49 protein-coding genes (1 of these 49 running past the window's edge) are annotated in these 57,671 nt (G+C 70.2%); 17 read left to right on the top strand and 32 right to left on the bottom strand.

The genetic code is table 11. From position 1 onward, the window contains the following. From NL1_RS17935 to NL1_RS17875, 13 genes are all read right to left on the bottom strand, one after another. A protein-coding gene (locus NL1_RS17935; RefSeq protein WP_067840814.1) for a DegV family protein crosses the window boundary here: on the bottom strand, nucleotides 1-640 show its 5' portion. It extends 203 nt beyond the left edge of the window; only the first 640 of its 843 coding nucleotides appear in the window; its start codon is at nucleotides 638-640; its stop codon lies off the left edge, out of view. Nucleotides 641-643: 3 nt separating this feature from the next. Next, nucleotides 644-1,333 (bottom strand): diglucosylglycerate octanoyltransferase, encoded by a 690-nt coding sequence (gene octT, locus NL1_RS40050; RefSeq protein ID WP_067840847.1) that lies wholly within the window; start codon nucleotides 1,331-1,333, stop codon nucleotides 644-646. A 1,069-nt stretch (nucleotides 1,334-2,402) separates the two neighbouring features. Continuing rightward, nucleotides 2,403-3,062 (bottom strand): histidine phosphatase family protein, encoded by a 660-nt coding sequence (locus NL1_RS17925; RefSeq protein ID WP_067840813.1) that lies wholly within the window; start codon nucleotides 3,060-3,062, stop codon nucleotides 2,403-2,405. Continuing rightward, on the bottom strand, nucleotides 3,059-3,463 hold the full coding sequence (gene rsfS / locus NL1_RS17920; RefSeq protein WP_067840811.1) for a ribosome silencing factor: 405 nt from the start codon (nucleotides 3,461-3,463) through the stop codon (nucleotides 3,059-3,061). Before rsfS ends, NL1_RS17925 begins: the two co-directional genes overlap by 4 nt. 6 nt (nucleotides 3,464-3,469) lie before the next feature. Then, nucleotides 3,470-4,111 carry a nicotinate-nucleotide adenylyltransferase gene (nadD, locus tag NL1_RS17915; RefSeq protein ID WP_067840809.1) on the bottom strand — a complete coding sequence of 214 codons (642 nt, stop codon included), beginning with the start codon at nucleotides 4,109-4,111 and terminating at the stop codon, nucleotides 3,470-3,472. Nucleotides 4,112-4,254: 143 nt separating this feature from the next. Continuing rightward, a complete protein-coding gene (locus NL1_RS17910) occupies nucleotides 4,255-4,686 on the bottom strand; it encodes a hypothetical protein (protein WP_218024447.1) in 432 nt (143 codons plus the stop codon). A 13-nt stretch (nucleotides 4,687-4,699) separates the two neighbouring features. Continuing rightward, entirely contained in the window at nucleotides 4,700-6,841 is a 2,142-nt protein-coding gene (locus tag NL1_RS17905; protein WP_067840807.1) for an ATP-binding protein, read from the bottom strand. A 173-nt stretch (nucleotides 6,842-7,014) separates the two neighbouring features. After that, entirely contained in the window at nucleotides 7,015-7,689 is a 675-nt protein-coding gene (locus NL1_RS17900) for a hypothetical protein (protein WP_067840806.1), read from the bottom strand. A 101-nt stretch (nucleotides 7,690-7,790) separates the two neighbouring features. Beyond that, the gene (locus tag NL1_RS17895) at nucleotides 7,791-8,669 is read right to left on the bottom strand and encodes a hypothetical protein (protein ID WP_067840804.1); all 879 of its coding nucleotides are present in this window, start codon (nucleotides 8,667-8,669) and stop codon (nucleotides 7,791-7,793) included. Nucleotides 8,670-8,739: 70 nt separating this feature from the next. After that, nucleotides 8,740-9,081, bottom strand: coding sequence for an MmcQ/YjbR family DNA-binding protein (locus tag NL1_RS17890; RefSeq protein ID WP_067840802.1), 342 nt, complete (start codon nucleotides 9,079-9,081; stop codon nucleotides 8,740-8,742). 1 nt (nucleotide 9,082) lies between these two features. Next, nucleotides 9,083-10,510 carry a vWA domain-containing protein gene (locus NL1_RS17885; protein ID WP_067840801.1) on the bottom strand — a complete coding sequence of 476 codons (1,428 nt, stop codon included), beginning with the start codon at nucleotides 10,508-10,510 and terminating at the stop codon, nucleotides 9,083-9,085. A 3-nt stretch (nucleotides 10,511-10,513) separates the two neighbouring features. Continuing rightward, nucleotides 10,514-11,389, bottom strand: a complete 876-nt coding sequence (locus NL1_RS17880; protein WP_067840799.1) for an AAA family ATPase — start codon at nucleotides 11,387-11,389, stop codon at nucleotides 10,514-10,516. A gap of 63 nt (nucleotides 11,390-11,452) precedes the next feature. Continuing rightward, entirely contained in the window at nucleotides 11,453-12,718 is a 1,266-nt protein-coding gene (locus NL1_RS17875) for a glutamate-5-semialdehyde dehydrogenase (protein ID WP_067840798.1), read from the bottom strand. Between the two features lie 115 nt (nucleotides 12,719-12,833). On the opposite strand from NL1_RS17875, the gene NL1_RS17870 reads away from it, so the two are divergent. From NL1_RS17870 to NL1_RS17860, 3 genes are all read left to right on the top strand, one after another. Then, entirely contained in the window at nucleotides 12,834-13,712 is an 879-nt protein-coding gene (locus tag NL1_RS17870) for a ribokinase (RefSeq protein WP_067840796.1), read from the top strand. Nucleotides 13,713-13,820: 108 nt separating this feature from the next. Then, nucleotides 13,821-15,182, top strand: coding sequence for a type I glutamate--ammonia ligase (locus NL1_RS17865; RefSeq protein ID WP_067840795.1), 1,362 nt, complete (start codon nucleotides 13,821-13,823; stop codon nucleotides 15,180-15,182). Next, nucleotides 15,182-16,282 (top strand): amidohydrolase family protein, encoded by a 1,101-nt coding sequence (locus NL1_RS17860; protein WP_067840793.1) that lies wholly within the window; start codon nucleotides 15,182-15,184, stop codon nucleotides 16,280-16,282. Before NL1_RS17865 ends, NL1_RS17860 begins: the two co-directional genes overlap by 1 nt. Here the strand turns inward: NL1_RS17860 and NL1_RS17855 are convergent. After that, a complete protein-coding gene (locus tag NL1_RS17855) occupies nucleotides 16,240-17,388 on the bottom strand; it encodes a GNAT family N-acetyltransferase (protein ID WP_067840791.1) in 1,149 nt (382 codons plus the stop codon). The two genes, NL1_RS17860 and NL1_RS17855, sit on opposite strands and share 43 nt — an antisense overlap. A gap of 314 nt (nucleotides 17,389-17,702) precedes the next feature. Between NL1_RS17855 and NL1_RS17850 the strand changes: the two genes are divergently transcribed. Beyond that, nucleotides 17,703-18,926, top strand: coding sequence for an RtcB family protein (locus tag NL1_RS17850; RefSeq protein WP_067840790.1), 1,224 nt, complete (start codon nucleotides 17,703-17,705; stop codon nucleotides 18,924-18,926). Between the two features lie 114 nt (nucleotides 18,927-19,040). Here the strand turns inward: NL1_RS17850 and NL1_RS17845 are convergent, their stop codons facing one another. Continuing rightward, nucleotides 19,041-19,523, bottom strand: a complete 483-nt coding sequence (locus tag NL1_RS17845; protein WP_067840788.1) for a hypothetical protein — start codon at nucleotides 19,521-19,523, stop codon at nucleotides 19,041-19,043. Between the two features lie 201 nt (nucleotides 19,524-19,724). Between NL1_RS17845 and NL1_RS17840 the strand changes: the two genes are divergently transcribed. Then, nucleotides 19,725-21,857 (top strand): RecQ family ATP-dependent DNA helicase, encoded by a 2,133-nt coding sequence (locus NL1_RS17840; protein WP_067840786.1) that lies wholly within the window; start codon nucleotides 19,725-19,727, stop codon nucleotides 21,855-21,857. A 396-nt stretch (nucleotides 21,858-22,253) separates the two neighbouring features. On the opposite strand, the gene NL1_RS17835 is transcribed toward NL1_RS17840, so the two are convergent. Together NL1_RS17835 and NL1_RS17830 are read right to left on the bottom strand one after the other, a co-directional pair. Continuing rightward, the gene (locus NL1_RS17835) at nucleotides 22,254-22,562 is read right to left on the bottom strand and encodes a hypothetical protein (RefSeq protein WP_067840785.1); all 309 of its coding nucleotides are present in this window, start codon (nucleotides 22,560-22,562) and stop codon (nucleotides 22,254-22,256) included. Next, nucleotides 22,559-22,810: a DUF6364 family protein gene (locus NL1_RS17830; RefSeq protein WP_067840783.1), complete on the bottom strand. Its 252-nt coding sequence runs from the start codon at nucleotides 22,808-22,810 to the stop codon at nucleotides 22,559-22,561. The genes NL1_RS17835 and NL1_RS17830 overlap by 4 nt, the downstream gene beginning before the upstream one ends. 115 nt (nucleotides 22,811-22,925) lie before the next feature. Here NL1_RS17830 and ligD point away from each other — a divergent pair, with 115 nt between their 5' ends. The 7 genes from ligD (at nucleotide 22,926) to NL1_RS17795 (ending at nucleotide 30,406) form a co-directional block, all read left to right on the top strand. Then, nucleotides 22,926-23,885 carry a non-homologous end-joining DNA ligase gene (gene ligD, locus NL1_RS17825; RefSeq protein WP_067840781.1) on the top strand — a complete coding sequence of 320 codons (960 nt, stop codon included), beginning with the start codon at nucleotides 22,926-22,928 and terminating at the stop codon, nucleotides 23,883-23,885. Nucleotides 23,886-24,058: 173 nt separating this feature from the next. After that, nucleotides 24,059-25,009, top strand: coding sequence for a D-isomer specific 2-hydroxyacid dehydrogenase family protein (locus NL1_RS17820; RefSeq protein WP_067840780.1), 951 nt, complete (start codon nucleotides 24,059-24,061; stop codon nucleotides 25,007-25,009). A 156-nt stretch (nucleotides 25,010-25,165) separates the two neighbouring features. Next, the gene (locus NL1_RS17815) at nucleotides 25,166-26,152 is read left to right on the top strand and encodes an alpha/beta hydrolase (protein WP_067840778.1); all 987 of its coding nucleotides are present in this window, start codon (nucleotides 25,166-25,168) and stop codon (nucleotides 26,150-26,152) included. A 1-nt stretch (nucleotide 26,153) separates the two neighbouring features. Beyond that, nucleotides 26,154-27,053 (top strand): SDR family NAD(P)-dependent oxidoreductase, encoded by a 900-nt coding sequence (locus tag NL1_RS17810; RefSeq protein WP_067840777.1) that lies wholly within the window; start codon nucleotides 26,154-26,156, stop codon nucleotides 27,051-27,053. 1 nt (nucleotide 27,054) lies between these two features. Then, nucleotides 27,055-27,984: a ferritin-like domain-containing protein gene (locus tag NL1_RS17805; protein ID WP_373862570.1), complete on the top strand. Its 930-nt coding sequence runs from the start codon at nucleotides 27,055-27,057 to the stop codon at nucleotides 27,982-27,984. Between the two features lie 8 nt (nucleotides 27,985-27,992). After that, a complete protein-coding gene (locus NL1_RS17800) occupies nucleotides 27,993-29,498 on the top strand; it encodes a flavin-containing monooxygenase (protein ID WP_067840775.1) in 1,506 nt (501 codons plus the stop codon). Nucleotides 29,499-29,644: 146 nt separating this feature from the next. Further along, nucleotides 29,645-30,406 carry a MerR family transcriptional regulator gene (locus tag NL1_RS17795; protein ID WP_067840842.1) on the top strand — a complete coding sequence of 254 codons (762 nt, stop codon included), beginning with the start codon at nucleotides 29,645-29,647 and terminating at the stop codon, nucleotides 30,404-30,406. 5 nt (nucleotides 30,407-30,411) lie between these two features. On the opposite strand, the gene NL1_RS17790 is transcribed toward NL1_RS17795, so the two are convergent. Together NL1_RS17790 and NL1_RS17785 are read right to left on the bottom strand one after the other, a co-directional pair. Next, a complete protein-coding gene (locus tag NL1_RS17790; RefSeq protein WP_067840773.1) occupies nucleotides 30,412-31,167 on the bottom strand; it encodes an ABC transporter permease in 756 nt (251 codons plus the stop codon). A gap of 73 nt (nucleotides 31,168-31,240) precedes the next feature. Then, on the bottom strand, nucleotides 31,241-32,521 hold the full coding sequence (locus NL1_RS17785) for a glycosyltransferase (protein ID WP_067840771.1): 1,281 nt from the start codon (nucleotides 32,519-32,521) through the stop codon (nucleotides 31,241-31,243). A 68-nt stretch (nucleotides 32,522-32,589) separates the two neighbouring features. Here NL1_RS17785 and NL1_RS17780 point away from each other — a divergent pair, with 68 nt between their 5' ends. Both NL1_RS17780 and NL1_RS17775 read left to right on the top strand, forming a co-directional pair. Beyond that, nucleotides 32,590-35,193, top strand: a complete 2,604-nt coding sequence (locus NL1_RS17780; protein ID WP_067840840.1) for a cytochrome P450 — start codon at nucleotides 32,590-32,592, stop codon at nucleotides 35,191-35,193. 130 nt (nucleotides 35,194-35,323) lie between these two features. Then, the gene (locus NL1_RS17775; RefSeq protein ID WP_067840769.1) at nucleotides 35,324-36,424 is read left to right on the top strand and encodes a methyltransferase; all 1,101 of its coding nucleotides are present in this window, start codon (nucleotides 35,324-35,326) and stop codon (nucleotides 36,422-36,424) included. A gap of 33 nt (nucleotides 36,425-36,457) precedes the next feature. Here the strand turns inward: NL1_RS17775 and NL1_RS17770 are convergent, their stop codons facing one another. Genes NL1_RS17770 through NL1_RS17735 form a run of 8 tightly spaced genes read right to left on the bottom strand, consistent with a single transcriptional unit; the run spans nucleotide 36,458 to nucleotide 47,941 of the window. Beyond that, the gene (locus tag NL1_RS17770) at nucleotides 36,458-37,387 is read right to left on the bottom strand and encodes a UbiA prenyltransferase family protein (protein ID WP_067840767.1); all 930 of its coding nucleotides are present in this window, start codon (nucleotides 37,385-37,387) and stop codon (nucleotides 36,458-36,460) included. Beyond that, nucleotides 37,384-38,004 carry a nitroreductase family protein gene (locus tag NL1_RS17765; protein WP_067840765.1) on the bottom strand — a complete coding sequence of 207 codons (621 nt, stop codon included), beginning with the start codon at nucleotides 38,002-38,004 and terminating at the stop codon, nucleotides 37,384-37,386. The genes NL1_RS17770 and NL1_RS17765 overlap by 4 nt, the downstream gene beginning before the upstream one ends. Beyond that, the gene (locus NL1_RS17760; RefSeq protein ID WP_245673355.1) at nucleotides 38,001-38,987 is read right to left on the bottom strand and encodes a ScbA/BarX family gamma-butyrolactone biosynthesis protein; all 987 of its coding nucleotides are present in this window, start codon (nucleotides 38,985-38,987) and stop codon (nucleotides 38,001-38,003) included. Before NL1_RS17760 ends, NL1_RS17765 begins: the two co-directional genes overlap by 4 nt. Next, nucleotides 38,984-39,916, bottom strand: a complete 933-nt coding sequence (locus NL1_RS17755; RefSeq protein WP_245673354.1) for a nucleoside-diphosphate kinase — start codon at nucleotides 39,914-39,916, stop codon at nucleotides 38,984-38,986. Before NL1_RS17755 ends, NL1_RS17760 begins: the two co-directional genes overlap by 4 nt. Then, a complete protein-coding gene (locus NL1_RS17750; RefSeq protein WP_067840762.1) occupies nucleotides 39,913-41,004 on the bottom strand; it encodes an SDR family oxidoreductase in 1,092 nt (363 codons plus the stop codon). The genes NL1_RS17755 and NL1_RS17750 overlap by 4 nt, the downstream gene beginning before the upstream one ends. Then, the gene (locus NL1_RS17745; RefSeq protein ID WP_067840760.1) at nucleotides 40,997-41,266 is read right to left on the bottom strand and encodes an acyl carrier protein; all 270 of its coding nucleotides are present in this window, start codon (nucleotides 41,264-41,266) and stop codon (nucleotides 40,997-40,999) included. Before NL1_RS17745 ends, NL1_RS17750 begins: the two co-directional genes overlap by 8 nt. Then, entirely contained in the window at nucleotides 41,263-45,237 is a 3,975-nt protein-coding gene (locus NL1_RS39585; RefSeq protein WP_084510709.1) for an AMP-binding protein, read from the bottom strand. The genes NL1_RS17745 and NL1_RS39585 overlap by 4 nt, the downstream gene beginning before the upstream one ends. Beyond that, nucleotides 45,227-47,941, bottom strand: coding sequence for a phosphoenolpyruvate synthase (locus NL1_RS17735; RefSeq protein ID WP_084510708.1), 2,715 nt, complete (start codon nucleotides 47,939-47,941; stop codon nucleotides 45,227-45,229). Before NL1_RS17735 ends, NL1_RS39585 begins: the two co-directional genes overlap by 11 nt. 219 nt (nucleotides 47,942-48,160) lie before the next feature. On the opposite strand from NL1_RS17735, the gene NL1_RS17730 reads away from it, so the two are divergent. The 3 genes from NL1_RS17730 (at nucleotide 48,161) to NL1_RS17720 (ending at nucleotide 50,631) form a co-directional block, all read left to right on the top strand. Beyond that, nucleotides 48,161-48,874, top strand: a complete 714-nt coding sequence (locus tag NL1_RS17730) for an ESX secretion-associated protein EspG (protein ID WP_067840759.1) — start codon at nucleotides 48,161-48,163, stop codon at nucleotides 48,872-48,874. Nucleotides 48,875-48,979: 105 nt separating this feature from the next. Beyond that, nucleotides 48,980-49,354: a hypothetical protein gene (locus NL1_RS17725; RefSeq protein WP_067840757.1), complete on the top strand. Its 375-nt coding sequence runs from the start codon at nucleotides 48,980-48,982 to the stop codon at nucleotides 49,352-49,354. Beyond that, on the top strand, nucleotides 49,351-50,631 hold the full coding sequence (locus NL1_RS17720; protein ID WP_067840756.1) for a hypothetical protein: 1,281 nt from the start codon (nucleotides 49,351-49,353) through the stop codon (nucleotides 50,629-50,631). Before NL1_RS17725 ends, NL1_RS17720 begins: the two co-directional genes overlap by 4 nt. 861 nt (nucleotides 50,632-51,492) lie before the next feature. On the opposite strand, the gene proB is transcribed toward NL1_RS17720, so the two are convergent. From proB to NL1_RS17695, 5 genes are all read right to left on the bottom strand, one after another. After that, entirely contained in the window at nucleotides 51,493-52,608 is a 1,116-nt protein-coding gene (gene proB, locus NL1_RS17715) for a glutamate 5-kinase (RefSeq protein WP_067840834.1), read from the bottom strand. A gap of 138 nt (nucleotides 52,609-52,746) precedes the next feature. After that, nucleotides 52,747-54,207 (bottom strand): GTPase ObgE, encoded by a 1,461-nt coding sequence (gene obgE, locus NL1_RS17710; protein WP_067840754.1) that lies wholly within the window; start codon nucleotides 54,205-54,207, stop codon nucleotides 52,747-52,749. A 142-nt stretch (nucleotides 54,208-54,349) separates the two neighbouring features. Beyond that, nucleotides 54,350-54,616 carry a 50S ribosomal protein L27 gene (rpmA, locus tag NL1_RS17705; RefSeq protein ID WP_067840753.1) on the bottom strand — a complete coding sequence of 89 codons (267 nt, stop codon included), beginning with the start codon at nucleotides 54,614-54,616 and terminating at the stop codon, nucleotides 54,350-54,352. Between the two features lie 22 nt (nucleotides 54,617-54,638). Further along, the gene (rplU, locus tag NL1_RS17700) at nucleotides 54,639-54,950 is read right to left on the bottom strand and encodes a 50S ribosomal protein L21 (protein ID WP_067840751.1); all 312 of its coding nucleotides are present in this window, start codon (nucleotides 54,948-54,950) and stop codon (nucleotides 54,639-54,641) included. Between the two features lie 297 nt (nucleotides 54,951-55,247). Further along, a partial coding sequence (locus NL1_RS17695; RefSeq protein WP_067840750.1) for an Rne/Rng family ribonuclease occupies nucleotides 55,248-57,671 on the bottom strand: 2,424 nt, incomplete at its 5' end.

The raw sequence follows: 57,671 nt of genomic DNA, 5'->3' as shown, positions 1-57,671 counted from the left end.
CCGCGGCGGCCACGAGTTTCGCGTACGCCTTGGACCGGGTGCGTGCCTTCTCGCGCAATTCGAGACGGCCCTCGACGATCTGCAGCAGCGGTTTGGTGACCAGCTCGCTGCCGAAGAACGCCGCCGCGCTGCTCAGCCGCCCGCCCCTGCGCAGCTGTTCGGTCCGGTTGACCAGGAAGAAGGTACGCGCCCGGCTGGCCGTGGCGACCGCGGTGTCGTACACGATGTCCAGCGCCGCACCGGCGCGCGCCCGGCGGGCGGCCGCCAGGGTCGGGAGTCCGGTGGCGAGGCCCGCGCCGAGGGAGTCGACGATTCTTACCCGGTCGGCGGCGTCCATGTCGCGCACGGCCTGCCTGCCCGCCTCCCAGGTGCCGGACAGTTGACGCGAAAGGTGCACGGCGACAACGCCGTCGCCCCCGCTGCGCGCCAGCGCCAGCTCGTAGACCTCGCGCAGCTCGCCCGGCGAGGCCGCCGAGGTGGTCACGGTGTCCGCGGCATAGTCGATGTCGATCGGTTCCACGCCCTCGCGGATGGCGCGGTCGCCGACAAGAACGTGCAACGGTACGACGGCGATGTCCAGCTCGTCGACGATTTCGGCAGGGAGGCTGGCGGACGAATCGGTGACGACCACGACGGCCACGGACTACCGAACCTCCTGCAAGGTCTTGACCATCGCGGTGGCGACCGCGGTGTGCCCGGCCCAGCCCCAGTGGATGCCGTCCGGATTGGCGTCGCCGGAGAAGACGTTCTCCCGCACCGCTTCACCGAGATCCACCAGCGGCACCGCGCTGCGCGCCGACCACGCCTGCAACGCCTTCACCGCGCGCGGCCGACCGGAGTGCACACGTCCGTACGCCTCGGCCTTGTGCACGGAGGGCAGCACCGCGACGAACGGCAGATCCGGGCGCAACTGCGCCAATGCCTCGCGGGACTGTTCCAGGTAGTCGACGCTGACCTTCGGCGGCAGCGCGACCGGGCGACCCAGCTTCGACAGCTTCGGCTGCAGCCAGTTGTAGGTCGAGCGGACGAGCCTGCGCAGGCCCGGCGGACGCACATAGCGGATCAGCTCACGCAGCGCGGTCGGCAGCGGCGAAGGCAGGGTGTCCATGCCGCCGACGGCGAAGACCACGGCACCCGCGTTCGGCACGGCGGCCCACACCCGCGGGTCGCCGATGAGCGCCCAGTACGCGTCGCGGCAGGTCCAGCCGATACGGCCGACCAGTTCCACGTCCCAATCCAGTTCGGCGCCTACGAGATTCGGCCAGATGCGCGGATCATCCGCGGGCAGACCGCCCTTCGGGCCGAAGTAGGAGAGCGAGTCGGCGATCACCAAGAGGACCGGACGCTTGGCCTGGGTCGTCTCGGGCGCGGGTACGACCTCACCTGCGGGCGCCGTACCCGGCTCGGCAGAAACGGCCGAAAGCGGTGCCTCGGAAGGGATCAGCGTGGCAACGGCGGCCGCGGCCGCCGAATCCGATACCGAAGCAGGAGCCGAGGCGGCCGTCGCGCCGGAATCGGACGCCGAATCCACCGACGCCGCTTCACCGGTCGGCGCGGAGTCCGCCCCGTCGACGGTGGCGGGTCCGGACTCGGCTTCCCCCGCGGAGTTTTCCGCGGATAGGCCGACCGTTTCGGCCGCGGCGGAACCCTCTGCGGCGTCGGGCTCACCCTCATCGGACAGCAACTCGCCGACGATAGGTTCGACGTCCTCGCGCACAGCCGCGGCATCGGGCTCGCCCTCATCGGACAGCGGTTCGCCCTCGATAGGTTCGAGATCCTCGCGCACAGCCGCGGCTCCGGAACCGGTGGACGCTGCGACCGAGTCACGCTCATCCGCCACGCTCACCCGATCGGTCGCCGATGCAGCCACGTCTTGTCCTGCCGCACCATCGAAGGCCGCCTCGGACTCCGACGGCCCGCTCGAGACCGGCCCTTCGGAGACCACCTGGGCGTCGACTGCCTCACCATCCAGCGCGCCGTCCCCGGCACCCGTCCCAGCGCCCGCCTCGACCTCGGCCACCACGGCATCGGCTACGGAGCCCACATCACCATCGGCATCCGACTCGTCCGCGGCATCGCCCGATGCCTCGTCGGCAGGTCCCGCACCGGCGAGCGCATCGGCCCCGGCATCCACCACCGCGCCGGACTTCTCCGGCGAATCGGCCTCCGGCTTCCGCGGCGGCCCACCGAACAACGCGTCCGGCAGGTGCCGTTCCGGCTTGGCCGTGACCTGCTTGAACAACTCGTCCGGCACTGTCCGGACGGGCTCGTCGCCCTTCGCGGCGCTTTTCGGGGGCGATGCGGGCGCGGCGGGTCCGCCGAACAACGCATCGGGAAGCTGGCGTTCCGCCTTGCGGGTCACCTGCTGGAACAGTTCGTCCGGCACCGATCTGATCGGTTCTTCAGAGGACATCGGGAGCTACCTTCGCCGCTGCGTTCCACACATCGAGACGCCACCCGGGCTGTTCGATTCCTGGACCGTGGCTGCTCAGTTGCACCCAGCTGGTATTGGCCAGTCCACCGAGGATGGGCCAGTTCTGTGGCGGCAGGTCGAGCAGCGCGGCCGTCAGGGCGGCGATCAGCCCGCCGTGCGCCACCAGGATGATAGTCCGGCCCGGCCAATCCTGTCGCTCGCTGTACAGCTCCTGCACGACGGGAAGGGCGCGCGCACCCACCTCGAGCTTGCTTTCGCCGTTGGGCGGCCGATACGTGGCGTCCAGCCGCCAGGCCAGGCGCGCCCCCGGGTAGTCGGCGTCCACCTCGAGGTGGGTCAGTCCCTCCCAGTCACCGAGGTGCGTCTCCCGCAGGCGCGGGTCGCGCACGACGGGGACCGCGGTGTGCTCCGCCAGTGCCAGCGCGGTGTCGTTGGCGCGCTTCAGATCGGAGGAGACGATCGCGATGGCGTTGCGTGAGACCAGCTCGCGCGCCGCCTCTTTGGCCTGTCTGCGGCCCAGTTCGGTGAGATCGGTATCGATCTGGCCTTGCATCCGATCCGAGGCATTCCATTCGGTCTGCCCGTGCCGCAACAGGATCAGGGTGCGCACACCGGCATACTTGCTCACTCGGTGCCGTTCCCCTCGTCACCCTCCGCGGCACGCGGATCGCCGATGCCTGACACCGGAACCACCGGGCAGTCCTTCCACAGCCGTTCCAGCGCATAGAAATTGCGCTCGTCGTTGTGCTGGATGTGCACGACGACGTCGACGTAGTCCAGCAGCGCCCAGCGGCCCTCGCGGGTGCCCTCCCTGCGGACCGGCTTGTGGCCTGCCTGCCGGAGCCGCTCCTCCACGTTGTCGACGATCGCGTTCACCTGGCGCTCGTTCGGCGCGGAGGCGATGACGAAGCAGTCGGTGATCACCAGCTGCTCGGAGACGTCGAGCACGACCACGTCGGCAGCCAGCTTCTCGTCTGCCGCCCGCGCGGCGACCTGCGCCATCTCGACCGCCTCGACAGATGCGCTCATGCCTTTTCAGCTACCTTCCGCTGTTTCGGGCACGTAGAGGTGCCGCTTCGATATGTACTGGACCACGCCGTCGGGGACGAGGTACCACACCGGCCGATTCTCGGCGGCGCGTCGCCTGCACTCACTCGACGAGATGGCCAGGGCCGGGACCTCGATCATCGTCACCGCATCGGCCGGAAGATCACGCAGATGTTCCTGAAGATGATCGGCGTTCAGCTCGTAGCCCGGTCGGCTCACCCCGACGAACTTCGCCAGTTCGAACAGTTCCGCCCAATCCTGCCACGACAGGATGTTGGCCAGTGCGTCCGCTCCCGTGATGAAGTACAGCTCGGCGTCCGGATACTGGGCGCGCATCTCGCGCAGGGTGTCCACGGTGTAGGTGACCTTGCCCCGGTCGATGTCGGCCCTGCTGACCGAGAACCGCGGGTTGGAGGCCGTCGCGATGACGGTCATCAGGTACCTGTCCTCGGCCGGACTGACCTTCTTGTGTGCCTTCTGCCACGGCTGTCCGGTGGGGACGAAGATCACTTCGTCCAGGTCGAACCGGTTGGCGACTTCGCTGGCGGCGACCAGGTGCCCGTGGTGGATCGGGTCGAAGGTGCCGCCCATCACCCCCAGCTTGCGTCCGGTCCGGCCTTTCTCGTGCATGAGTGCCGAGCTTAATGCTCCGCCGCGGACCGCCGTCCGGACGCCCGGCCCGAGGACGGGCGTCCGGTTCAGCGTCGCCGGGCCCAGCCGGGCGCGGAAGGCCGCCGCTCGCGGCGGGGTGGATCACGCGGGACGCGGCCTACTCACGCCCCGTCGGTCGAACCGAAGCGGCGCACGAACTCACCCGCGAGCCCCCCGCCCGCCGCGGCGACCAGGGCGCCGACGGCGGGATGGACGATCAGCCCGGTCACCGCGCCCGCGAGTTCGGGCAGCCGCCGAGCGAACCAGTTGCGGACGTACTCCATGGTGGACAGGTCCGGCTCGGACGCGGTCACCGCCTCTTCCAACTCGTCGACCCGTTCGGCCGCCTGGTCCCGCAGCGGGCCGTCGGCGGGCAGCTGGGCGCGCAGACGCTCGAACTCGGCGCGCAGACCGGCGAGATCGACGTCGACGTTCTGGGTCGAGTCCCCGCCCGCCTCGACCCGGCTGAGGGTGTTGTGATGCCCGACGGCGATCTGTCCTGGCACGTCGCCGCCGACGTTCAGGTGGTAGTTGGCTCCGGATGCTTCGGTCACGGGTGGTGTCCTCTCAGGTCGTGGGGATGGGAATGAGCGGGGGCTCCAAGGTGCTGGACGACGCCGGGAGGCTCACGGTCGGCGACGGCGGGGTGGTCGTTGTGGTGGTGGTCGTCGTCGACGGCGGGGTGGTGGTGGTGGAAGGCGAGCCGGTCGGCGAGGTGGTCCCGGTCGGTGGGAGCACCGCGCTGCCGCGCAGTTCGAAGGTGATGGCCGAACCACCCGAGTCGGAGGGGATGACCAGCTTGGCGGCATAGTCGCCGGGCTCGGTGGGGCTGAAGGTGAAGTCGTACACGCATCCGCTGACTCCGACGGGCGGGCAAGGGTTGGGCGCCGCTTCGAAGGCCGGGTCGCCCGAGAGGGCGGCGGCCGCCTCGTTGTCGCACGACAACCAGGGAAATTCCCCCGGCCGGGTCACGGGTTCCCCGCCCACCACCGCCTCGAAAGTGACCAGGTAGGTCTGCGGAGCGCAGTCGGTGGCCCCCGGTCCGGGGTCTGTGCGCGGCGTCGCGGGCGCCCGCGGCGGGGGCGGGGCCTGGGCCGGACCGCTGGTCTGTTCCGGGGTCCTGGTGACCGGGAGCAGACCCGTCGTCGCGGTGGACAGCACCGTCGTGATCGGCGCTTGACCGGCCGCGGGCGGCGCATCGCCGGAGGTGAGACGGACTCCGGTGACCGTCACGGCCGCCGCGAGCGCCGCGACCACGGTGCCGGTGGCGACGGGATGACCGAACGCGACCGAACGCAGCGCGCTCTGCACCGTGTGTGATCCGGCTTGCTGTGCCGCGACGACCGTGGCGCCCGCCCCGACGCCGACGGTCATGCCGACCGCCATCCCGAGCGCCTGCTCGCGCACGTGACTTTCCCTGGTGAAGTACGCGAGATCGGCGGCATGGCCCACCTGGGTCGCCGCCTGCAGGCCGACCGCGAGCACCTCTTTCCAGCAGCCCCAGCGCAAGGCCCTGCCGAGGACCGGCGAGACGGCCCTGGCGAGTTCGCGCACCGAATCGTGCCGTCCGCGGACCATGCCAGCCCGCAACACCCGGACGACCACGACGTCCAGCTCGAGGATCTCCGGGGCGGTTGCCGTCCGGACGGCCCAGTCCCGCAGCGGGGCAACGAAATCGGCGGGATCGGGCAGTGCGCCCTGCCAGTCGGCGGTGAGCGCGGTGGGGTTGCCGGTCAGGCGATAGCCCGCCGCGGTCGGCTCGGCCAGGTGGACGCGTTCCAGCGCCGCGAGGGCGGCCGCCGCGTCCGGCCTGCGCAGCAGAATGCCGAGCAGCGCGGGCTTCACCGGCATGCCCGCCAGCGCGCACAGCACGCCGAGCGCGTCGCGCACGTGGCCCGCGAGTCCGGCGATCATCGCTCGTTGCAGCAGGCCGGGGTCGGTGAAGAGCTCGCCGGTGCCCGACTGCGCGACCCACGCGGCGGCGCGCACCAGGGCGAGCGGGTGTCCGCGCGCCGCACGGCACAGCCGCCTCGCCGCGTCCGAGTGGCCGAGCCCGCGGCCGGCCACGCCCGCGAGCAGCGCCATGGCCTGCGGCTCCGGCAAGCCCTGCAGTTCCAGCGAACGTCCTTGTCCCCACAGCACTCTCGCCATCGTCGCGACAACCAGATCGCCCGCGGGCACGATGTCGAGCACGCTGTCCAGATCGGCCGCGGAACCGCCGAAGTCATCGATCACGACGAGCGCGCGGATCGATCCCATCAGCCGCCGCAACACCGCCGGGTCGGGCCGGTAGTCGACCGCGTCGTAGCAGGCCTGGAACAGCGACTGGATCAGATCTTCGACCGCGAGACCGGCCGCCGACAGATAGACGACGGGATGCCCGCCCCGGGCGCGATCCGCCGCGAACCGGCGAAGCACCGTGGTTTTCCCGACGCCCGGCGGACCCGAAATTTCCACCGGCACACCCTGATCCAGTGACTCGGCGACGAATCGCAATTCCGCCAGCCTGCCGATCATGTCGCCGCGCGCCCGCGGAATCGGCACTCCCACCGGCCGGGTCCGCCGCCGCACCTCGGGCGGTGGACCGTCGCGGACGAAAACTTGTGACCCCTGCGCATTGATCACGACGTTGTTCTCACCGACGACAACCTGCCCCGCGACGCTCCCGCCGATAGTGACGCGATGGAACCTGCTGTCTTCCCCACTCATGCGAATCTCCCCGGCGACGTCAGTCGTAGCGCAAGAGTAATCGATGGATTACTTTCGGGCGCAGCTATTTTCGCGACATGAAACCCTCGGAAATTCGTTCGGGCAAGCAGTCAATTTCCCGCACACCGACCGGCGGCCGGAAATTGTCCGAACAATCGGTGCGAAGGAATTGCTCAGCCGCCGACCACATCCCGCATTCCCGGCGCGAGCACCGTCTCCAGCTGGTACCACGGAACGGTGACCACGATGTCGCCGGCGGGGTCCGCGGCGGGGGCGCCGAAGTGGATCTGCATGCCCGCCGGGGTCGCCAGCCAGACGCGGTAGTTGTATTCGGCAGGCTCGAGCGCACTGGCGGGGAGATCGGTGTGCGGCGAGAGGAGGTCGGCGACGCAGGTGGCCAGGATGTCCAGGCCACGATCCAGATCGGTGAACAGGTCGGCGAGGGTGAGTGTGCGGCCGGTGCGCGCATCGGTCACGTGACTCGTGCGCAGGACGACGGACGCGTCGCCGGTGTCGACCGAGACCGACAGCAGCCCGCTCAGCGCCCGCGTCCCGAGATAGGTGACCTGGCCGGGGCCGGGCGCCAGGGTGGTTCGCGCATCCACCTGGTCGATCCAGAAGCGCGCCGCCGCATGCATTCCGGCGTTGAACGCCGCCGCGGCGGGATCGCCGCCCACCACCTGCGGGACGTCGAGGAGGTATCCGGGCCCCGTGACGAGTTCCGAGGCCGCGACGTGCACCGCCGCGCTCGGCGGGGCCGCCACGGCGTCCGGCTCGATGCCGGCCGCGCAGGTGGTCAGCAGCCCGGCCATCACCACGACGGCAGCGGCGGCGGCGTAGATCTTCATTCCGGTCTCCGAATTCGCGACGCACCGAGGCGATCTCGGTATCTGTCGTTACGGTCCGGCACGCCGCCAAAGAAAGGCTGAGCATCGGCTGAAGAACGCCGTCAGCGCTCCCGCATATCCGCGAGCTGGTTGCGCGTGTACTCGAGTTCGAGGGTCACCTGGGCCGAGGGTTCGCGCCGTGCCAGCGCCTCGAGTTCGGCAAGCACCTCGCCGAGCGCGGCGATCCCGGCCTCCCGATCAGCCTCCGAGTCCGCGGACCAGTACCGCAGCCAGGCCGCCGATCGCAGGCAGCGCGAGCGCGGCCCGATGCGGCCGAGTTCACCCCACAGCTGGGCGGCACGCAGGTACGCCTGCCGCGCCTGATCCTCCGCGCCGCCCGCGTCCAGCGCGGAGGCGGCCGACCAGATCAGCTCGGCCTCGGCCTCGACGCGAGCGGGATCGTTGCCGATCAGCCGTGCGCCCTCGAGGAACTGCGCACCCGCTTCGCGATATCTGCCGATGCGTCGCAGCGATTTGCCGAATTGTCCACGCAGCACCGCCATTTCGGGCGCGGGATAGGGCGCGTCCTGCGCCGCGAGCGGTGGCTCGAAGAGTTCGACGGCCTCGGCGTGCCGCCCCGCCCTGTGCAGTGCGCGCGCGGCGACCAAGGTCAGATGCACCGCGTCCGCGTCCGATACGCCGCCCCAGCGCGCGGCGGCGTGCAGGGCGCTCTCCGCCAGCTCCAGCTCCCGTCCCGGACGACCCGCCAGCACCATGACCAGCTGCGAATGCCACCGCGCGAGCGTCTCGGCGGGCAACGCGCCCGCGCCGAGCGCCAACGCCTTCCGCAAATACTCCTCCGCCTCGTCCGGCGCGTCGAGCAGCCGAGCCGCGGCCAGCCCGGCCAGCCGCTCGGCGTCCTCACCCCGTTCGTCCCCTTCCCCGTCGCCGGTCTGCCCGGCGCACCCCGCCTCGACGCCGTCCGGCGCTCTGTTCCCCATGCGGGCGATCGAACTCCATGCCGCCAAAGAAACGCTTAACGAATCCTGATGGGCCGACCCGGTGTCCCGGTCAGGGCTTGGGGCGCTTGGCTTTCGGCAGCTTGCTCACGACGGCGTCATAGGACTGATCCACGAGCTCGCGCAGTTCGTCGGGCGGGACCGCGCCGCCGACGCGGATGCTGTTCCATCCGTAGCGGCCGATGTAGGCCGATGCGGTGACGTCGTCCGGGTAGATGTGCACGAGTTCGTCGGCCTCGTCCCGGTTCCGGCCGCATTTGAGGCCGACGGACGCACCGCCGAGGAACGCGAAGATCTTGTCGCCGACCTTCGCGACGACGTCGCCTTCCCACGGTTCGTCCTGCCAGGCGCCCGGCTTGGCGAGGCAGTATGCCAGCAGCTGTGCGTCGTCCATCTCAGACCGGCAGGAGCCGGGAGACCACGTCGGTCAGTTGTCTGGCCGAACGGCATTCGTACATGTCGATCACCTCGCGGTAGCGTTCGGCAGCCGAATCGCCGGAACCCCACTGGGTGCGCGGCTCCGGATTGAGCCAGTGCGCGTGCTTGGCGACCCCGACCAGCGCGCGCAGCGTATCCAGCTGCGGGTCACGGTAATTCGTGCGAGCGTCACCCAGGATCAGCAGCGAGCTGCGGCTGGTGACGGCGTCGGGAAATTCCCGCGCGAACGCGGTCAGTGCGCCGCCGTAGTCGGAATGCCCGTCGAAGCCGACCACATCGGATTCGGTGAAGATCTTGGTCATCGCCTCGTCGAGCTGGGTGTTCGGGTCGAAGAACCGGGTCACCTCGTCGGTATTGTCGACGAACGCGAAAATCCGCACCCGCGAGAACTGTTCGCGCAGCGCGCTCACCAGCAGCAAGGTGAAGTTGCTGAAACCGGCGACGGATCCGGAGACGTCGCACAGCAATACCAGCTCCGGTCGCCCCGGATGCGGCTTGCGGTTCACCAGGTCGATCGGCACGCCGCCGGTCGACATGGACTTACGCAGCGTGCGCCGCAGATCGATCTCACCGCGGCGAGCGTGCTTGCGCCGCACCGCAAGACGCGAGGCCAGGATCCGGGCCAGCCGCTGGGTGCTGCGTCGCAACTCGGTCAGCTCCCGGTCGGAGGCGCGCAGGAAGTCCACGTCCTCGGCCTGTCGCGCGACGCCGTAGCTCGCGACCCGCTCGCGGCCGATGCGTTCGGCCACCCGCCTGCGGGTCTCGGCCTCCACGGCGGCGCGGAAGCCGTCGATGCGCTGTCGGGCCGCTCGGCGGGCGATCTCGGTGTCGAACGCGCTGGTGTCCGGCCCGACGGCCAGCCCGGCCAGGATCTTGGCGAGCAGCGTCTGCGGCTGAACCTCCTTGAGCGCCTGGTACGCCGAGAACGACGGACCGCGCGCGGACTGATACTGGCCGAGCTGTTCGACCAGCTGCCCCGCCAACTGTTCGAGCTGCCGCCCGGAATCCTCCAGCGCGAGCAGCTCGGCCAGCAGTTCGCGCAGGGCCGGAATGTCCACCTCCCCGGCGGGCGTGCGCGGGATCGCCACCTCGTCGGCGGCGACGCCGCGTTGCCCCACCGCGACGGGGAACCACAGGTCGAACAGTCCGTCGAAGGTGGCGCGATGGGTGGTGCGGCGCAGCAGCGCGCAGGCCAGTCCCTCACGCAGCACGTCGCGGTCCAGCAGGTCCAGCACCGTCATCACCCGGCCCGCGTCCACCGTCTCCGACGGTCCCACCGGAATGCCACGCGCCCGCAGCGCCTCGACGAAGCCGACGAGATGGCCGGGCAGCCCGTGCGGGGCGTCCAGCGACACCGAATCCGCCGGGCCCGATCCCGTGACCATGGCTCAGGCCAGCTTCAGCTCGGCCAGCGCGCGCTGGTGATCGCTCCGGTGTTTGAGCACCGCGCCGAGGGTGGCGCGCACGGTGGAGTCGTCCAGGTCCTTCAGCCCGAGCGCCAGCAGGGTGCGGCCCCAGTCGATGGATTCGGCCACCGAGGGCAGCTTCTTCAGCTGCATCCCACGCAGCACGTGCACGATGCGCACCAGCTGGGCGGACACCGCGGCGGACAGCTCCGGTACCCGGCTGGCCAGGATGCGGCGCTCCAGTTCCTCGTCCGGGAAGTCCAGGTGCAGGTACAGGCAGCGGCGCTTGAGCGCCTCGGACAGCTCCCGTGTGGCATTGGAGGTCAGCACCACGAACGGCTTGCGGCTGGCGGTGATGGTGCCCAATTCCGGGACGGTGACGGCGAAATCGCTGAGCACCTCCAGCAACAGGCCCTCGATCTCGACGTCGGCCTTGTCGGTCTCGTCGATGAGCAGCACCGTGGGGTCGGTGCGGCGGATGGCGGTGAGCAGCGGCCGGGAGAGCAGGAACTCCTCGGTGAAGACGTCGGCTTTGGTTTCCTGCCAATCGTTTTCGCTGGAGGCCTGGATGCGCAGGATCTGCTTGGCGTGGTTCCACTCGTACAGCGCGCGGGCCTCGTCGACGCCCTCGTAGCACTGCAACCGCACCAGTTCCGCGCCCGCGGTCTGCGCGACCGCGCGGGCCAGCTCGGTCTTGCCGACACCGGCCGGGCCCTCGATGAGCAGCGGCTTGCCCAGCCGGTCGGCGAGAAACACCGAGGTGGCGGTGGCCTTGTCGGCCAGATAGCCGGTGGTGGCGAGCCGCTCGATCACATCGTCGACCGAGGTGAAGATCGGCTCTTGCGGTGCATCGGCCACTGGTCAGTCCTTCCTTCGAAAAGCAGGAGGCGGTCGCCTCCGAAACGCCCGCGCCGCGGCAGGCTACACCGGCCGGGTCTGCCCGTCGCCCCAGACGATCCACTTGGTGGACGTGAGCTCCGGCAGCGCCATCGGGCCGCGCGCGTGCAGCTTCTGGGTCGAGATGCCGATCTCGGCGCCGAACCCGAACTGCTCGCCGTCGGTGAACGCGGTGGACGCGTTGACCATTACCGCCGCGGCGTCCACCCGGCTGGTGAACTCCCGCGCCGCCGCGAGTTCAGCGGTGACGATGGCCTCGGTGTGGCCGGTGCCCCAAGTGTTGATGTGCTCGACGGCGGCGTCCAGATCGTCGACGATCTTGAGCGCGATGTCCAGGGTGAGGTACTCCTCGCCCCAGTCGGCGTCGGTGGCGGGCACCTGACCGGGCAGATCGCCGTGGATGGTGACGCCGTGCCGCTCCAGGGCCGCGGTGAGCTTGGGCAGCGCGGTGTCGGCGATGGCCTTGTCGATGAGGACCGTCTCGGCCGCGTTGCAGACGCTGGGGCGGCGGGTCTTGGCGTTGATCAGGATCTGCTCGGCCATCTCCAGGTCGGCGGCCGCGTGCACGTAGACGTGGCAGTTGCCGGTGCCGGTCTCGATGGTCGGCACGGTGGCGTCGCGCACCACCGCGTTGATCAGCCCGGCGCCGCCGCGCGGGATCACCACGTCGACCAGGCCGCGCGCCTGGATCAGGTGGGTCACGCTGGAACGGTCATGGCTGGGCAGCAGCTGCACGGCGTCGGCCGGAATACCCTGGGCCGTCAGCGCTTTCCGCAGGACCTCGACCAACGCGGCGTTGGACTCGGCGGCCGACGACGAGCCGCGCAGCAGTGCGGCATTGCCCGACTTCAGCGCCAGACCGAAAGCGTCGACCGTGACATTGGGCCGCGCCTCGTACACCATGCCGACCACGCCGAGCGGCACCCGCACCTGACGCACCTCGAGGCCGTTGGGCAGCGTCGAGCCGCGCACCACGTCGCCGACCGGATCCGGCAGACCGGCGACCTGACGCAGCCCGGAGGCGATGCCGTCGATGCGCGCCTTGGTCAGCCGCAGCCGATCCAGCAACGAGGCCTCGGTACCCGCGGCCTCGGCGGTCGCGATGTCCTTGTCGTTGGCGGCCAGCACGGTGTCGGCCGCGGCGAGCAGCGCGTCGGCGGCGGCGTGCAGCGCCTCGTTCTTCTGCGCGGTGGTCAGCTGGGCCAGTGCCCTGGACGCGACGCGGGCCTTTCGCGCGGCGTCGTGTACCGCCTCGCGGACATCCAGCTCGGTCGTCGTTCCTACCGTCATGGCTACAGCCTACGCACCGGGTCGGCGGCGCTTTCCACCACTCGAGCAGCCCCGCGTGCGGATGTGCCGTTCGGTTGCGTGCGGGCGGAGCGACCGGGGACTACCGTCCGGCGGTATGACCGCTGACGCCCCCGCGATCGCCGTGCTCGGCAGCATCAACATGGATCTGGTCACCACCACCCGGCGACGGCCCGCACCCGGGGAGACGGTGCTCGGCAGCGAGTTCGCCATGGTGCCCGGTGGCAAGGGCTCGAATCAGGCGATCGCGGCGCGGCGGGCGGGCGGCGCGGTGGCGTTTCTCGGCGCGGTCGGATCCGACGTGTTCGCCGGCGATCTGCGCCGGGTGCTCACCGAGTCGGGCGTCGGCGCCGACCGGCTGCGCACGGTGCCGGGGCCGAGCGGGATCGCCGCGATCGTGGTGGACAGCACGGGTGAGAACAGCATCATCGTGGTGGGCGGGGCGAATGCGGCGCTCACCGAGCTGACCGACGACGATCTCGCGGTGATCGCCGCGTCCGATGTGCTGCTGTGCCAGTTGGAGATTCCGGTGCCGACCGTCGCCGCCGCGGCGCGGCACGCGCGTGCGAACGGCACCGTCGTGATGCTCAATCCGTCACCCGCGCAACATCTTCCGTCCGAGCTGTGGGAGGACGTCGAGGTGGCCGTGGTGAATTCCGGCGAGGCCGCCCAGCTCGGCGGGGCGCTGCACGCGGTCGCGCACCTGGTGGTCACCCGGGGAGCGGCCGGTGCGACCTATCGCGGCCCGGACGGTACCGAGCTGTCGGTGCCCGGCGTCCCGGTGGACGTCATCGACACCACCGGCGCGGGCGACGCCTTCACCGGCGCACTGGCCGCCGCCTGGCACCTCGGGCCCCTCGCCGCACTGCAATGGGCTTGTGCCGCAGGTGCTCTCGCCACCACCCAGCTCGGCGCCAGCGACGCGATCCCGGACCGGGAGCACATCGAGACCCTGCTGAACGAACACGCGAACTAGCCGTACTGCTCTGTCGCCGCGGGCGTGCGCGCAGCCGGTGATGGCCGCTTCGGCGCGCCCACCCGGGTTTCCCGCGACCGCACCGCGCAGCGCCTATCGTTGGGATTCATGCCCACCATGCCCGAGCGCATTCCGGCCGACGGCGAAGCAGCGACGCTCATCGATCGCGTCGACGCCGAGATGGTCGCGCTGTCCTTCGTGGACAACGCGGGCATCACCAGGGTGAAGACGGTGCCCGCCACGCGGCTGGCGCATGCGGCGCGCTTCGGCGTCGGCGTCTCACCGTGTTTCGAGACCTTCGGTTTCGATGATCTGATGACGGTGGGCCGCTATCTCGGCGGACCCGACGGCGACCTACGTCTGATCCCCGATCTCGGCGCGCTCACCGAACTCGCCGGTCAACCCGGGTGGGCGTGGGCGCCCGCCGACAAATACACCCAGGACGGCACGCGATTCGCGGCCTGCCAGCGCGGTTTCGCGACGCGGCAGGTGGAGGCGGCGCGACAGGCGGGACTGCGGCTGTCGATGGCGTTCGAGACCGAGTGGGCGCTGGGCCGGGCCGAGGACGAGACCTGCTTCACCCCCGCCGTTCACGGGCCCGGCTACGGCATCATCCGGCTCGGCCAAGTCGCGGACTACGCCCGCGAATTGGTGCGCCTGCTGCATCGACAGGGCCTCACCGTGGAACAGTTCCACCCGGAATACGCGGCGTCGCAACTGGAGATCTCCATCGCGCCCACCGATCCGGTCTCAGCGGCCGACGAGGCCGTGCTGCTGCGACACACCATCCGTCGGCTCAGCGAGCAGTACGGCTGGCGCGCGACGCTCGCGCCCTGCCTCTCCCCCGGCAACGCGGGTTCCGGTGCGCACCTGCATCTCTCGGTGCACGACGAGAACGGTTCGCTGTTCGCCGACGGCACAGGCCCCTACGGCATACAGGAGACGGGCGCGTCGTTTCTCGCCGGTGTGCTGCGGGAACTGCCCGCACTGGTCGCGGTCGGCGCGGGCAATCCGGCCAGCTTCCTGCGACTGGAGCCGTCCCGGTGGGCCGGGATATGGCAGTGCTGGGGACGCGAAACACGGGAGGCGGCACTACGTTTCGTCACCGGGGTGCGCGGGACCGAGCGCTGGGCCGCCAATGCCGAGGTGAAATGTTTCGACGGGACGGGCAACCCGTATCTCGTCGTCGGTGCGGTGATCGCCGCCGGGCTCGCCGGAGTCGCGGAGGGCCTGCCCCTGCCCAACGAAATCACCGGTGACCCCGCAACTTTCGCACCCGAGAACCACGTGCCCAGACTGCCGACCGATGCCGCGCAGGCCGCCGAGCAGCTGGCCGCCTCCACGGTGCTGGCCGAAGCCATGGGACCCGAACTGCACGACGCGCTGCTCACCGTCCGGCGCGCCGAGGCCGAGCGCTACCGCGACTCCACACCGGAAGAGCTCGTCGCACACACCCTCTGGCGGTTCTGATGGCGCTGACCGACGACGTCACGCTGACCGACCAGCACTGCCACGGCGTCACGTCGGCCGATCTGGACCGTCCCGGCTTCGAGTCGCTGCTCGGCGAAGGCCCGCGCGGCAGCTTCGATTCGGCCCTCGGGCTCGCCGTCCGGCGCTGGTGCGCACCGGTGCTCGACCTGCCGCCGCACACCGGCGCGGACGCGTACCTGACGCGCCGCGCCGATCTCGGCTGGCGCGAAGTGACCACGCGGCTGCTCGGCGCGGCGGGGACGGCGCGCTGGCTGGTCGACACCGGACTGCCCGCCGGGCTCACCGACCTGGCCGAGTTCGGCGGGCTGGCCGGCGGTGAGGTCGGCGAGATCGTGCGGCTCGAGCAGGTCGCCGAACAGGTCGTCGCCGAGGTGGGCGGCACCGCGAAGGCCTTCGACCGGATCGAGGCCGCCGTGCGCGAACGGGCCGCGGGCGCGGCGGGGCTCAAGACGGTGGCGGCCTACCGAACCGGCCTGGACTTCCCGCTGACGAGCACGCCGCCGCCGGTGCTCGAGCCCGAACATCGCCTCACCGACCCGGCCACGCTCGGCTGGCTCGTCGGACTCGGCGCACGCCTCGGCGCGGAACTCGCCCTCCCGCTACAGATCCACACCGGCTTCGGCGACCCCGACCTGCGCCTGCACCGCGCCGACCCGCTGTTGCTCACCGACTTCCTGCGCGCGACCGCGCACACCGGGCTCACGGTCGTGCTGCTGCACTGCTGGCCGTACCACCGCAACGCCGCCTACCTCGCCCACGTCTTCGAGCACGTCCGGATGGATCTCGGGCTCGCTATTCCGCACGTCGGGCGCGGCGCGCGGACGGTGCTGGCCGAAACCCTCGAACTCGCGCCCTTCCGCTCGCTGCTCTACTCCTCCGACGGCTACGGGCTTCCCGAGCTGCACTACCTCGGCGCCGTGCTGTGGCGCGACGCCCTCGGCAGGCTGCTCGACGAATGGCTGGCCGACGATGTCCTCACCGTGGCCGATGCCGAAACGCTCGTCTCCACCCTCGCCCACGGCAACGCCGCCAAGGATTACCCGTTCTCCGACACCTCGCGGAAACCCAGCCCGCGGTAGAGCGCGATCGCCGCGACGCGGAAATCCTCGGTGCGCAACGTCATCCGGGTGTATCCGTGCGAGATCGCGAAGCCGCACGCGGCCCGCACCATGGCGTTGCCGATGCCATGCCCGCGCCACCCGGTGTCCACGGCGAGCCAGTGCAGCTTGGCGACCTCCGGAGTCCCGGTGGAGTGCACCGAGACGAATCCGACCAGCCGATCGTCGGCGCTGCTGCGCGCGCAGATCGCCAGCCGACACGTCGCGGGATCGAGTACGCCGTCCGAAATCGCGGCCACGTCCCACCGGCGATCGTCGAACGCCGAACTCAAGACGGGCAGCAGTTCGGTGCGGGAAATGGCCGCGAGGTCTCCGCTTCCCGAGGTGGCCAGCGTGACGCCGTTGGGCAGTTGATATCGATCGTCGATCCTGCCCAGCTCGACCTCGAACCGCAGCTGGCGCGCCGAACCGCTCGCGCCGCTGCTGCGAATGTAGAGCTCGTACCGCGACACGACTTCCTCCCACGGTTCCGAATTCGCCAGCAGATTTCCGAACAGAGAATCGTAGAACTGGACGAGCACCCTACCCTCGGCGCTCTGCTGATCGGTGAGCACCGCGGGATTGTTGTGTCCCCAGACCTGACGGCCCGCGATACCGGGCCTGCGATCGTAGGTGTACCAGCCGAGCGAAATGAGGGTGTCGTCGACCTGCCTGCCGCGCACCGAGGCCGTGTCGCGGTAATAGGAGAAGGTGATCCGGTCCTCGTATCCGGCGTACTCCTCGTGCTTGGTCACGATCTGGAAGATCAGACGCCTGCGCTGGCTTTCGTTCACCGCGGAATCCGGGTGCTGGAGCAGACAGTGCACATTCGCGCCCTTGTCCAGGAAAAAGAAGATCAGCGCTTTGACCGATTCGCTGTCGTATTCGATCATGCGGACGCTCTGCACCTTCTGATTGAGAAGCAGCCGCATGATGGCCTGATTGTTCGCGGACTGGGCCGCGACGACGCTGATGCTCTCCGGTCCGATCAGGTCGTTCAGGTAATCCTGGATCGACGTCAGCATCAGCAGCACGACCGCGATCGAAATGATGTAGGACTGGCCGAGGGTCAGGATGTTCAGCAGCACCGGTCCGAGCAGCCAGGCGACCAGGACGATCAGGGTCAGCAGGACGTTGAAGGTATTCGCATAGCGCCGGTACAGGCGTCGCAGCTTCCCGAACAGGTCATCCCCCTACGCCGGACGGCATCCTCCGTTTCAGGGTAAGTCGGGCGACGAATCGGGACGGCGAATCGCGTCGAGGTGGGCCTCGGAAGCGGCGGGTCACAGGGCGCTGTTCTGATGCGTCGCGGCCGGGTGGCGGCGCGTTTTAATCGAGTGCGGAGCGGTCAACCAGTCTTTACGGTGGAACTGTCGAAAGAGAAAGAAAAGAAGGTAGACCGATGTTTCCCGTCGAGCTGCGCGGTACCCGAGCGCAGACGCTGATGTGGGCCAATGAGCACGATATCGAGCCTGCCGCGCTGCGGCAGCTGCGGAACATCGCGCAACTCGAGTGGGTGCACGGGGTGCGCGTGATGCCGGACGTGCACCTGGGCAAAGGGGCGACGGTCGGGTCGGTCATCGCGATGAAGAACGCGGTGGCGCCCGCGGCCGTCGGAGTGGACATCGGGTGCGGCATGGAGAGCGTGCGGACGAATCTGACGGCCGCCGACCTGCCCGCCAACCTGCATTCCCTGCGGAGGCGGATCGAGGCCGCCGTGCCGGTGGGTTTCCACGCGCACGACGACCCGGTCAATATCGGCAAGGTCGGCGCCGAGGCGTCGGCGCTCGGCGCGGGCACCGCCACCCTGCGGTCGGGGTGGGACCGGTTCTGGGGTTCGTTCACCACTCTGGACAAGGGTGTCAGCGCGCGAGAGTCCAAGGCGCACAAGCAGATGGGCACCTTGGGATCCGGCAACCACTTCATCGAAGTGTGTGTGGACGAGAACGACCAGGTGTGGATCCTGCTGCACTCCGGTAGCCGCAATATCGGCAAGGAGCTCGCCGAACGCCATATGACGGTCGCGCGCAGCCTGCCGCACAACAAGGACCTGCCCGATCGAGATCTGGCGGTATTCCTCTCCGGCACACCGCAAATGGATGCCTACCGCCACGACCTCACCTGGGCGCAGGAGTACGCCGCGCGCAATCGCGCGGTGATGCTCGCGCTGATCTGCCGTGCCGTGCGTGACGAATTCGCCGGTCGTGAGGTGCGTTTCGAGACGCCCATCTCCTGCCACCACAACTACGTGGCGGAGGAACTGATCGATGGGATTCCGATGCTCGTCACGCGCAAGGGCGCGGTTCGGGCAGGCGCCGGTGACCTGGCGCTCATCCCCGGTTCGATGGGCACCCGCTCCTATGTGGTGCGCGGCAAGGGAAATCCGGCCTCGTTCGAGTCCGCGGCGCACGGCGCGGGCCGCCGGATGAGCCGGACCGCGGCGAAGAAGCAGTTCACCGTCGCGGACCTGATCGCCCAGACCGAGGGCGTCGAGTCCCGCAAGGACGCCGGCGTGGTGGACGAGATTCCGGCGGCGTACAAGAACATCGACGAGGTGATCGAGGCACAGCACGATCTGGTCGATGTCGTCGCGACGCTGCGCCAGGTCCTCTGCGTCAAGGGGTGAGAACGGGATTCGGTGTGCGCGAGGGTCTCGCGGGTGGTCGTCCCGCGAGACCCTCGTCGGCCGACCGAAGCGCGTGGTGAGTGCGTGCCGACATCGCGCGGTCGCGCGCCGAATTCAGCGGCGGCGCAAGGTGCCTGCGATGCCCGCGCCGACGAGTAGGACGCCCGCCAGGAAGATGCTGCCGTTGATCACCCAGGCGTGCACCGCCAGACGGGTCTCGGCGGAGAGCAAGGGCAGGCCGTCGATCAAGCGGAAAGTGTCGTCCGGGAACAGGAAATAGACGATGCCGGGGAATACGCCCCAGACCAGGCCCGCCAGGATCGTCCCCACCGGCGAGTAGGCCGCGAGCGCGGCGACCAAGAGCAGAAGCGCTGCGCCGCCGATGATCTGGAAGGTCGAGCCGAGGCGGTCGGCGGTGTCACCGAGAATCACCCACTGCCTGGTATCGGCGGCGCCGTGCGCGGCCAGCGCGATCCCGATCGGCGTCACCACCAACCCGGCCAGCACCGCGACCAGCGTGCGTCCGACGTTCCCGCTGGTGCGGAACTGGGCGCCGGGCGGGGTCCAGTTCGGGGGCGGCTGGTACTGGTACGACATCGTTCGCCTCCTGCGATCCCGCCATCGCGGTTCATTGTCGCCCCGCAGCGTCGCTTCAGTGCGGCCACGGAGTACCACGATGATCCCGCGCGGGCGCCGGTTCGGCGGGCGGATCGGGACTTCGCGCGACACCGCTCGCCGGTGTGGGTCGGCGTGGGTAGTGGGGGCGGGCGGCGGCGGGTGTCGGTGGGGTGGGGCACGATGGAACGCGTGACCACGGCCGAGGAGAGTTTCGCGATCGACGGCACCGCTTCCGACCTGCGGGAGCGGGCCGAAACACTGCTGCGCGAGCTGGCGGGGGCGGGCGCGCGGCTGCGGGAGGATCAGTGGACCGCGATCGAGGCGCTGGTGGTGCGGCGGCAGCGCGCCCTGGTCGTGCAGCGCACGGGGTGGGGCAAGTCGGCCGTGTACTTCATCGCGGCGAAGCTGCTGCGCGCCGAGGGCCGTGGTCCGACGGTGATCGTGTCGCCGCTGCTTGCGCTCATGCGCAATCAGGTAGCGGCGGCCGAGCGCGCGGGGGTGGTCGCGGCGACCATCAATTCGGGCAACGTCACCGAGTGGGACGAGATCCATGACCGGGTCGCCCGTGGCGAGATCGACGTGCTGCTGGTGAGCCCGGAACGGCTGAACAATCCGGACTTTCGCGATCAGGTGCTGCCGAAACTGGCCGCCGACGCCGGTCTCGTGGTCATCGACGAAGCGCACTGTGTCTCCGACTGGGGCCACGATTTCCGGCCCGACTATCGCCGCATCCGCACTCTGATCGCCGACCTCGGCTCGGACGTGCCGGTGCTTGCCACCACCGCCACCGCCAACGACCGCGTGGTCACCGACGTCGCCACCCAGATCGGCACCGACACCCTGGTCCTGCGCGGCACGCTCGACCGGGAGTCGCTGCACATGTCGGTGGTGCGCGTGGACGACGCGGTCGAACGCACGGCTTGGCTGAGCGGCCACCTGCACCGGCTGCCCGGCTCCGGCATCGTCTACACGCTGACCGTGGCGGCCGCCCACGACCTGGCCGACGTGCTGAACTCACACGGCCACACGGTCGCGGCCTACACCGGGCAGACCGATCCGGCCGAACGCGAGGCGCTGGAATCGGCGCTGCTGCGCAACGAGGTCAAGGCGCTCATCGCGACCTCCGCGCTCGGCATGGGGTTCGACAAACCCGATCTCGGTTTCGTCGTGCACGTCGGCGCGCCCTCGTCGCCGATCGCCTACTACCAGCAGGTGGGCCGCGCCGGACGCGGTACCGAACGCGCCGAGGTGGTGCTGCTGCCAGGCCCGGAGGACACCCGGATCTGGAGCTACTTCGCCTCGGTGGCCTTCCCGCGCGAGCACATCGTGCGCAGCGTGCTCGACGCCCTGGACCGGGACCGTCCGCTGTCGACCGCGGCGCTCGAGCCGCTGGTGGAGCTGAACCGTTCCCGGCTGGAGATGGTGCTCAAGGTGCTGGACGTGGACGGCGCGGTGCGCCGGGTCCGCGGCGGCTGGATCGGCACCGGCGAGCCCTGGGTCTACGACACCGAACGCTACGAACGCCTGTCCGCCGCCCGCGAGGTCGAACAGCAGGCGATGCTGGACTACCAGTCGACCACCGGCTGCCGGATGAACTTCCTGCGCCGCCAACTCGACGACCCCGGCCTGCCCGCACTGGACGGACAAGCACCGGGCTGCGGCCGCTGCGACAACTGCACCGGGACGCGCCCCGACGCCACGGTCGCCGCGGACGCGGTCGCCGCCACCCGCGCCCGCCTGGATCGCCCCGGGCTGGACCTCGCGCCGCGCAAACAGTGGCCGACCGGCATGGCCAAGCTCGGTATCCCGTTGTCGGGCAAGATCGGTGACGGCGCGGAGACCGGCCGCGTGCTCGGCAGGCTCACCGATCTCGGCTGGGGCCAACGCCTTCGCGCCCTGCTGGATGCCCCCGACGATCCTGTGCCCGACGCGGTATTCGACGCCTGCATCGCGGTCCTGCGCGAGTGGGACTGGTCCACCCGCCCCACCTCGGTCATGGCCCTCGCCCCCGTGCGCCATCCCGTGCTGACCGCCACCCTCGCCGCCCGCCTTGCCGAGGTCGGCAGACTCCGCGACCTCGGCACCCTGGCGACCCACCCCGGCCGCCCGCCGGTCTCGGCCGCCAACTCCGCACACCGCGTCGCCGGTCTCTACGACTCGTGGGAGGTCCCCGATCTCTCCGGCCTCGATGGCCCGGTCCTGCTGGTCGACGCCCGCACCGACACCGGCTGGACCCTCACCCTCGCAGCCCACGCCCTCCGCCGAGCGGGCGCGCCTGCCGTGCTGCCCTTCGCTCTGGCCTCGGTCACGTAATCACGCCTGCCGCCTTGCCCGCGGCTCACCCCTCGATGGTCCCGCGATCGGGGCTTCCAGCGGGGTTGACCGGCTGTGGTTGCGTTTCGAGCTGCGGCGTCGAGGTGGTCCGGCGCGTTGCCTAGGGGGCAACCACCATTTCTCTCCCGTCGATAGAGAAATGGATTCGACGGTAGTCACATGGCGGTTAGTCGATCTTGGTAAGCCGCCTTTTGACTACCGTCGATTCTGAGCAGGCACTGCCGCAGCACAATTCCCGCTGCTCTCAGCTCCCTGAACAGCGTTGGCTCGGATAGGAGGCGCGGCGGCAATCCGTGCTCCTGGTCCGGCCGCTGCTGGCAGCGATCCCGCCGCGACCAGGCCAGTCCGCAAGTTCGATGCGGCGCTGGCGCTCGCCTACAGACTCAACGTCGCGCGCAGGCTCGCGTCGAGCGACTCGCTCTCCGCGGCGGTCAGCTTCCCCAGTTTCTCGGTGAGCCACGGCCGGTAAGCGCGGTGCAGTTCCAGTGCGTCCGCCCAGCCGTGTTCGGTGTACACCCCGAGCACATGGCCGGGATCGCTCGCGACGACCGGGACGACGTGCAGCCAGCGGTACGGCGACGTGATGACGGCCGGGTCGGAGACCAGCACCACCGTGCTGCGCCGGGGGAAGGGGGTGCCGTCGCTGAGAGTCGGTGCGTAGCTCCAGATTTCGCCGCGCCTCATGCGGCACCGCGGGAGCGGCGGCGGGCGTCGGCGGCGGCCGACTCGGTGAGGTCGAGTTCATCGTGGGCGGCGGCCAGGTCGGCGGCGTCGTCGACGGTGAGGCTGGTCAGACTGTCGTGCACGAGCGCGCTGCGCAGCGACGCGTTGATCAGCGACGACAGGCTGCGATTCTGACGCTCGGCGGCCTGCTTGGCCCATTCGGCGACCTGCGGATCCAGGGTCACCGTGATGCGCGTCGCCTTGCTCATACTTTCATGCATACCAGAACGGTGCATCGCGCGGAACCGCGACGGCATACCGATCGGACGCCGGGTTGCACGATTTTCGACGGACGCCGTCACGCCGCGCCATTAAGCTCTGACCGTGGCCAGCAAGTCCACCCCGGCCATCGAGCTGGACGTCGGTGACCGCGCGGTGCGCATCTCGAACCCGGATCGGGTGTACTTCCCCGAGACCGGTGCGACCAAGCTCGACCTCGTGCAGTACTACCTGAGCGTCGGCGACGGCATCGTCAACGCCCTGCGCGACCGTCCGTGCATGCTGCACCGCTTCCCCGAGGGCTTGGCGGGCGGCAAGGTGCACCAGAAGCGCCTGCCACAGGGCGCGCCGGAGTGGATTCCGACGGTGCGGGTCTTCTTCCCGCGCTACGGCCGCCATGCCGATGAGCTGTGCGTGCGAGAACTGGCCGACGTGATCTGGGCGGTGCAGATGTCGACGGTCGAGTTCCACCCGTGGAACTCCCGCCGCGCCGATACCGAACGTCCCGACGAGTGGCGCATCGACCTGGACCCGATGCCGGACTGCCCGTGGTCGCGGGTGCAGCGCGTCGCGGGCGTGGTGCACGAGGTGCTCGACGAACTCGGCGCCGTGGGCTGGCCGAAGACCTCCGGCGGCAAGGGCCTGCACGTGTACGTGCGGATCGCGCCGGAGTGGGGTTTCGCCGACGTGCGCAGGGCCGCACTGGCGTTCGCGCACGAGGTGGAGCGCCGCGCCCCCGACGACGTCACCACCGCATGGTGGCGGCGCGACCGCGATCCGAAACTGCTGTTCGTCGACTACAACCAGAACGCACGCGACCACACCATCGCCGCGGCCTACTCGGTGCGCGGCGTGCCGGAGGCGACCGTCTCCGCGCCGGTCCGCTGGGACGAGATCCCCGACATCGACCCGCACGACTTCACCATGAAGACCGTGCCCGCCCGCTACGCCGAGGTCGGCGACCTGCACGCCGGGATCGACGATGCCGTCTTCGCCATCGACAAGCTGCTGGAGTGGGCCGACCGGGACCGGATCGAAGCGGACCCGCCGGAGGACGACTCGTAGGACGCAGGTGCACACAGCGTCCTGGTGCTAACGTCGCGGTGGCGAGCAGTCGGTCCGAGCGCGGGCCGCTACGGGTGAAGGAGGTCCGCGGTCGTGAGTGAGCGTCAGCGAGCGAACCGACGACACAACGTGCCCTCGCGCACGACGGAGCCGAGCGTCAGCGAGGCGCGGTCGTGAACGAGACGCCAGTACCGATCGCGATCTGTCCCACCCAGCCCGCGCCGACATTGCTGGAGAAGGCGGTCACCGAGGGTGGCGCCATGCTCAGCGACCTCGCCGACGCCAGGGCCCTGATCTGGGCGGGCGGCCCCGGCGAGTTCCCAGAGCGGCTGCCCGGCTCCGTCGAGTGGGTGCAGCTGCCCGCGGCCGGCGTCGAGGACTGGTTCACCGGCGGCCTGATCACCCGGCATCCGAACGTCCTTTTCACTTCCGCCGCAGGCGCTTTCGCCGCGAGCGTGGCCGAGCACGCGCTGATGATGCTGCTCGCCGGTGTGCGCTATCTGCCCGAGCACCTGCGCGCGGGCAGCTGGCGCCAGCAAGACTTCTTCCCACACGTCGGCACCTTGCGCGGCAAGACCGTCGCCATCGTGGGCGCGGGCGGTATCGGCCGCGCGCTGATTCCGATGCTGATCCCGCTCGGCGCGCACATCATCGCGGTGAATCGGTCCGGGCGACCGGTCACCGGCCCCGGCATTCCGCCGACTGTCGAGACGATCTCCGCCGCGCAGGTGTCCAAGGTGTGGCCGCGCACCGATCACGTGGTGGTGGCCGCGCCCGCGACCGCCGATACCCAGCACCTGATCAGCGCCGACGTCCTGGCCCGGTTGAAGCCCTCCTCGTGGGTGATCAACGTGGCCCGCGGCAGCCTGGTCGACACCGACGCGCTGGTGGCGGCACTCGCTTCCGGCGCGATCGGCGGCGCCGGGCTCGACGTCACCGACCCGGAGCCGCTGCCCGACGGACATCCGCTCTGGGTGCTGCCGAATGCCATTGTGACGCCACATGATTCGAATCCACCGCAGCTGCGTTTCGCGGCCTTCGCCGACCACGTCGAGGCGAACGTCGTCCGCTTCGTGGAAGGACGCGAACTACTGGCCCCGATCGATCCCGCGCGCGGGTACTGATCCCGGTCTCGGGCTTCTCCCGGCCACGACGCCGTAGTCGTACACGTCCCGCCGACGCGACGCTCGCGCACATCCGACCTCTGCGATCCCACCGTGACACCAGCGTTCTCAATCTGCCATTGACAAATGGCACATTGCCAGATGATCCTTAACTCCATGACAAGGTCAACGAGGACCTCGGTCCCCGGCGTTCCCGCCGCGCCGTCGCTGCGCGCCGGTGTTGCCGCCGCGGCCGCCGAGTACGGATTGCGGCCGCTGAACTGCGCCATTCCCCTGAACACGACGGGCATCTGGTTCGCGCGCAAGCTGATCGCGACGATCATGGCGGCGGGCGGACCGCCACCGTCCGGCACCCGCGTCAGCCAGGTCCGCGCGGGCACGGTGCGGGGCGAATGGGTACGGGCGGCCGGTGTCGAGTTCGGAAAGCGGGCCATCTACTACATCCACGGCAGCGGGTACGTCCTGTGTTCGGCGCAGACGCACCGTGGGCTCGCCGCACGGCTCTCCCGCGACACCGGTCTGCCGGTGTTCCTCACCGACTACCGGCTCGCTCCCGAGCACCGCTTCCCCGCCGCGGCCGACGATGTGGCCGCGGGCTACCACTGGCTGCTGAAGAGCGGCTACGCGGCGAAAGACATTGCCATCGCCGGTGATTCGGCGGGCGGCCACCTCGCGCTGGATCTCCTGGTGCAGAACGGGACCCGGTCGGTGCCGCAGCCCGCCGCCGTGGCGATGTTCTCCCCACTGCTCGATCTCACCCTGACGCTCGCCGCGGAACAGGAACGACGCAAGCGCGATCCGGTCATCTCGGCCCGCGCCGCCGCCCGGCTGCCCCGCCAGTACACCCGCGGGCTGCCCGCCGACGCGCCGAGGCTGCGGCTCACCGTGCCCTCGGGCATCGAGCTGCCGCCGATCCTGGTGCAGGCCGGTGGCGCCGAGATGCTCAGCGCGGATGCCCGGCGGCTGCACGAGATGGTGCGCGCCGCGGGCGGCGCCTGCGAGCTGGAGATCTGGCCGGGCCAGGTGCACGTCTTCCAGGCGCTGCCCCGGCTGGTTCCGGAGGCCGACCTGGCGCTGCGCCGGGCGGCGGAATTCCTCGGCGCGGCATTGGCCGCGCGCACCGATGTGGAACAGGTGAGCTGAGATGTTGGAAAGAATTGTGCCGCTGAGCCTTCGGGCGCGCCGCAGCCACGGCGCGCGAGCCGTGGTGACCGGGGCGGGCAGCGGCATCGGCCGCGCCTTCGCGGTCGAACTCGCGGCCCGTGGCGGTCAGGTGATCTGCGCCGATATCGACCAGGCACGCGCTGAGGAGACGGTCGCGCTCATCGAGCGCACCCGTCCCGGCGTCGCGTACGCCTTCCGCTGCGACGTGTCCCGGCGCGCGGACGTGGAGGTGCTCGCCCGGTTCGCCGAGTCCGTCTTCGACCAGCCGGTCTCGCTGGTGATCAACAACGCGGGCGTCGGCATCGGCGGAAAGCCCGTGGGCGCCATCGGTTTCGCCGACTGGGAGTGGGCGCTCGGCATCAACCTGTGGGGCGTGGTGCACGGCTGCGAGATCTTCACCCCGATGCTGCGGGAGAAGGGGCACGGCGGCATTGTCAACGTCGCCTCGGCGGCCGGTTTCGCGGCCGCGCCGTCCATGGCCGTCTACAACACCTCCAAGGCCGCGGTGCTCTCGCTGTCCGAGACCATGGCCGCCGAACTGAGCGGCAGCGGGGTCGCGGTCACCGTGCTGTGCCCGACCTTCGTCAAGACCAACGTCGCCAAGGACGGTCGCATCACCGCGCAGTCCATGAAGCTGGCCGAAACCCTCATGCGCTGGACCGGTTTCACCCCGGAACACGTCGCCCGCGTCACCCTCGACGCCAACGACCGCGGCAGCCTCTACGTCCTGCCGCAACTCGACGCGCACCTGATCTGGCGCCTCAAGCGCTACTTCCCCGCGCAGTACACCTTCGTCCTCGGGCTGCTGGAAAGGCTCCTGCCGCAGGACGATTCGACCACCCCGGACCGCGCCGCGGTCACCGACAAGACAGGAGTCTGACATGGCCGCCATCGCTATGGACTTCGAGGACATGCTCCGCAAGATCAAGGACCGCCAGTGGGCCCTGGCCGACATCGACTGGGACGCCCCCGGCGCCGAGACCATCTCCCCCGAACTGCATGCCCGCCTGAAGCCGTTCATGGCCGACCTCATGTGGATCGAGAACGTCGGCGCCCGCGGTTTCGCCGCCATGGCCAAGAAGGCGCCAACGGAGACCCTGCGCGAGATCTATCGCTACTTCCACGCCGAGGAACAGAAGCACGCCAACGCCGAACTGGCGCTGATGCGCCGCTGGGACATGCTCGACGGCGACGAGATCCCGCAGCCGAACGTGAACGTCAAGCTGGTCATCGACTTCCTGGACAGGTACTCCGACGACATGTCGCTGTCGTTCCTCGGCACCGTGATCCCGATGCTCGAGGTGGCGCTGGACGGCGCGCTGGTGAAGTTCATCATGGACGAGATCGAGGATCCGGTCTGCCAGGAGGCGTTCAAGCGGATCAACGCCGACGAATCCCGCCATCTGGCCGTCGATTTCGCGGTGATGGACCTGCTCGGGCACGCCGAGATGCGCAAGTTGCTCATCGAGCTGGTCGGCGGCTGGGTCAAGCCGACCTTCCTCATCGGTGTGCTGAGCTATGTGCCGCTGCTGAACAAGATGCGCGACAACATCGTCGCGATGGGCGTGGACGAGGAGAAGCTCTACACCGCGCTGAAGCGCTATCGCAACGTCGGTGAGCGCAGCGATTTCGCTCGCAGGCTGCCGATGTATCAGATCGTGAAGATGCACGGCGGCTGGGTGGTCAACCGAGACCATCCGTATCACCTGCTGGCCGACGCCCTGGTCAAGATCACCGCGCGGGTGCCGAAGCGGTTGCTGCGCAAGGACCCGAGCTGGGCCAAGGAAATCACCTACGAGCCGGCGGCATGAGGGACGACATGACCAACGCACAGACGCTCGACGTCGCGGTGATCGGCGGTGGCTTCGCCGGTATCGGCGCCGCGATCCGGTTGAAGCAACGCGGCATCGAGAACTTCGCCATCCTGGAGCGCGGCACCGCGCTCGGCGGCACCTGGCGCGACAACACCTATCCCGGTGCGGCCTGCGATATTCCGTCGCGGCTCTACTCCTACAGCTTCGCGCCGAACCCGAACTGGTCGCAGACCTATTCGGGCAGCGCGGAGATCCTCGGCTACATCGAGGCGATGGTGGCCGAGTACCGGCTGCGCCCGCACGTCCGATTCGGTTGCACCGTCACCGGAATCGCGTTCGACGAGGACGCCGGCGCGTGGGATATCGCGGTCGAAGGCGGCGCACCGGTGCGGGCGCGCACCGTGGTGCTCGCCTCCGGACCGCTGGCCAACGCGAGTTTCCCTGCCCTCCGCGGCATCGAGACCTACGAGGGTCACAAGATCCACAGTGCCCGTTGGGATCACGGCTACGACTTCACCGGTAAGCGAGTCGCGGTGATCGGCACCGGCGCGAGCGCGGTGCAGATCGTTCCCGAGCTGGTCGGCAAGGCGGCCTCGGTCAAGGTCTTCCAGCGCACGCCGGGGTGGGTGCTGCCCCGGGTGAACCGGCAGACCAACCCGCTCACCAAGACCCTCTACCGGCACGTGCCCGCGGCGGAGTCGCTGGCCAGGCGCGCGTGGTTCTACGGGCACGAGTCGGTGGCGCTCGGCGTCGTCTGGAACACCCCGCTGACGCGGGTCGTCGAGCTGGTCGGGCGGGCCCAGCTGCGCAGGCAGGTGCGTGATCCGTGGCTGCGCCGCCAGCTGACACCGGACTTCCGCGCCGGGTGCAAGCGCCTGCTGATGACCGACGACTACTACCCGGCGTTGCAGCGCGACAACTGCAAACTGATCACCTGGCCGATCGCGCGCCTGGCGCCGCACGGTATCCGCACCGCGGAAGGCGTTGAGCACCAAGCGGATTGCATCGTCTTCGCGACCGGCTTCGACGTGTCCAAGGCCGGGACGCCGATCCCGATCACCGGCCGCGGCGGCCGGGTGCTGGCCGAGGAGTGGTCGCGGGGCGCGTACGCGTACAAGAGCGTCGCCGTGTCGGGCTATCCGAATCTGTTCTTCACCTTCGGGCCGAACTCCGGGCCCGGCCACAATTCGGCGCTGGTGTACATGGAAGCCCAGATCGACTACCTGGTCCGGGCGATCGGCACCATCCTGGACCGCGATCTACGCATGCTCGACGTCCGCAGAGACCGCCAGGACCGCTACAACGCGGCCATCCAGCGCAGGCTCACCGCGACCACCTGGAACTCCGGCTGCCACAGCTGGTATCTGACCGACGACGGTTTCAACGCCACCATGTATCCCGGCTTCGCGACGCAGTACGTGCGCCAGTTGCGCACTCTTCGGCTCGAGGATTACCACGTGGTGTCGGCCGACACGGGCACGCGGGCGGCCCGGATCGCGGCGGTCTCCTGACGGACCGCCGTCCGACCCGCCGGAACGACATGAGCTCGGCGCGCGCCCACGCCGGTGCCGCCGGGCTCATCTCGCTAGACTCGGTCTTTTCGACGATCAAGGTCGCGGCCATCCGGTGCGCCGCGGCGGGCGAGGAGGTGAGCGCGGTGGCCGAGTATCGGATCGACGATCTGGCCCGCGCGGCGGGCACCACCACCCGCAACGTGCGCGCGTACCAGGAGCGCGGCCTGCTGCCGCCGCCGATCGGCAAGGACGGCAGGGCCAGCATCTACGGCGAGGCGCACCTGGACCGGCTGCGGCTGATCGACGCGCTGCTGCAGCGCGGCTTCACCACCGCGCACATCGCCGATTTCATCACCAGCTGGGAGACCGGCAAGGACCTCACCGAGGTGCTCGGCCTGCAACACGCGGTCACCGCCTCCTGGTCGAAGACCGAGCCCTTCGAGGTGCCGCGCGAGCTGATCGACACGCTGCTCGGCGCCGAGGCCGCCGATCTGGTCGACCGGCTCACCGAGATGAAGCTGGTCCGGGTCGAGGGCGAGACCGTGGTGTTCACCGACACGCAGCTGCTGGCCGCTTTCGCCGAACTGCACGAATACGGCCTGGAACTGCGCACCCTCATCGAGATCTACGCCAAGGTCGCCGACCGGATCGACGACATCACCCACATCATGATCACCGCCGCCAAACAGCACATCATCGACGAGCACGGTCCGGGCTGGCTGCCGCAGACCAGCGGCGAAATCGGAGAGACCACAACGATGTTGAACAAGATGCGGGAGCTGGCCACCGCCTCGGTGCACGCCACCCTGGCGCGTTCGCTCGACGTGACGCTGCGCCGCGAACTCGGCGAGTATCTCGCCACCGCCGCCGAGCGGGAAGCCAAGCGCACCGGCAAAGGCGCCTGACGCACTCATCGCCGCGCGTACAGCGCTGTGGCGCAGGCATATCCGAGGATCGTCAGCGCGAGGCACCACAGCACCGCCGCGGCCGCCTGCCCGCTGCCGCCGGTCGTCAGAAGGTCGCGCACGGTGCCGATCACCGGAGTGGCGGGCTGGTTCGCGGCGAACGCGCGCAGCCAGCCGGGCATGGTGTCGATCGGGACGAACGCGCTGCTGATGTAGGGAACGAACATGATGGCGTAGGTGAATCCGCCCGCGGCCTCCGGACTCCTGGCCAGCACGCCGAGCGCGACCGCGATCCAGGTGACGGCGTGCACGAACAGCACGATCAGCACGAACGCGGCGGCCCAGTCGAGCACCCCTGCGCCGGAACGGAATCCGAGCGCGACGGCGATCACGAGCACGATGCCGACGGCGGCGAGATTCCGGACGACGCCCTCCCCCACGTGCCCCGCGAGCAGCGCAGGCCGGAAGGCGGGCAGCGTGCGGAATCGCTCCACGGCGCCCGAGACCATGTCCGCTGACACCGCCGTCGCCGTGATGGACGCGCCGAAACCGGTGCACAGCAAGATGATTCCGGGCAGCACGTAGTCCAGGTAGGGCATGCCGACCTGGATCGCACCGCCGAACACGTAGACGAACAGCAGCATGATCAGGATCGGCAGCAGCAGCGAGACAACCAGGGTGTCGCGACTGCGCACGGTGCGCCGTGCCGCGCGCCGGGCCATGACCGCGGAATCCGCGACGGCCGCGGCCACCCGCCTCATCCGCAACGGGCGAGCCCGCGCGTCGTCCGGTCCGCGTCGGAGCGATGGGCGGCCGAGGAGTGCGCGGACCGGATCACGTCGCGGCCCGCTCGACGATGTCGGCCGTGCGCCGGGTCGCGTCCGAGCTCGAATGCAGCTGCACCGCCAGGCTTTTCGCCCGCTGTCCGGTCTCCGGGGCGAGCAGGATCCGCACGCCCTCGGTCAGCCGCTCGGCGTCCAGCCGCCGGAACGGCAGGTGCGCGCCGACCCCGAGCCGTTCGACCTGGCCGCCCCACATCGGCTGATCGAACGACACCGAGCAGACCAGCGTCGGCAGACCCGCGCGCAGACTCTCGAAGGTGGTGCCGATTCCGCCGTGGTGCACGGCCGCGGCGCACAGCGGGAAGACGATGTCGTGCGCGAGCGGCCCGACGACCTGCACGTTCGGGCCGGTCTCGGCGTTCGCGGCGTCCAGATCGCTCCATCCCGCGCTCACCAGCCCGCGCCTGCCGAGCCGTGCGCACACCTGCTCCACGATGGCGAGCACCGCGTGCGTGTCCCTGATGGGCATGCTGCCGAATCCGAAGTACACCGGCGGCTCGCCGTCGGCGATCCAGGCCAGCACCTCGCCGTGATCGGCGGCGAGTTCACCGATCGCCTCGCGCGCCGATCGTTCGAGCGGCAGGAAGCCGACCAACGGCCTGCGCTCGCCCCACTCCTCGGCCAGACCAGGCACCAGCGCACGGTCGTAGATCTGCACCTCGGGCACGCCGCGGCGGTCCAGCACGGCCGCCGGGCTCGCGGCCGACCTGCGCAGGCCGAGTTCGCGGCGCAATCGATCGAGGTAGCGCAGGAACACCACCCGCCGCAGGTTCTCGGCCAGGGTCCAGGTGGCGCGGTTGACCGCGGCGGGCGGACGCCACCGCGGCGGCAGCGCGCCGGGGAACGGATACGCCCCGTTCTTGCGGCCGGGGAAACCGTGCATGGTCACCATCGGCACCCGCATCGCCTCGGCCACCGAGGCGGCCCGATCCTCGGTGAGCAACGTGGAGACGATGATGTCGGCGTCGCGGCAGACCTCGATCACCTCCCGGTTCATCCGCTCGGCGTAGCCGGCCATCTGCTTGCCGACCAGCTGCATCAACCGGAAACTGCTGCCCGCGGCCAGCGCCCGCTGCCCCTCGTCGGAGGCATACAGCTGCTGCACATCCGGACCGCAGGGGATCGCGGCGAGCCCGGCGCGTGCGGTGAAATCGATCAGATTCGGCGGTGCGCCGACGGTCACCTCGTGGCCGCGGCGACGCAGTTCCAATCCGAGCGCGACCGCGGGCTGAACGTCCCCGCGCGTGCCGGTCAGCGGTATCGCCACCCTCATGCCGTCGCCTCCAGCCGCTCGGCGCGATTCTCCCTCATCGGACCTCCTGCGTCCGTACGGTGGTGGCCATGCACGTCGCGTTGTTCACCGACTTCCATCCCGCGACTCTCGGCGGGATCCAGACGTCCGTGAACGCCCTGCGGCGCGGCCTGGTACGGGCCGGTCACCGGGTCACGGTGTTCGCCGCTCCCACGCCGGAATCTACCGAACCCGACCCGGACCTGGTGGTCCTTTCGGCACTCGCGGGTGTGCGGGTGAACGGATTCGCGATGGTGCTGCCGACACCGGAGAACAGTCGCCGCATCGACGCGGCCTTCGCCGACCGCGGTCCGGTCGACATCGTGCACCTGCAGACCACCTACGGCGTCGCGATCGCCGGGCTGCGCGCCGCGCGCCGCCACGGGATTCCGGTGGTGCAGACGGTGCACAGTCGTGACGACGCCTTCATCCAGCACACCTCACCGACGCCGTATCTGTCCGCGCTCACCCTGCGGGCGCTGCACGGCCGCTTCGTCGCACATCGAAAATCGGTGTCGCACAAGGACACATCGCGCGCGGCGCGGCATGCCTGGCACACGATGGTGAACCACGCGCGCGCCGCCGACCGGGTGATCGTGCCGACCGAACACTTTGCCGACAGATTCCGCGCGCATGGGCTGGACCGCCCGATCCGGGTGATCTCCAACGGCATCGACGACGAACTGCTCGACAGCGCCCGCGCCGCGGCATCGACAATGCCCGCGGTGGTCGAAACGAACGACACCACAGCGTCTTCCACCGTCGATGCCGCGGAAAGTGCACCGCCCCTGCGGGTGCTGTGGTGCGCGCGGTTGTCACCGGAGAAGCGGCTGCTGGAAGCGATCGAGGCCGTCCGTAGAACGCCCGGCTGCACGTTGGACGTATACGGCACGGGCGATCAGGAGGCGGCGGCCCGCGCGGCGATCGAGGCGGGCGGGCTCGCAAGCCGCGTCCGGCTGCACGGCGGCGTGCCCCAACTCGACTGCCTCCTCGCGATGGCGGCGCACGACGTGCTGCTGTTTCCCTCCTCGGGATTCGACACCCAGGGCATGGCGCTGCTGGAGGCGGTCGCCATGGGGCTGCCCGCGGTCTACTGCGATCCCGACCTCGCGGAGACGGTGCCGCCCGGCGGCGGTGTGCGCACGCCGGATCCCTCGGTCGAGTCGATCGCCGCGACCCTGCGCGATCTGGCCGCCGACCCGGCGCGGCTGATCCCGATGCGGAAGATCCTCAGCGAATATGCCGAAACGGCGCGGCAGTCACGGCTGATCGCCCAGGTCACCGCCGAGTACACCGCGCTGACAGGCGGCGCAGGCCGGGCCTCGGCGCAGGCCGTCATTCCCACCGCTCCCGGTCGTCTCCCGCTGCTCGGTCACAGCCTCGCCGCGGTGCGCGGCGGGTTGCCGTTCGTCGCCGGGCTGGCCGAGATCGGGCCGATCGTGCGCATCTATCTCGGCCCGCGCCCCGCCTACGTCCTGACGACGCCCGAGCTGATCCGCGAGGTCGGCTTCGGTGAGGCCGGGGCGTTCCACCGCGAAGAGCTGCGGGAGGCGATGCACGAGGTGATCCGCGGCGCCTCGAACGTGCTCAGCGGCCCACCGCACGAGTTGCGTCGCCGCATGATCGCCCCGGCGCTGCGCAGGCGCAGGCTCGCCGAGTACACCGCCGTCGCCGCGGAAGTGGCCAATGCGTGGGCCGACGCGCTCCCCGCCGATCGCCCGCTGAACCTGGTGGAAGAGGCGCACCGGCTGGTCCTGGACACCATCTCCGCCACTCTGTTCACCGCCGACTTCGGCGCGGACGCGAAACGCGAGGTGCGCAAGAACATTCCGTGGTTGCTGGGTCAGGTGATCCAGCGCGCCGCGCTGCCACCGCCGGTGCGGCGGCTGCGGGTGATCGCGAATCACCGCTTCGTCGCGAAGTCCGCCGCGCTGCGGGCACAGATCGCCGCGGTGGTCGCTGAATATCGCAGGGCCGACCGGGATTTCCACGACGTGCTCTCGGCCCTGGTCCGCCACACCGATCCGGAGACCGGCGCGCGCCTGTCCGACGAGGAGATCGTCGACGAGCTGATCCTGATGCTGGCGGCGGGCGTCGGCTCGACGGCGTCGATCATGGCCTGGGCCTGGCACGAGACCATGCGCAACCCCGACATCGGCGACGAATTGCGCAGGGAGCTGGACGATTTCGTCGACGGGGGGCCGGTCCGGCCGGACCACGTCATGACGCTGCCCTACCTGCGGCTGGTGGTGCTGGAAACGCTGCGGTTCTGGGGGCCGTGGGTGAGCACGCAGACCGCCGACGGGCCGGTCACCGTCGGCGGCGTCACCCTGCCCGACGGCGCGATGGTGGTGTACAGCCCGTACCTCGTGCACCACACCGAGCGCTACTACCCCGCGCCCGAAACCTTCGATCCGGATCGGTGGTTCGCCGGACGGGTCGCGGAGATCGACAAGCAGGCGATCCTGCCGTTCGGCGTGGGAGAGCGGCACTGTCCCGGCAACAACTTCGCCGTCATGACCATCACGCTCGCGACCGCGGCGCTGTTCGCGCGCTGGCGGCCGGAGCCCGACCCGGGCTATCGGGTGCGGCCGACCACCCTCGATTTCGTGCCCTCGCCGTCCAAGCTGCCGGTCGTGCTGCACCGCAGGTGATCGGAGCGGGGCGGGTTCGACATCCCGTTGTTCCTGGCTTGTCCTGCTTATCCGTCGAACAACCGGGCGCTCGACGTACGCTGCTCGATGAGCGTGTGTGCCGACCACCGACCGATGGAATGGACCGCCCATGGCCTACGGACGAACCCCGATGCCGCCCCTCCCCCTGCTGCACGCGGTCGAACGCTTTCGCGGCGCACTGGCGGTGCTGCATCGAAAACTGGTTCCCGGTCATATCGCGCTGATGGAGATGATGACGTCCGGCTGGCTGGCGCAGGCCATCGCGACCGCCGCCGAGCTGGGCATCGCCGACGAGCTCGCCCGCGGTCCGCGGCAGGGCGCGGAGCTGGCCGCCGCGGTGGACGCCGACGAGGACGCGCTGCACCGGCTGTTGCGCCTGCTGATCAGCCACGGCATCTTCGCCAGGCGGCGCGACGGCGCCTACCGGCTGACCCCGCAGGCGCGGGCACTGTGCCGGGACGCCCCGGTGTCGCTGCGCGACGCGTTTCTGTTCTTCGGGTCCGCCCAGCATCGCGGCCACTGGTCACACCTCACCGACGCGGTACGCACCGGCCTGCCGGTGGGCCCCGCACTGAACGGCATGCCGTTCTTCGAGTACGTGCAGACCGACCGCGAGCTCGGCGAGCTGTTCGACAACGCGATGACCAGCATCAGCACACTCGCCCTCGAACCGCTTTTGGCCGCACACGATTTCACGCGCTACGACACCATCGTCGACGTCGGCGGCGGGCACGGCAGCCTGCTCGCCGAGATCCTGCGCCGCGCACCGCGATCCCGCGGCGTCTTGTACGACCTGCCCGAAGTGGTCGTCGATGCAGCGCCAGGCCTGGCCGCGCGCGGCGTGACCGATCGCTGCACCGTCACGGCCGGATCGTTCTTCGAGGCCGTGCCCGAGGGTGGGGACGCCTACCTGCTCAAGCACATCATCCACGACTGGCCGGAGAAAGAGGCGGGACAGATTCTGCGCACCCTGCACGCCGCCATGCGCCCCGACGCGCGGCTGCTGCTCGTCGAACTGGTACTGCCCGAGCACAATCGGCCGCATCCCGGCAAGTACATCGACATCGAGATGCTGGTGAACGCCGGGGGCCGCGAACGCACCGAGTCGGAATACCGAGATCTGCTGGCGCGCTACGGCTTCACGCTGCTGCGCGTCATCCCGACCGTCTCCCCCGACAACATTCTCGAAGCACGCCCGGCCGACCTGTAGCCAACTTCCTCCGGCGCTACGGAGGCTGACCGCTCAGGTCGTGCAGACCAACGCCTGCCCGATGAGCGCCAGGTACAGGGCGAGGACGAAGGCGACGGCGGGCAGGATCGGATGCTCGGGTTCGTCCGAACGCAGGAACCGCCATTCTCCGTAGACGGGAATCAGCAACAGCGCCGGGGGAATCCACGCGATCAGGGCACGCGCGCCGCTGTCCTCCCACGGCCGGACCAGCACGAGCTCGACCGCCACCGCGAGCGCGGCGAACCCGAGGATCGCGGCCACACTGCCCGCGACCCCCAGCCGATTCGAATACAGGTGCTCCCCCGGACGCCGTTCCCGCGAAGTCTTGCGGGCGAACTCGAACTGCAGGAACGCGCCCGCGAAGATCGCCACCGCAGCGGCCGTCTGCCACTCTGCGGCGACCTCTCCGGTGTCGATCGCCGAAACGAGGACGTACGCGGCGACCAAGAGCTGAACCGGATACGTGACAACGAGATTGAGCAGGATGTCGTCGCGCACCGCGGCCGAGCGCCGCTCCACGGCCCACAGGAACACCCCGTACGCCAGCACCGCCGCGATCGCCACGCCGGAAGCCACCGACAGGACAAGGCTCGCGCCGATCGCGCCGACCGCGATCGCGCCCATGGCCGCGCGCAGCTCGCCCGCGCTGACCGCGCCTGTGACCAGGGGCCGATCCGGGTTGTGGACCCGGTCGTAGTCCAAGTCCTTCTGCTCGTCGACCATCCGCAGATACAGCAGCACGAAGGCCACGACCACGATGCGCAACACGGTGGCCCCGCTCGGCCGCCACGGAATCTCCGGTTGAGACACCAGGGCGGCCGTTCCCTCCAAGGCCAGCACGAAGAGGATGCCGTACAGCAGGTAGTGCGGCTTGTACATCACGGCGGTGAAGCGTGCGACGCGCCGTACCGAATCCAGCGGTGAGCGCACGTCGGTACTCATGTCCCGCCCCACCGGTCCCACGCGGTGACCTCGGCCGCGGGCAGCCTGCGCGGGGCCCGAGCCGGTGAGCCGGGCCGCAGATGGGCAACCGGGAGTAGCGCGACTTGAGTGACCTCCTCGAAGGGAATGGCCAGCAGCTCGGCCACCTCGCGCTCGTAGGCCAGGTGCGCGGTGGTCATGGTGCCGCCGAGTCCGCGATCGTGCAGGGAGAGCAGGAAGTTCCAGACGGCCGGATAGACCGAGCCGTAGAAGCTGGCCAGGTGCAGCGCCGAACCCGTCGCCGGCGGGCGGCCCAGCGAGCAGACCAGCACCAGCGCGGGGACCTCGTGCATGCGCTCGGCCAGATATCGGCCGGAGGCGAGGTCGCCGAGCTGGTCGGGCCGCGGGGTGCGGGCCGACAGGTACGCCGCGAAACCCTTCCGGTAGTACTCCGCGATCTGTTGCCGGGTGCGCGGGTCCTGGACGACGAGGAAACGCCACGGCTGCCGGTTGGTGCCGCTCGGCGCGTGCACGGCGGTGTCGAGGCAGTCCAGCAGCTCGGCGCGGTCCACCGGGCGGGTGAGATCCAGCCGCCTGCGGAACGCGCGGGTCGTCCGCAGCAGCTCGGCGGCGTTCATCGGGGGTCCGCCAGCGTCTCGGAATCGAGAGCGTCCGCGTCGAATTCGAGGTCGATGCTGGCGGCGACGGCGTCGGCCTGCCGGATCTCGCAGTGCACGACGGTGGTGTCCAGGCCGGGCTCGGTGATCTCCGCGACGCACTCGGCGGGCAGATCCAGTTCCACGAATCGATCGAAGGTGCTTGCCACACAGACCAATCGGGGCATATCGCGCAGCACCATGCTCAGCGCGGTCTGCCTGCACGCCTCGATCAGCAGGCTGCCAGGCACGTGGTCGAGCTGGTGGTCGAACAGGAACGGGTGGGACAGGTCGGGGACGAGCGCGGCACGGGCGGCACGACCGTCCGTCTCCGGTGTGGCGATCACGACATTGCGCCGGTTCTCCCGGCCCACCGCGGCCGCCTCGGCGCGCTCACCCAGCGCCGCAGCACCGTGAAAGGGGCCGAGTCCCAAGCTTTCCCGGAACTGGTGACGCACTGCGTTCCACTGGCGCTGGGTCGTCCAGGAGAACGAGCCGTCGACCGTGAGCATCGGCTCGCCGCCGGAGAAGATCTCCAGCACCATGTCCAGGCCCTGGAGCGCTTCACCGCGGCGGTGCCTGCGCGGTATCCGCACCTGCATCACCAAATCCGCGGGGGCAATGCCGATCTCCCATGCCGGGGTGTCCGAGCCGGTGCCGTTGAAGGTCCGCACGATGAACGCCATATCCGCGGGCACACCGTAGAACTCGTGGGTCACGGCGATCGCCGCCTGCCTTGCGGCCTCCATCACCACCAGCGGATCGTGGCGCAGGCCGAGCGATCCGGCGTGGTCGCCGTAGTAGGCGTGCATGCGGGGTAGTTGCGCGCCTGCCAGGAAGACATCGGGCCCGATGGTGTCCAGCGAGGTGACGAACACCTCCGAGACCGCGCAGCGGTGCGCCAGCTGCCTGGGGATGGTGCGGTTGTGCGTGGCGGTCTTCTCGACTGCCGCGTGTGTTGTCACGATCGGCCCTCCAACCATTCTCGCGCGGCCACGGGCGGCAGCGTCTGCGGCTGCAAGCCCACCCGCATCGGAAGCACATAGGACCCGAGCACCAGGACCGACCAGGGATCCAGCTGCGCGCCCGCGGCCCACGCCGAATACAGCAGCCGCGCACCGTCCGCGTCCTCGGCGGCGCCCGCGGCGATTCCGGCGCGGCGCAGATCGTCGAGGACGCCACGCAGCGCGTCGTCGCGGTCGAAACTACGCGCCGGGACCTGCGCGTACAGGTCGGCGGCCAACGCGCTGACCGCCGCCGTGCGGTCCAGCCCGGCGGTCGCCTGCCCGAGCAGGTCCGCGCGGGTGTTCTCGTCGAAGTAGACGGCGAGTTCGCGGAGCACGTCGGCAGGATCGTCGGGCGAGTGCACCAGATTCAGCAGGAAGTTGTGCCTGCCGAGCAGGTATCGGAGTTCGCCGGGATTGCGTTTGCGCGGATCGGTGGCGCCCTTGGCCTCGGTGAGGCGGACCGGCACCGGCAGCGCGCCGTCGGCGCCGTGCACGACCAGGACGAGCACTTCCGAGATGTCGATCAGCAGATCGGCGAGCCGCCTGCGCTCGGGCGAGGCGATGTTCCACGCGAAGTACCACAGCGCACGCACCAGGTGCCGGTTCACCCGCATCCGGTGCGCCGCGACGACGCGGAAACCGTTGGCGGGCAGCCATTGCAACGTCGGCTCGACGGCGCGCGCCACGATCGCGTCCGGCTTGAGCAGCAACAGCGAGTGCTGTCTGGCGAAGCCGACGGGATCGATGCCGAGCCGCTCGAGCTGTTCGACGCTCTCCTGCACGTACGTGTCGCCGGCGTAGGCGTCGATCTTGGCCGCGGCGGGTGTCAGCTCGCCGAGCAGGGCGTGCAGCGACGCGCCGCCCCGATCGAGTGGCATCGCCGTCATCGCGCGGCTCCGCCGAAACCGTTGGCGGCCAGCACTTCGTCGATCGACGGCAGCGGGACGCCGAGGTAGCCCCTTTCCAGGCAGTAGTCCAGCAGCAGGCGCAGGTATTCCTTGCCGGTAGGCGGCGCGGGGCGGCCCAGCAGTATCTCGGCGCGGGTGGTGTCGAAGTCGAGCCTGCGCTCGAAGTAGCTGGTGTAGAGCGCGCCGATCCTGCGGTAGTACTCGCGCTCGACCGGATCCAGATCCTCCTCGGCGAACGTGGATTCCGGCACGAAGGTCGCCACCTCGAAGGACGGGTACTCGGCCAGCACGTCGGACACCTCGCGCAGCGAGAGGGCGTCGCGACCGAGCGCGTGCAGGGTGCGGAAGCTCGCCGAGTCGAAATCCAGTACGGCCGCGGCGATCACGTCGGCCACGTGGTCGACCGGCGCCAGCGCCAGAGTCGCGTCGTAGCGGCCGGGCAGGGTGCGCAGCTTGCCCTCGACCATCAGCTTCACGACGGTGTACAGGTTCTTGTATTCGCGGATCTCTCCGGTGGCCGCGGCGCCGGTGACGATGCCGGGCCGCACGATCGCCCATTGCAGTCCCCGCTCGCCCGCCGCGTGCACCAGCTGTTCGGCGCGGAACTTGCTGCGCTCGTAGCCGTTTCCGAAGGACTGGCCGACGTCGAGCTCGTCCTCGCCGACCGTTCCGCCGCGCCTTCCGCACACGTACGCGGTGCTGACGTGCACCAGCGGCACGTCCCACTCCTGCGCCAGATCGATCGCGTGCGCGGCGCCACGCACGTTGAGCTCGTCGTAGGCGGCGGCAGGCGCGTCGAAGGCGGTGGTGGCGGCGCAGTGCACGATCAGGCCGACCCGCTCGGCCAAGTCGACGGTGTCACGCGCCGACAGGCCGAAGCCGGGGCGGCGGATGTCGCCCGCCACCGCGGTGCCAGCCTCCAGGACCGTGCCGTCGTTGCGGACGATCTCGGCGTTGCTGTGCAGCACCGCGGCGACCGGCCTGCTCGCGGCCGAGAGCCGGGCGACCACCTCGGCGCCGACCAGGCCGGTCGCGCCGGTGACCAGCACGGTCTCGCGCTCACCCATGACCGCTCCCCCGTGCGCCGCCCGCGACCAGCGCGATCACCTCGCCGACCCGGCGGACCCCGACCAGGTCCTCCGGCCGTTGCCGCGGTAGCTCGAAGGCCCGCTCCAGCACCACGGTCAGCTCCATCAGTCGCAGCGAGTCGAAGCCGAGATCCTCCACGAGGCGGTGCTCGTCGGCGAGATCGGCGGGCGGTTCGGGCGCCATGGTCCGGACGAGGCGTCGCACCCGGGCGGCCAGGGTGGTGTCGGCGGCGGCGGTCATGAGGATTCGCTTTCCCGGAGATGGGGCTGGTGGCCACCGGTGGTGAGCAGGTCGCGGGCCTCGTCGAGAGGCAGGTCGGTGTTCAGGTAGGCGGCCAGGCGCAGCCAGTCGTAACCGATCGCCAGGGTGCGCCGCCACTGCTCGCGCGAGTCGAACGATGCGGGGAAGGCCACCGCCGCGTCGGCACCGCCCGCGACGCCACGCACCACCTCGACGAAGTCGTCGAGGATCGCGAGTCCGGCAAGGGTGTCGCCGTCGCGCAGCAGCGCCGAGAACCGCACCCGGCGCGCGGCATCGAGGTGCGCCAGCACCTCCGCGCGTCGCGGCGCGCCGGGCGGCAGCAGGCGCGCGACCGTGGTGGCCGGGGCCACGTCGGCGGGCAGCGGGTGAATGCCGAAGGCGGACAGCAAGATCCGCACCGCCATGGCGACCAGCCGGTGTGCCGCGATATCGGCGACACCGCCTTGGCCGTTCTTCACCGCACCCGCCAGATCCTCCCTGGCGTTCTCCAGCACGATGTTCGACCACACCAGGTGCAGCGCGCATTCGGTGAAGCGCCGCGCGGGCAGCGGAGACAAGGTGGCGATCGCGTCGTCGCGAGCCGCACCGGTCAGCCCGAGAGCGGGACGATATGCGCTCGGCACCGGCGTGTAGGGCGCGGCGGGCTTGCACATGGCGAGCGCGGGTTCGATCGGGCCCGCGCCTCGCCACTGCAAGCCGACCAGGCCGAGTCGCACGAATTCGGCCAGCTCCGTGGCGATGTCGCGCGGGGAGCGGGTCAGCACGTCGCGCACCGAATGCTTGAAGACCACCGATCGCCAGGCGCGGGCGGCGGCGTCGGAGAGCGCGAAGACGTCGCGATCGTCGCGGACGACGTGCACCCGGCCGCCGATGGTCCACGTCGTCACGCCCTGGCGGCGGGCGAAAAGGATGCGGTGCGGGTCGTCGGTCGTTTCTTCGACGCCGAGATCGGCGACCAGTTGCCAGAGGTGCTGCCAGGTTGTGTCTTCGGCCGAGCGGTGCGCCGGGGAGTCCGGGAGGGTGGGCACATCAGGGTGTAGCACGGTCTGCGGCGATCCGGATGCTGTGGCGGACAACGAGTCCGGCTCGATTGTGCGGTGCCCGTTGGTCGTCAGCTCGGGCATGGCATCACCGTCGTCCTCGCGCAGGTGCTCGAATTCCATGGTGGACAACGAGTCTGGCTCGACTGTGCGGTGTCGGTTCGTCGTCAGCTCGGGCACGGCGTCACCGTCGTCCTCGCGCAGGTGCTCGAATTCCATGGTGGACAACGAGTCTGGCTCGACTGTGCGGTGTCCGTTGGTCGTCAGCTCGGGCACGGCGTCACCGTTGTCCCCGCACAGGCTCTCGAAGGTCCACGTCTTGGGGTCGCTCAGCTCCCGGTAGCGGTCGATGACATCGTGAGGGCCGATCCGATCGAGTTGGTGCGGCAGCCATTTGGTCTCGAGATAGGTCTCGCCGCGGCGGGCCGCCCATGCCTTCATGGCTTGCAGCAGTCCGTCGCGGGCCCACTCGCTCGCCTCGTCGGGCGCGCGCAGCGCACGCAGCGCCGCGGCATAACGCAGCGCCTGCACCGCGCGGGCGGTCCACCACTGCGACATTCGAGTTCGGAAGTCGTCGTGCGGAAGCAGCGCGCGCAAGCCGTCGATGTCGACCGCGCCGGGCCGGACCACCGTGGCGCGCAAGAAGCGCTGGCAGCGGTTGAGCAGATCCTCATCCGGCGCGGCCGGATCGCCAGCGGCGGCCTGGTCGAGCTGGCGCCGCAGCTGGGCCGCCGAGCGGCTCCGGACCTCCACGCGGCGACCGTCGATGAACAAGACCGTCGGCAAGGTCGGCAGTTCTTCGGTTCCGGGGACGACCGCAAGGAAGTCCACGTCCGAACCTTCGTTGCCGAAGCCCTCGGCCAGCGAGCCTTCGAACAGCACCACCGAATCCTCGGGAAGCGCAACGCTTTCCAGCGCGGAGTCGAGAAGTTGACGCACGCGCTCGGTTGGCAGGGCAGGCGTTGGCGCGGCGGATGCCAGTGGTCGAACGTTCTCGGTGCGCTCGGCGCGGGGCACAGTCGGTCGCGCGTCGTTCGACTCCGGTCGGTCCGCATCTGCGGATCGGCGGTCTTCGGGGGCAAAGGATCCCGGCTGCGCCTCGGCGGTTAGCGCGAAGTCGAGCAGCTGACGGTCATGCTCCACCGATAGAGCGCGCGCGGGCGCAGCGGAACCCACCGGTGGCGCATTGGAACCCACTCGCAGCGCAGCGGTCGATCCGGCGGTTCCGTCGGCCTCGTGGACCTCCACCCCCGTGAGCCCGCCGTCCCGGAACAGCTGCCACAGGTGGCGGCGGCGCGGCTTACCGCTGGACGTGCGCCGGATCGTGCCCCGAGGGCCGGTGACGATGGTGATCGCGGCAGCGGGGCCGAGTTCGCCGCGAATCACTCGGCGCGCCTGGGCAATCCAGTCCCCGGACGGCGCTTCGGCGAACAACGCGATGCCGGGCGCGCCCAGTTCGGTGAGCGCGACGGCGGCCAGCTTGCCCTTCGTGATCCCGGTCTCCCCCGCGACACGAGATTCGACATCCTCCATGAACACCGAGCGCCCGCGTACCTTCAGGCTGGTGCCCATCCTGCCGAGCACGAAAACCTCACCGCGGTAAAGGAATCCGGCGTCACCGGTGTGCAGCTCGCCGTTTCGTATCCGGGTCGCGCCGTCTTCGCCGTCCCCGGTGTAGCCCATGGCCACCGAATCGCCGACGACCACCAGTTCGCCGAGCACCCCGTCGGGCAGCTCGCGCCCCGCCTCGTCCACCGCGCGGACCGTCGATTCCGGTGTCGAGTAGCCGAGTCCGGTGATCCAGCCCGCGCCCTCGACCCGATGGGCGTCGTCGAGCGTCCCTTCCGCCAGCACTCCGACGGGTTGCCCGAAGCGCAGGTTCGGCGTGTCCAGGCGCAGCGCGGTGATCGGCCGTCGCCGGGCCGAGGAGGTCACCATGAGCGTGGCCTCGGCCAGACCGTAGGCCAGGGTGTAGGCGTCCATCGAGAAGCCGCGAGGGCCGGTGAGCTCGGCGAACGCTTGCAGGTCGGCCACTTCCACCGGCTCGGAGCCGACGGCCAGGGTGCGCCAGCCGGACAGGTCGAGATCGGCGATCTCCTCCGGCCGGACCCGGTGCGCCACATAGCCGAGCGCGAACGAGGGCGACGGCGAGTGCTGGGCCGCGGCCATCGCGCGCAGCCAGCGGGCCGGATCGCGAACGAACTGGTCCGGTCGCATCAGGTAGAGATCGCCCTGGTTCGTGACGGTCGTCAGGAACGCGCCGACCAAGCCCATGTCGTGGTAGAGCGGCAGCCACGACACCATGGCCTCGCCAGGGCGCCAGTCGACGAGTCCGGAGATCATGGCGATGTTGTTGGCCAGGTTGCGCCAGCTGACCCGCACCCCGCGCGGCGTCCCGGTGGACCCGGAGGTGAACTGGAGCAACGCGCACTCGGCGGGTGCGCCGAGCTCGCGCCGGGCGGGCGGCTGCGGCAGCCACGCTCCGATCACCAGCGGCTCGTCGGTCCGACCGGCCGCGACCGCCGCGCGGCACACCAAGTCCTCGAATTCCGGCGACGTGACCACCAGTCGCGGCTCGGCGGCGGCGAGGATGGCCGCTATGTGCGCGACGATCTGGTCGAGGTCGCCGAACAGGGGCGGTGCGATGGGCGTAAACACGCCGCCGCAGGCCCACACCGCGTAAAAGGCCGCGGTACAGGCGAATCCGGTCGGCATGATGACGCACGCGCCCTCGCCGCCCGCGAGTCCGTGTTCGCGCATGAGCGCGGCGATGGACCACGATTGCTCGGCCAGGTCGTGGTAGCTGCGGAACTCCCAGCCGTCGGCCTCATCGGCCAAGTGGACACCGGTCTCCCGCGCGGGTCGCAGGAGCCAATCTCGCACGGCCGCAACATCTTTGTCAGGTGCCATCGCGGTGATCTCCTTCGGACAGCACAGTAACCGTTCCGGCAGTTCCATCCACCCGAATTCGCATACTGGTCCGTATTTTCTTCGTGACGTCCTTGACCTGAACGACCGTCGGCACCCCGAGTTCGCGCGCCACGATCGCCACGTGGGTCAGCGGGCTGCCGCGTTCGATCACCAGCGCCGACGCCGAGGGCAGCGCCGCGACCCAGCCCGGGTCGGTCCGGTACGCCACCAGGATGCCGCCCGCCACGTCGCTCGGCTCTCCGACGACCACCGCCTCGCCCTCCACCGTCCCCGCCGCCGACGGCGTGCCGCTGAGGACGGTGCCCGCGGTCGCCGCGGGCATGTCGCGGACCGGCACCCAGCCCTGCGCGGCCAGTTCCGCCCGCCCGAACGCGCCGCCCCTGGTGACGAACCGGGCGGGCGCGACCAGTTCGGCATCGGCGGCGCGCTGCGCCTTGCGCGCCACGACCAGCGCGCGCAGCGGATCTGTGTCGGCGCCCTCGTAGCAGCCGCGCAGTTCGTCCACCGTCAGGTGGAACACGTCCGCGAACTCGTCGAGCACGCCGCGTTCGACCAGATCCCGGCCCATCGCCCGGATCATCCGCTTCACCATGCCGAAAGCCCTGGTGCGGCAGAACCGCAGACGCTCGCGATGGGCGGCGCACCGCGACACCTTGCCGCGCAGGCGTTCGTAGACCCGGCGGCGCGGGCCGCGCAGGTGGGCGTCGAGATAGGCCTCGGCCTCGTCGCGTCGATCCGACGGCGCCGCCTCCTCGTGCACCCGGCCCAGCGCGCTGCGCAGCATGATGAACAACCCCGACGGGTCCTCCCGGAGATCCGGCGTCTCGAGCTTCAGTTCGTCCAGGCTGCGGTAGCCGTAGCGGTCCAGGTAGGCGTCGATCTCGGCGCGGAAATCGGGATGATCGGCCAGCGTGTCGAACAGCCGGTCCGGCGGAGTCGACTGCACCAGCGCCGTCAGCTCCGGGTCGGCATGCACCGTCCTGGCGAGCGCGGTCATCGCGCGGGCGGGCTCGGCCGATTCGACGTCGGCGCCAGGGCCGACGACCGCGTAGAGGAACCACTCGGGCGCATCGGGCAACAGCGCCTTGGTCAGCGCGTAGAGCAGGCCGGTGCAGGTCAGCAGGATCGCGTCCAGCACCATCAGCGGGCCCCAGCGCTCGACGAGATCGCGATCGACCGTGCGGTAGGCGGCGTAGGCCTGTTCGCCGGACAGCGACGCGTAGTCGAGTGCGTCGTATTCGTCGTAGACGCGGTAGAACTCGGCGAGGAAGTCGTCGACCATGGCATCGATGCCGAACAGCCGGCGCAGATAGGTCGCCGTGGTCACCGCACGGGAGCGCAGGCGGGCCAGCGGGTTGCGGAAGGTGAAGGGCCGCAATGTCTTCGCGAGGTCGTCGGCGAGCGGCTCGGCCACCCCGAGCGCCGCTTCCAGCACCCGGCGGTTGAGCGGGTAGCCCGGCGCGATACCCACCATCCGGTACCAGTGCAGCAGGTTGTAGTACACCCGGCCGTGAAAGTAGCCGAGCAGCACCGGAGTCCAGGCGTCGGTCTGCCGCAGCTGGGCGGGCGGCACCCGCAGCGAGGCGGCGTAGCCGCGGTACACGCGACCGTAGATGCCCGCCGCGACGGTGTAGGTCAGCGGGGAGGTGACGCCGTTGAAGCTCTCGATGATGTTGGAGTTGTCCCAGATTCGCAGTTCGCCGGGCGCGAGCGGCTCACCGGCGCCGCGCAGGAGCGCGTCCGGCGCGTGCGGTACCGGTTCGGTGGTGATCGGGCGGGACTGAAGTATCCACAGTCCCACGTCGTCCAGCGCCCACTCGATGTCCTGCGGTGCGCCGCAGACGATTTCGATCTTGCGCCCCACCTCCGACAGCTCGGCGATCTCGGCGTCGGTGAGCACGGCGCGCTCACGCAGCACCGCCGCCACCTCGCCGACCTCACACCCCTGCTCCGCGGCGGGGACGTAGCTGCTGTCCTTGGCGCCGACGACCGTGTCCAGCACGGCGCCGGTCGCCTTCTCGACGGTGACCGTGTCCGCGTCGACCGCGCCGGACACCAGGCCCTCACCGAGGCCGTACACCGCGCTGATCACCAGTTCGCCGGGCGCGCCGGTGCTGGGATTCGCGGTGAACAGCACGCCGCTGGCCCGCGCGGCCACCAGCCGTTGCAGCACCACGCCCGGCGCGCCGCCGACCGGACGCGCCCGCGCGAAGGCGTACCGTATCGACCGCTCGGAGAAAGCCGATGCCCAGCAGTCCCGCACCCGGTCGGCGACCGCCGCGACCCCGTTGACGTTGAGGAAGGAGTCGAACTGCCCCGCGTAGGAGTGTTCGGCGCCGTCCTCGACGACCGTCGAGGAGCGCACCGCGATCGGACCACCGCCGATCCGTGCGTATCCGTCGGCGATCAGTTCCCGCAGGCCGGACGGCAGCGGCGCCGCCGAGATCGCGGCGCGCAACTCGGCGGCCAGCGCCAGCGCACGCTCCAGGTCGTCCACCGCGCCGATCGCGGAAACCGTCTCGGCCAGACCGTGTTCGGCGAGGAAGCAATCGAATGCATCGGTACCCAGCGCCACCCAGTCGGGAACGCGGAACCCGCCATTGTGGACGGTGTGCAATCCGCGCGCCTTGCCACCCGCCGCGGCGATCGTCGCCGGTTCGTCCCACGACCCGAGTACCTGCACGGCATCTCTCCCATCGCCCTTGATCGACGCGCCGGAGCCTGGCGCCCCGGGCTTGCGATCGGCCGCGCGAAAACCAAGGGTTTGTCTGGGTATATCCGAGTTGTCGGCGCGGCGTTAGCCCCTGATCCAGTGGTACCAGTTCCCGAACAGTTCGTCGCGGGGCATGCGACACCGTTATGCTGCGGGCAGTTCGGTGGGTTCGGTGAGGAGTGATTCGGCGTGGGTTGGACGTTCACCCCGGACGAGTTCGCCCACATCTGGCGGGAAACAGAGGTGGATCGCCACCCGTACCCGCTGCGCATCCTGGAGACGCCGCGGACCGAGCACGAGGCCGAGGCGCTGCGCGCCCAGCTGAATCAGAGCCTGCCGCTGCGCGCCGACCCCGATCTGTCCGCCTGCCTGCGGATCCTCGCCGATCCGCACACCAGGATCGTGGCCATCGGCGGCGCGCACACCCCGAACAGCGAGCTGCGGCTGCTGGCCTGCACGGTGTACGACCGCGCGGTGCTCGCCGTCCAGGAACCCGGCGCCCGACCCGATTTCGGCGGCCGCGTGCGCCTCTCGATCGGACACGCGAGCAAGCTCGGCAACCGCATCGCCGCGCTGCTACCGAAGACACCGGCCGGACGTGAACCTGCGCGCGCCGCGACCGCCGCCGCGGTCCGCGATACCGAGACCGTCGTCGCCACCCAGCCCACCGCGAACCCCATCCGCAGGCTGCTGCTCAAACCGCACACCGCCGAGGGCCACCTGCGCATCGAAGCGCGCCTGGATCGGGACGAACCGGTCTCCGCGATCCACTACACCTGGATCGATGTGCAGGGCGACGGGCGTTACCTGATCAAAGCGGGCGACACCGTGCACATCGTGCCCGCCTCGCCGGAACAGATCGCCGCGCAACTGCAGAAACGCATTCCAGCGCAGGCCAGGTGAGCGGCGTACCTCCGCCATCGCTGCGGCCACACGCGGGCTTTGGGCGGACTCCGCCCGGCCGCAACCATTAGGCTGAAGCGGACCGACCGATCCCCGGGGGTGCGCATGACGATCGAGACCAGCCGAGCCGATATAGCGCGGTTCAAGCAGGAAGCGCAGGCAGGCACCGTCAAGTTCGATCCGGACGCCGCGCGGCGGTGCGCCGAGATGTACGACCATCAGGCCGACCGGCTGATCTACTTGCAGCAGCGGCTCGAATCCGTAGCCGACCTGCAGGGATTCGGCGGGTTCGTCTCCTCGCAGCAACTACAGGCCGGTTTCGGGCACAAGGCACGCGACGCGGCGGAATTGCTCGACCACTACATCGAGGCCGCCTACCGCATGAAGGAAGCGTTCCTGATCAGCGCCGGACTCTACGAAGAAGCCGACGCCGCCAACGCGGCCGCGCTGCGCGCAGTGGAAACGAGGCTGCCCCGATGACAGGCACCGACCCCACCTACATCAACTCGATGGAGCACTTCGAGTCGGTGCCGCACGAGGAGATCTACGCCAAGGCCCAGCAGATCGACGCCGGGGAGATCCTGCGCGCCTCGGTCGCCTGGCTCGAGGTCGCCGCCGCACTGGCCAGCTCGATGCCGCTCACTCGCGGCAGCGTGGACCGCCTCATGAACGGCATGGAATGGGAAGGCGCCGCAGCGAACGCCGCCTACGCGAGCACCCGCAGCTTCGCCGCCTCCGTCGACGAGCTCAGCGCCGTCATGGGTCAGGTCGGTGCGCGGCTCGGCGGCGTGGCGGCCGCGGCCGAAGCGGTCAAGCTGGCCGTCGTGCCGCCCGGCAGTTCCGGGCCGATCGGCGCCATCGCACAACTGCTCGAGGCGGCGAACGTCATCGACGCGCAGATGGCGCAGGAGGCGCTGCGGCAGGAAGCCGTGCTCGCGATGAACATGGTGTACAAGCCCGCCTACACGATGGCGGGCAACGGCGTCCCCGCGCTGCCGGAACCGCCTGTGCTGCCGACCGTTCCGGACGCCGGGATGATCCCGCAGTCGCCGAACGGGTCGACGGAGTACGGGACGGAGACGCCGCGCGGATCGGAAAGCGTTCCGCCGGGAGCGGATTCGCCATCGGAACCGCCCCTCGATTCGGTGCCCGAACCATCGGCCCCGGAATCGCAGACACCGTCTCCGACCCCCGACGCGCCGCCGACCCAGGAAACCCCCGCGCCGCCGACCACTCAGGCGCCGCCCACCCTGGACGCACCACCGCCTACCGAGGAGACTCCAGCGCCACCACCTGCCCAAGCGCCGCCGACCTCGGACACCCCACCGCCTACCGAAGAAGCCCCGGCACCGCCCCCAACCCAAGCGCCGGACGCGCCACCCCCTGCCCAAGAGACACCGGCGCCGCCGACCCAGCAAGCGCCTCCGCCCACCCAAGACGCTCCGCCACCGAGCCAGGAGAACCCGGCACCACCACCCACCCTGGACGCACCACCGCCTACCCAGGAGCCCCCCGCTCCGCCGACCCAGCAGGCACCCCCGCCAACCCAGGACATCCCCGCGCCACCACCCACCCAGGAGGCGCCCCCGCCCCCGACCCCGGAACCGGAACCGGCTCCGCACTACGGCGAGACCCAGCCACTCCCCGACCCGGGCGGCCAGCCCGGCGTCACAGGCCCCATCCCGGAGGCCCAGAACCAAGGCTCCTCCCACACCGACCAACCCGGCGTGGTACCCCAATCCGGCACACCCAGCTAACCCCCGAACCGACACTCTCCACCCCAGAGAGTCGTCGCAGACCCTTCACACTCCTCGCACACGCCACAACCCCTGCGAGGAGGACAAACGATATGCGAAGTGCACGTGGCACTGGTGGCGCTGTGATGCCCGCGGGTTCGGATCGTTGCCACACACCGCTTGTACGCGTCACACAGCAGGTGAAGGTGTGAGGGGTACGCGCGGTGTGTGGGACGGCCGGGTGCGGGCCCAATCCCGGCGGCTCCGAACCAAAGCTCCTCCCACACCGACCAACCCGGCGTGGTAACTCGATCCGACACGGCCGGCAACCACCCAGCCCGCGCCACCCCACGCGGGACTTGGCGGCCCCTGCACCGCGCTCGTACCCTCCTACACCCGGTGCGAGGGGCACGACTCGACTACGGCCCGGCACCGCGCTTGGCAATGTGCGGTGCAGACCAACCGCTGTGTTCGGGAGAGTGGCCGCCTGTCGTCGATGCGGACACAGCGGGGGCGCAATGCATCGAGAAATGCTGCGGCCCAGTGCTTTACACGACTCGGCGAGGAGCCGAGTGAGCCGCAGTCCGGCTTGCTCCTAGGCGCGAAGCCGCGACCGGAACCAGCCTCCGACCCCATCCGGGACACCCGGAACCCAGGGCTCCACCCCAGCGAGTCGTCGCAGACCCTTCACACTCCTCGCAGACGCTACAACCTCTGCGAGGAGGACACACGGTATGCGAAGTGCACGTGGCACTGGCGGCGCGGCGCGCGGTTTCGGATCGTCGCCACATAGCGCTCGTACGCGTCACACAGCCGGTGGAGGTGTGAGGGGTACACGCCGTGTGTGGAACGGCAGGTTGGTTGATGGGGTGGGGAGCGGGTTCAGGTTTTGACCAGGTCGTCGGCGTGGATTACCGGGCGCTGCATGGTGTCCGGGAGTTCGGTGGTGGAGCGGCCGAGCATGGTGGACAGTTCGGTGCTGTCGTATTCGACAACGCCGCGGGCGATGAGGCGGTGATCGGTCGAGAGGAGGTCGACCACGTCGCCGCCGTAGAAGCGGCCGCGGACGGCGGTGATGCCCGCGGCGAGCAGGGAGCGGCGGCGGTGGGCGACGGCCTGCACGGCGCCGTCGTCGAGGACGAGGGCGCCGCGGCTGTCGGCCGCGTGGCGGACCCAGAACTTGCGGGCCGACAGGCGGACCGGGCGCGCGGCGAAGGCGGTGCCGACGGTGCCGGAGGCGAGCGCGGTGGCGGCTTCCTCGGCGGCGGCGAGCAGGACGGGGACGCCTGCGTCGGCGGCCAGTCGCGCAGCGGAGAGCTTGGAGGCCATGCCGCCGGTACCGAGCGCGCCGCCGCTGCCCGCAATGACGCCGTCCAGATCGGCGCTGCTGCGGACCTCGGGGATGAACTTGGCCGCGCCCTTGCGCGGATCGCCGTCGTAGAGGCCCTCCACGTCGGAGAGCAGGATCAGGGCGTCGGCGCCGACCAGGTGCGCGACGAGGGCCGCGAGCCGGTCGTTGTCGCCGAACCGGATCTCTTCGGTGGCGACCGTGTCGTTCTCGTTCACCACCGCGACCGCGCCGAGCGAACGCAGCCGGTCCAGGGTGCGCTGGGCGTTGCGATGGTGCTCGCGGCGGGAGAAGTCGTCGGCGCTGAGCAGCACCTGGCCGACGGTGCGGCCGTAGCGGGCGAAGGAGGTGCCCCACGCGTGCGCCAGCGCCAGCTGGCCGACACTCGCCGCCGCCTGCTTGGTCGCCAGATCCCTTGGGCGGCTGGACAATCCGAGCGGAGCGATACCCGCGCCGATGGCGCCGGAAGAGACGACGACGACGTCCGAACCCGCGCGCATGCGGGCCTCGACGGCGTCGGCGAGGCGGTCCAGCCGTGTCGTGTCCAGACCGCCCTTCAGGCTGGTCAAGGCCGACGAGCCGATCTTCACCACGACACTGCGCGCCGAGGCGATCGCCTGCCGCGCCTCACTGAGCCCGCCGGGCGACACCGCGTCCGCTAGCTCCGAATTCACCTGCGTCACAACTGAACTCCCTGTACCGCAACCGAATGTGCTGTCCGACCGGCCACGCCGGTCATCCACCCGATCCGCCGCCGGACGTTCGAAACCGTTCGGCGGCGGTCGTTTTCACGACTCGTCTTCGTCCTCGGCGACCAGGCCGCGGCGCACGCGCGAGGCGTGCTTGCGCTCGGCGGCGCCGACCCGGTCGGTCTGCTCCAAACGAACGTCGGTGCCGCGACCGGTGGGCACCCGGTCGATGCCCGCCGAGATCTGCGGCTCCCAGTCGAAGCTGACATCGCCGATGGTGACCGGTGCACCCGGTTCGGCCCCGAGGCGCACCAGCTCCTCCTCGACGCCGAGGCGGGCCAGCCGGTCGGCCAGGTAGCCGACGGCCTCGTCGTTGTCGAACTGGGTCTGGCGCACCCACCGCTCCGGGCGCGAGCCGCGCACGATGAAGCCGCCCGGCTCCTCCGGGTCGGCGATGACGCTGAAGCCGGACTCGTCCACCGCGATCGGCCGGATCACCGCACGCTTCGGCGCGGCCTTCGGGTGCGCCTCGCGGTATTCGCGGACCAGGTCGGCGAGCGCGAAAGTCAAGGGGCGCAAGCCCGCTCGGCTCACGGCGGAGATCTCGAAGACCGGCCAGCCGCGTTCGGTGAACTCGGCCGCTACCATCTCGGCCAGCTCGGCGCCGTCGGGGACGTCGGTCTTGTTGAGGATCACCACGCGGGGGCGATCGGCCAGGTCACCGAGACCGGCGTCGGCGGCGAGCGCGGGCTTGTACGCGGCCAGCTCGGCCTCGAGGGCGTCGACGTCGGAGACGGGGTCGCGGCCGGGTTCGAGGGTCGCGCAGTCGACGACGTGCGCGAGCACCGCGCAGCGCTCCAGGTGGCGCAGGAAGTCCAGGCCGAGGCCGCGGCCCTCGCTGGCGCCGGGAATCAGGCCGGGCACGTCGGCGATGGTGAAGGTGGTGTCACCGCTGGCCACCACGCCGAGGTTGGGCACGAGTGTGGTGAACGGGTAGTCGGCGATCTTCGGCTTGGCCGCGGAGAGCACCGAGACCAGCGAGGACTTGCCCGCCGACGGGAAGCCGACCAGACCGACGTCGGCGACCGACTTGAGCTCCAGAACGAGATCGCGTTCCTCGCCCTCCTCGCCGAGCAGCGCGAAGCCGGGCGCCTTGCGCGCCTTCGAGGCCAGCGACGCGTTACCGAGACCGCCGCGTCCGCCGCGCGCGGCGACGTAGCGGTTGCCCGCGCCGACCAGGTCGGCCATGATCTCGCCGTCCTTGCCCAGTACGACGGTGCCGTCCGGCACCTTCAGCAGCAGGTCGCCGCCGGTCTTGCCGTCCCGGTTGCCGCCCTCGCCCGGCTTGCCGCTGCCCGCCTTGGCGTGCGGATGGAAGTGGAAGTCCAGCAGGGTGTGCACGTTCGCGTCGACCTCGAGGATGACGTCGCCGCCGTTGCCGCCGTTGCCGCCGTCCGGTCCGCCGAGCGGCTTGAACTTCTCGCGGTGCACCGACGCGCACCCATGACCGCCCTTCCCGGCACGCACGTGCAGCACGACACGGTCGATGAATTTCGACATGGGTCGAATCATCCTCCTTCTGGGCTGGTCGTTCTTCGAGGGCTCGCGCTGATTCCCCGGCGGCTGCCGCCACGAGAACGCGAAAAGCGGGTCAGGGTGACATACCCTGACCCGCTCGGCTTTGTCTGGATCGGCTAGGCGGTCAGGCCTGAACCGGTTCCGGGACGACGATGTTGACGGTCTTGCGGCCACGCTTGGTGCCGAACTGGACCGCGCCCGCCTCGAGAGCGAACAGGGTGTCGTCACCGCCGCGACCGACGTTCACGCCGGGGTGGAAGTGGGTACCACGCTGACGCACCAGGATCTCGCCTGCTTTGACGGACTGGCCGCCGAAGCGCTTGACGCCGAGTCGCTGGGCGTTGGAATCGCGTCCGTTCCGGGAGCTGGACGCGCCCTTCTTGTGTGCCATAGCTGAGTCTCCTCGGGATGTCTTACTTGATGCCGGTGACCTTCAGGACCGTCAGCGGCTGACGGTGACCCTGGCGCTTGTGGTAGCCGGTCTTGTTCTTGAACTTGTGGATGCGGATCTTGGGGCCCTTGGTCTGCTCGACCAGCTCCGCGGTCACCGAACGCTCGGCCAGCTTGGCCGCGTCGGTGGTCAGTTCGGCGCCGTCCACCACGAGGACGGGCGAGAGCTCGACGGCGGCACCCGGCGCACCCTCGATCTTTTCGACCTTCACCAGGTCACCGACCGCGACCTTGTACTGCTTTCCGCCGGTCTTGACGATCGCGTACGTTGCCATCGGTCGGCTTCCTCCACTCGATGTCTTCTCGTGCTTCACTCACGCCACAGGTCGCGACGTGAGTTGTCTTGGCTTGTTGCCGCACGGGGCGCAAACCTCGCTGCGTCTGCAGCTTCGGGCGCATCGCCAGGCAGCGACCGTCCAAGGCTACCAGAGCCCCGGCCTACGACCCAATTCGACGGCTGGCACTCGCTCGGCAACCCTGTCACGCGCGGTTTTCACCGAGCTGTTCGACGCCGGAACGGATTCGGCCGGCCGCCCCTCTCGGGTTCGACCGGCCGAATCGCCACGATGCACTCAGCTGGGCGTATCGACCGGCGGGCCGGCGGGACGGCCGACGGCCCTGCGCCGCGGACGCCCGCGCTGCGGCAGTTCGACCGGCTCCGGCTGCGAATAGTCGACCGCGGGCGCGCCCTGGTCGGTGCTGGACAGCACGAACACCGCTCCGGCGCTGTCGGCCGCGGGCGCGGCCGCCGAACGCGCCACACGCCGACGGCGACCTGTCGGCCGGGGCTCCGGTTCACCGTTGGCAACCGACCTGTCGGAGGCGGCGACAGCGGCCTCCGCGACCGCCACCTTCTCCCGCACCGGCTCGGGCTCGGCGACCTCGGTCACCGGAACCCGCTCGGTCTCGGCGGCTGCGGTCACGACGGCCTCGGCCTCGGCGGCTTCTTCGGCCACCGCCTCGGCTTCGGCGGCTTCCTCGGCCACCGTTTCGACCTCGGCGGGCTCCCCGGCGACCGTCTCGACCTCGGCGGCCTCCTCGGCCAGCGCCTCTTCCGCGGCGGCCACGGCGTCGGCAACGTTCGCCGCCACCGCTTCGGCCTCGGTCGCCTCGGCGATCGCCTCCGCGGCCTCCTCGGTCTCGGCTTCCGGGGCGGTGTGCGCGGCCATGGCCAGCGCCACCGGATGCGCCCGCTTGACGGCGGCCTCTTCCTCGACCGCCTCGCTCGGCTGCGGCGTCCCGTTGGTGGTGACGGCCGCGGCGGCTGCGCCCTTGTCCCGGCCGCGACGGCGACGCGAGCCGCTCTCGCGACGGGTCGCGGTCTCCTCCGCGGACGACGGCTCCACCGGGTAGGTGTGCACCAGGATGCCCCGGCCGTGGCAGTGCTCGCAGGTCGACGAGAACGCCTCGACCAGTCCGGTGCCCAGCTTCTTGCGGGTCATCTGGACCAGGCCGAGCGAGGTCACCTCGGAGACCTGGTGCCGGGTGCGGTCCCGGCCGAGCGCCTCGGTCAGGCGGCGCAGCACCAGATCGCGGTTCGACTCCAGCACCATGTCGATGAAGTCGACGACGATCATGCCGCCGATGTCGCGCAGCCGCATCTGGCGCACGATCTCCTCGGCCGCCTCCAGGTTGTTCCTGGTGACGGTCTCCTCCAAGTTGCTGTTGCCCGAACCGGTGAACTTGCCGGTGTTCACGTCGATGACGGTCATGGCCTCGGTGCGGTCGATCACCAGAGTGCCGCCGGAGGGCAGCCACACCTTGCGATCGAGCGCCTTGGCCAACTGCTCGTCGATGCGGAAGGTCTCGAACACGTCCACGTTGTTGTTCTCGTGCCGGGCGACCCGCGCGAGCAGATCCGGCGCGACGGTGCGGATGTAGTTCTCGACCGTGCTCCACGCCCGGTCGCCCTCGATGACCAGCTTCGAGAAGTCCTCGTTGAACAGGTCGCGGATGACCTTGACCAGGAGATCGGGCTCCTCGTACAGCGTCTTCGGCGCGCCGCCGTCCTTCTTGGCCTGCTCCTCGATGGAACGCCAGGTGGTCTGCAGCCGCTCCACATCGCGGGCCAGCTCGGCCTCGCTGACGCCCTCGGAGGCGGTGCGGATGATCACGCCCGCGTCGGCGGGCACGATGTCGCGCAGGATCTCCTTCAGGCGCTTGCGCTCGGTGTCGGGCAGCTTGCGGCTGATGCCGGTGGAGGTGCCGCCTGGCACGTACACCAGGAAGCGGCCTGCCAGGCTGATCTGGGTGGTCAGCCGGGCGCCCTTGTGCCCGACCGGGTCCTTCGAGACCTGGACGAGCACCTGATCGCCGGGCTTGAGCGCCTGCTCGATCTTGCGCTCCTTGCCGCCGAGCCCGGCGGCCTCCCAGTTCACCTCGCCCGCGTACAGCACACCGTTGCGGCCACGGCCGATGTCGACGAACGCCGCCTCCATGCTGGGCAGCACGTTCTGCACCTTGCCGAGGTAGACGTTGCCGACCATGGAGGCCTGGCCGGTGTTGGTGACGAAGTGCTCGACGAGGATGTTGTCCTCGAGCACCGCGACCTGGGTGGCGGTCGGGTGTTCGGAGTAGGACTTCTCGCGCACCACCATCACCCGGTCGACCGCCTCGCGGCGGGCCAGGAACTCCGACTCGGTCAGGATCGGCGGGCGGCGGCGACCGGCCTCACGACCGTCGCGGCGACGCTGACGCTTCGCCTCGAGGCGGGTGGAGCCGGTGATGCCCTGCACCTCGTCCGAAGCGGCCCGGCTGCGGCTCTTGGTGCGCGGCTCGCGCTCGTGCACGACGGTGTTCGGCGGGTCGTCGTCGGCGGCCTCGGCCTCGCCGCCCTCACCGCCGACCTTGCGGCGCCGACGGCGACGGCGGCGGCGGCTCGCGCCCTCCGGCACCGATTCCTCGGTCTCGCCGTCGGCCTCGCCCTCGTCGGACGGCTCCGCGGCTTCCGGTCCCTCGGCGGCCTCGGCGGGCTCGTCCTCGGCGTGCTCGTCCTC

The organism is Nocardia lijiangensis NBRC 108240, assembly GCF_001613045.1.
GTDB lineage: Bacteria > Actinomycetota > Actinomycetes > Mycobacteriales > Mycobacteriaceae > Nocardia > Nocardia lijiangensis.
The sequence above is the reverse complement of the archived record's forward strand: the minus strand, read 5'-3'. Positions and strand labels throughout refer to the sequence as shown.

Coding starts and splice junctions, on each gene's coding strand:
- NL1_RS17885 (WP_067840801.1), bottom strand. CDS start 10,510: ATGGTCACGGGATCGGGCCCGGCGGATTCGGTGTCGCTGGACGCCCCG.
- NL1_RS17895 (WP_067840804.1), bottom strand. CDS start 8,669: ATGGGGAACAGAGCGCCGGACGGCGTCGAGGCGGGGTGCGCCGGGCAG.
- rpmA (WP_067840753.1), bottom strand. CDS start 54,616: ATGGCACACAAGAAGGGCGCGTCCAGCTCCCGGAACGGACGCGATTCC.
- NL1_RS17805 (WP_373862570.1), top strand. CDS start 27,055: ATGGCCGCCATCGCTATGGACTTCGAGGACATGCTCCGCAAGATCAAG.
- rplU (WP_067840751.1), bottom strand. CDS start 54,950: ATGGCAACGTACGCGATCGTCAAGACCGGCGGAAAGCAGTACAAGGTC.
- NL1_RS17755 (WP_245673354.1), bottom strand. CDS start 39,916: ATGACGGCGATGCCACTCGATCGGGGCGGCGCGTCGCTGCACGCCCTG.
- NL1_RS17875 (WP_067840798.1), bottom strand. CDS start 12,718: ATGACGGTAGGAACGACGACCGAGCTGGATGTCCGCGAGGCGGTACAC.
- NL1_RS17815 (WP_067840778.1), top strand. CDS start 25,166: ATGACAAGGTCAACGAGGACCTCGGTCCCCGGCGTTCCCGCCGCGCCG.
- NL1_RS17835 (WP_067840785.1), bottom strand. CDS start 22,562: ATGAGGCGCGGCGAAATCTGGAGCTACGCACCGACTCTCAGCGACGGC.
- NL1_RS17725 (WP_067840757.1), top strand. CDS start 48,980: ATGACGATCGAGACCAGCCGAGCCGATATAGCGCGGTTCAAGCAGGAA.
- NL1_RS17775 (WP_067840769.1), top strand. CDS start 35,324: ATGGCCTACGGACGAACCCCGATGCCGCCCCTCCCCCTGCTGCACGCG.
- NL1_RS17765 (WP_067840765.1), bottom strand. CDS start 38,004: ATGAACGCCGCCGAGCTGCTGCGGACGACCCGCGCGTTCCGCAGGCGG.
- NL1_RS17750 (WP_067840762.1), bottom strand. CDS start 41,004: ATGGGTGAGCGCGAGACCGTGCTGGTCACCGGCGCGACCGGCCTGGTC.
- NL1_RS17745 (WP_067840760.1), bottom strand. CDS start 41,266: ATGACCGCCGCCGCCGACACCACCCTGGCCGCCCGGGTGCGACGCCTC.
- nadD (WP_067840809.1), bottom strand. CDS start 4,111: ATGCACGAGAAAGGCCGGACCGGACGCAAGCTGGGGGTGATGGGCGGC.
- NL1_RS17840 (WP_067840786.1), top strand. CDS start 19,725: ATGGAACGCGTGACCACGGCCGAGGAGAGTTTCGCGATCGACGGCACC.
- NL1_RS17780 (WP_067840840.1), top strand. CDS start 32,590: ATGCACGTCGCGTTGTTCACCGACTTCCATCCCGCGACTCTCGGCGGG.
- NL1_RS17830 (WP_067840783.1), bottom strand. CDS start 22,810: ATGAGCAAGGCGACGCGCATCACGGTGACCCTGGATCCGCAGGTCGCC.
- NL1_RS17720 (WP_067840756.1), top strand. CDS start 49,351: ATGACAGGCACCGACCCCACCTACATCAACTCGATGGAGCACTTCGAG.
- NL1_RS17860 (WP_067840793.1), top strand. CDS start 15,182: ATGGCGCTGACCGACGACGTCACGCTGACCGACCAGCACTGCCACGGC.
- NL1_RS17900 (WP_067840806.1), bottom strand. CDS start 7,689: ATGAAGATCTACGCCGCCGCCGCTGCCGTCGTGGTGATGGCCGGGCTG.
- NL1_RS17785 (WP_067840771.1), bottom strand. CDS start 32,521: ATGAGGGTGGCGATACCGCTGACCGGCACGCGCGGGGACGTTCAGCCC.
- NL1_RS17845 (WP_067840788.1), bottom strand. CDS start 19,523: ATGTCGTACCAGTACCAGCCGCCCCCGAACTGGACCCCGCCCGGCGCC.
- rsfS (WP_067840811.1), bottom strand. CDS start 3,463: ATGAGCGCATCTGTCGAGGCGGTCGAGATGGCGCAGGTCGCCGCGCGG.
- NL1_RS17800 (WP_067840775.1), top strand. CDS start 27,993: ATGACCAACGCACAGACGCTCGACGTCGCGGTGATCGGCGGTGGCTTC.
- NL1_RS17865 (WP_067840795.1), top strand. CDS start 13,821: ATGCCCACCATGCCCGAGCGCATTCCGGCCGACGGCGAAGCAGCGACG.
- NL1_RS17890 (WP_067840802.1), bottom strand. CDS start 9,081: ATGGACGACGCACAGCTGCTGGCATACTGCCTCGCCAAGCCGGGCGCC.
- NL1_RS39585 (WP_084510709.1), bottom strand. CDS start 45,237: ATGGCACCTGACAAAGATGTTGCGGCCGTGCGAGATTGGCTCCTGCGA.
- NL1_RS17790 (WP_067840773.1), bottom strand. CDS start 31,167: ATGAGGCGGGTGGCCGCGGCCGTCGCGGATTCCGCGGTCATGGCCCGG.
- NL1_RS17810 (WP_067840777.1), top strand. CDS start 26,154: ATGTTGGAAAGAATTGTGCCGCTGAGCCTTCGGGCGCGCCGCAGCCAC.
- obgE (WP_067840754.1), bottom strand. CDS start 54,207: ATGTCGAAATTCATCGACCGTGTCGTGCTGCACGTGCGTGCCGGGAAG.
- NL1_RS17905 (WP_067840807.1), bottom strand. CDS start 6,841: ATGAGTGGGGAAGACAGCAGGTTCCATCGCGTCACTATCGGCGGGAGC.
- NL1_RS17770 (WP_067840767.1), bottom strand. CDS start 37,387: ATGAGTACCGACGTGCGCTCACCGCTGGATTCGGTACGGCGCGTCGCA.
- NL1_RS17850 (WP_067840790.1), top strand. CDS start 17,703: ATGTTTCCCGTCGAGCTGCGCGGTACCCGAGCGCAGACGCTGATGTGG.
- NL1_RS17870 (WP_067840796.1), top strand. CDS start 12,834: ATGACCGCTGACGCCCCCGCGATCGCCGTGCTCGGCAGCATCAACATG.